57 protein-coding genes (1 of these 57 cut by a window edge) are annotated in these 55,314 nt (G+C 65.4%); 18 read left to right on the top strand and 39 right to left on the bottom strand.

What is annotated here, in order from left to right:
- Positions 1-512: the final stretch of a homospermidine synthase gene (locus FLL57_RS00520; protein WP_013500816.1), read on the top strand. 919 nt of this gene lie to the left of the window's left edge; 512 of the gene's 1,431 nt are visible here — the last part of the coding sequence; its start codon lies beyond the left edge, outside the window; its stop codon occupies positions 510-512.
- 269 nt (positions 513-781) lie between these two features.
- Here the strand turns inward: FLL57_RS00520 and FLL57_RS00515 are convergent, their stop codons facing one another.
- The 8 genes from FLL57_RS00515 to FLL57_RS00480 all read right to left on the bottom strand — a co-directional run bounded on the left by FLL57_RS00515 (position 782) and on the right by FLL57_RS00480 (position 6,920).
- Positions 782-1,135: a hypothetical protein gene (locus FLL57_RS00515; RefSeq protein ID WP_013500815.1), complete on the bottom strand. Its 354-nt coding sequence runs from the start codon at positions 1,133-1,135 to the stop codon at positions 782-784.
- A gap of 107 nt (positions 1,136-1,242) precedes the next feature.
- On the bottom strand, positions 1,243-1,965 hold the full coding sequence (locus tag FLL57_RS00510) for an MgtC/SapB family protein (protein ID WP_013500814.1): 723 nt from the start codon (positions 1,963-1,965) through the stop codon (positions 1,243-1,245).
- Positions 1,966-1,999: 34 nt separating this feature from the next.
- A complete protein-coding gene (locus FLL57_RS00505) occupies positions 2,000-3,019 on the bottom strand; it encodes a WD40 repeat domain-containing protein (RefSeq protein ID WP_013500813.1) in 1,020 nt (339 codons plus the stop codon).
- Complete coding sequence (locus FLL57_RS00500) at positions 3,016-4,065, bottom strand: CobW family GTP-binding protein (RefSeq protein WP_142881859.1); 1,050 nt, start codon at positions 4,063-4,065, stop codon at positions 3,016-3,018. The genes FLL57_RS00505 and FLL57_RS00500 overlap by 4 nt, the downstream gene beginning before the upstream one ends.
- Positions 4,066-4,187: 122 nt before the next feature.
- Positions 4,188-5,093: a metal ABC transporter substrate-binding protein gene (locus tag FLL57_RS00495; RefSeq protein WP_013500811.1), complete on the bottom strand. Its 906-nt coding sequence runs from the start codon at positions 5,091-5,093 to the stop codon at positions 4,188-4,190.
- A 5-nt stretch (positions 5,094-5,098) separates the two neighbouring features.
- Entirely contained in the window at positions 5,099-5,968 is an 870-nt protein-coding gene (locus tag FLL57_RS00490) for a metal ABC transporter permease (protein ID WP_013500810.1), read from the bottom strand.
- Positions 5,969-5,976: 8 nt separating this feature from the next.
- Entirely contained in the window at positions 5,977-6,726 is a 750-nt protein-coding gene (locus FLL57_RS00485; protein WP_013500809.1) for a metal ABC transporter ATP-binding protein, read from the bottom strand.
- Between the two features lie 2 nt (positions 6,727-6,728).
- A complete protein-coding gene (locus FLL57_RS00480; RefSeq protein WP_041807693.1) occupies positions 6,729-6,920 on the bottom strand; it encodes a hypothetical protein in 192 nt (63 codons plus the stop codon).
- A 371-nt stretch (positions 6,921-7,291) separates the two neighbouring features.
- Here FLL57_RS00480 and FLL57_RS00475 point away from each other — a divergent pair, with 371 nt between their 5' ends.
- The 5 genes from FLL57_RS00475 to FLL57_RS00455 all read left to right on the top strand — a co-directional run bounded on the left by FLL57_RS00475 (position 7,292) and on the right by FLL57_RS00455 (position 16,705).
- Complete coding sequence (locus FLL57_RS00475; protein ID WP_142881857.1) at positions 7,292-7,999, top strand: outer membrane protein; 708 nt, start codon at positions 7,292-7,294, stop codon at positions 7,997-7,999.
- A 224-nt stretch (positions 8,000-8,223) separates the two neighbouring features.
- Complete coding sequence (locus FLL57_RS00470) at positions 8,224-10,362, top strand: methyl-accepting chemotaxis protein (RefSeq protein WP_013500807.1); 2,139 nt, start codon at positions 8,224-8,226, stop codon at positions 10,360-10,362.
- A gap of 140 nt (positions 10,363-10,502) precedes the next feature.
- On the top strand, positions 10,503-11,564 hold the full coding sequence (locus FLL57_RS00465) for an MBL fold metallo-hydrolase (RefSeq protein WP_142881856.1): 1,062 nt from the start codon (positions 10,503-10,505) through the stop codon (positions 11,562-11,564).
- A 224-nt stretch (positions 11,565-11,788) separates the two neighbouring features.
- Positions 11,789-13,018, top strand: a complete 1,230-nt coding sequence (hemA, locus tag FLL57_RS00460; RefSeq protein ID WP_013500805.1) for a 5-aminolevulinate synthase — start codon at positions 11,789-11,791, stop codon at positions 13,016-13,018.
- Positions 13,019-13,195: 177 nt separating this feature from the next.
- On the top strand, positions 13,196-16,705 hold the full coding sequence (locus tag FLL57_RS00455; RefSeq protein ID WP_142881855.1) for a hybrid sensor histidine kinase/response regulator: 3,510 nt from the start codon (positions 13,196-13,198) through the stop codon (positions 16,703-16,705).
- An 87-nt stretch (positions 16,706-16,792) separates the two neighbouring features.
- Here FLL57_RS00455 and FLL57_RS00450 read toward each other — a convergent pair whose 3' ends face one another.
- Positions 16,793-17,470 (bottom strand): response regulator transcription factor, encoded by a 678-nt coding sequence (locus FLL57_RS00450; protein WP_013500803.1) that lies wholly within the window; start codon positions 17,468-17,470, stop codon positions 16,793-16,795.
- A gap of 335 nt (positions 17,471-17,805) precedes the next feature.
- Here FLL57_RS00450 and FLL57_RS00445 point away from each other — a divergent pair, with 335 nt between their 5' ends.
- Positions 17,806-19,470 (top strand): MFS transporter, encoded by a 1,665-nt coding sequence (locus FLL57_RS00445; protein WP_047309313.1) that lies wholly within the window; start codon positions 17,806-17,808, stop codon positions 19,468-19,470.
- Positions 19,471-19,611: 141 nt separating this feature from the next.
- On the opposite strand, the gene FLL57_RS00440 is transcribed toward FLL57_RS00445, so the two are convergent.
- The 3 genes from FLL57_RS00440 to FLL57_RS00430 all read right to left on the bottom strand — a co-directional run bounded on the left by FLL57_RS00440 (position 19,612) and on the right by FLL57_RS00430 (position 21,386).
- On the bottom strand, positions 19,612-20,085 hold the full coding sequence (locus FLL57_RS00440; protein WP_142881854.1) for a secondary thiamine-phosphate synthase enzyme YjbQ: 474 nt from the start codon (positions 20,083-20,085) through the stop codon (positions 19,612-19,614).
- Between the two features lie 23 nt (positions 20,086-20,108).
- Positions 20,109-20,699 (bottom strand): hypothetical protein, encoded by a 591-nt coding sequence (locus tag FLL57_RS00435; RefSeq protein WP_142881853.1) that lies wholly within the window; start codon positions 20,697-20,699, stop codon positions 20,109-20,111.
- A gap of 63 nt (positions 20,700-20,762) precedes the next feature.
- Positions 20,763-21,386, bottom strand: coding sequence for a 2-hydroxychromene-2-carboxylate isomerase (locus FLL57_RS00430; protein WP_142881852.1), 624 nt, complete (start codon positions 21,384-21,386; stop codon positions 20,763-20,765).
- Positions 21,387-21,688: 302 nt separating this feature from the next.
- On the opposite strand from FLL57_RS00430, the gene FLL57_RS00425 reads away from it, so the two are divergent.
- The 5 genes from FLL57_RS00425 to FLL57_RS00405 all read left to right on the top strand — a co-directional run bounded on the left by FLL57_RS00425 (position 21,689) and on the right by FLL57_RS00405 (position 24,278).
- A complete protein-coding gene (locus FLL57_RS00425) occupies positions 21,689-22,075 on the top strand; it encodes an AtpZ/AtpI family protein (RefSeq protein WP_013500798.1) in 387 nt (128 codons plus the stop codon).
- A gap of 69 nt (positions 22,076-22,144) precedes the next feature.
- Positions 22,145-22,891, top strand: a complete 747-nt coding sequence (locus FLL57_RS00420) for a F0F1 ATP synthase subunit A (protein ID WP_013500797.1) — start codon at positions 22,145-22,147, stop codon at positions 22,889-22,891.
- Between the two features lie 48 nt (positions 22,892-22,939).
- Positions 22,940-23,167 (top strand): F0F1 ATP synthase subunit C, encoded by a 228-nt coding sequence (locus FLL57_RS00415; RefSeq protein WP_009796340.1) that lies wholly within the window; start codon positions 22,940-22,942, stop codon positions 23,165-23,167.
- Positions 23,168-23,224: 57 nt separating this feature from the next.
- Positions 23,225-23,782 carry an ATP synthase subunit B gene (locus FLL57_RS00410; protein WP_047309309.1) on the top strand — a complete coding sequence of 186 codons (558 nt, stop codon included), beginning with the start codon at positions 23,225-23,227 and terminating at the stop codon, positions 23,780-23,782.
- A 4-nt stretch (positions 23,783-23,786) separates the two neighbouring features.
- The gene (locus FLL57_RS00405) at positions 23,787-24,278 is read left to right on the top strand and encodes an ATP F0F1 synthase subunit B (RefSeq protein WP_142881851.1); all 492 of its coding nucleotides are present in this window, start codon (positions 23,787-23,789) and stop codon (positions 24,276-24,278) included.
- A 347-nt stretch (positions 24,279-24,625) separates the two neighbouring features.
- Here FLL57_RS00405 and FLL57_RS00400 read toward each other — a convergent pair whose 3' ends face one another.
- From FLL57_RS00400 to coxB, 14 genes are all read right to left on the bottom strand, one after another.
- Entirely contained in the window at positions 24,626-25,279 is a 654-nt protein-coding gene (locus FLL57_RS00400) for a hypothetical protein (RefSeq protein ID WP_142881850.1), read from the bottom strand.
- Positions 25,280-25,374: 95 nt separating this feature from the next.
- The gene (locus tag FLL57_RS00395; protein ID WP_013500793.1) at positions 25,375-25,962 is read right to left on the bottom strand and encodes a GNAT family N-acetyltransferase; all 588 of its coding nucleotides are present in this window, start codon (positions 25,960-25,962) and stop codon (positions 25,375-25,377) included.
- A 60-nt stretch (positions 25,963-26,022) separates the two neighbouring features.
- Positions 26,023-27,312, bottom strand: coding sequence for a M16 family metallopeptidase (locus FLL57_RS00390; protein WP_142881849.1), 1,290 nt, complete (start codon positions 27,310-27,312; stop codon positions 26,023-26,025).
- Positions 27,309-28,727, bottom strand: a complete 1,419-nt coding sequence (gene thrC / locus FLL57_RS00385; RefSeq protein WP_164630003.1) for a threonine synthase — start codon at positions 28,725-28,727, stop codon at positions 27,309-27,311. Before thrC ends, FLL57_RS00390 begins: the two co-directional genes overlap by 4 nt.
- A gap of 207 nt (positions 28,728-28,934) precedes the next feature.
- Positions 28,935-29,171: a type II toxin-antitoxin system HicA family toxin gene (locus FLL57_RS00380; RefSeq protein ID WP_013500790.1), complete on the bottom strand. Its 237-nt coding sequence runs from the start codon at positions 29,169-29,171 to the stop codon at positions 28,935-28,937.
- A 1-nt stretch (position 29,172) separates the two neighbouring features.
- Positions 29,173-29,403 carry a type II toxin-antitoxin system HicB family antitoxin gene (locus FLL57_RS00375; RefSeq protein WP_013500789.1) on the bottom strand — a complete coding sequence of 77 codons (231 nt, stop codon included), beginning with the start codon at positions 29,401-29,403 and terminating at the stop codon, positions 29,173-29,175.
- Positions 29,404-29,494: 91 nt separating this feature from the next.
- Complete coding sequence (locus FLL57_RS00370; RefSeq protein WP_142881847.1) at positions 29,495-30,274, bottom strand: SURF1 family protein; 780 nt, start codon at positions 30,272-30,274, stop codon at positions 29,495-29,497.
- On the bottom strand, positions 30,271-30,666 hold the full coding sequence (locus FLL57_RS00365; protein ID WP_142881846.1) for a DUF983 domain-containing protein: 396 nt from the start codon (positions 30,664-30,666) through the stop codon (positions 30,271-30,273). The genes FLL57_RS00370 and FLL57_RS00365 overlap by 4 nt, the downstream gene beginning before the upstream one ends.
- A 163-nt stretch (positions 30,667-30,829) precedes the next feature.
- Positions 30,830-31,684 (bottom strand): cytochrome c oxidase subunit 3, encoded by an 855-nt coding sequence (locus tag FLL57_RS00360; protein ID WP_142881845.1) that lies wholly within the window; start codon positions 31,682-31,684, stop codon positions 30,830-30,832.
- 74 nt (positions 31,685-31,758) lie between these two features.
- Positions 31,759-32,385 (bottom strand): cytochrome c oxidase assembly protein, encoded by a 627-nt coding sequence (locus FLL57_RS00355; protein WP_142881844.1) that lies wholly within the window; start codon positions 32,383-32,385, stop codon positions 31,759-31,761.
- Positions 32,386-32,399: 14 nt separating this feature from the next.
- The gene (locus FLL57_RS00350) at positions 32,400-32,567 is read right to left on the bottom strand and encodes a hypothetical protein (protein WP_013500784.1); all 168 of its coding nucleotides are present in this window, start codon (positions 32,565-32,567) and stop codon (positions 32,400-32,402) included.
- A gap of 11 nt (positions 32,568-32,578) precedes the next feature.
- A complete protein-coding gene (locus tag FLL57_RS00345; protein ID WP_142881843.1) occupies positions 32,579-33,517 on the bottom strand; it encodes a heme o synthase in 939 nt (312 codons plus the stop codon).
- A gap of 72 nt (positions 33,518-33,589) precedes the next feature.
- Complete coding sequence (gene ctaD / locus FLL57_RS00340) at positions 33,590-35,215, bottom strand: cytochrome c oxidase subunit I (RefSeq protein ID WP_142881842.1); 1,626 nt, start codon at positions 35,213-35,215, stop codon at positions 33,590-33,592.
- A 68-nt stretch (positions 35,216-35,283) separates the two neighbouring features.
- The gene (coxB, locus tag FLL57_RS00335; RefSeq protein WP_047308291.1) at positions 35,284-36,141 is read right to left on the bottom strand and encodes a cytochrome c oxidase subunit II; all 858 of its coding nucleotides are present in this window, start codon (positions 36,139-36,141) and stop codon (positions 35,284-35,286) included.
- A gap of 421 nt (positions 36,142-36,562) precedes the next feature.
- Here coxB and FLL57_RS00330 point away from each other — a divergent pair, with 421 nt between their 5' ends.
- The gene (locus FLL57_RS00330; RefSeq protein ID WP_013500780.1) at positions 36,563-37,111 is read left to right on the top strand and encodes an invasion associated locus B family protein; all 549 of its coding nucleotides are present in this window, start codon (positions 36,563-36,565) and stop codon (positions 37,109-37,111) included.
- Between the two features lie 222 nt (positions 37,112-37,333).
- On the opposite strand, the gene FLL57_RS00325 is transcribed toward FLL57_RS00330, so the two are convergent.
- The 3 genes from FLL57_RS00325 to FLL57_RS00315 all read right to left on the bottom strand — a co-directional run bounded on the left by FLL57_RS00325 (position 37,334) and on the right by FLL57_RS00315 (position 38,876).
- Complete coding sequence (locus FLL57_RS00325) at positions 37,334-37,759, bottom strand: organic hydroperoxide resistance protein (RefSeq protein ID WP_047308290.1); 426 nt, start codon at positions 37,757-37,759, stop codon at positions 37,334-37,336.
- Between the two features lie 122 nt (positions 37,760-37,881).
- The gene (locus FLL57_RS00320; RefSeq protein WP_142881840.1) at positions 37,882-38,352 is read right to left on the bottom strand and encodes a MarR family winged helix-turn-helix transcriptional regulator; all 471 of its coding nucleotides are present in this window, start codon (positions 38,350-38,352) and stop codon (positions 37,882-37,884) included.
- Between the two features lie 308 nt (positions 38,353-38,660).
- Entirely contained in the window at positions 38,661-38,876 is a 216-nt protein-coding gene (locus FLL57_RS00315) for a DUF433 domain-containing protein (RefSeq protein WP_142881839.1), read from the bottom strand.
- Positions 38,877-38,998: 122 nt separating this feature from the next.
- On the opposite strand from FLL57_RS00315, the gene tldD reads away from it, so the two are divergent.
- Both tldD and lepB read left to right on the top strand, forming a co-directional pair.
- Positions 38,999-40,426, top strand: coding sequence for a metalloprotease TldD (tldD, locus tag FLL57_RS00310; protein WP_142881838.1), 1,428 nt, complete (start codon positions 38,999-39,001; stop codon positions 40,424-40,426).
- A complete protein-coding gene (gene lepB / locus FLL57_RS00305) occupies positions 40,423-41,193 on the top strand; it encodes a signal peptidase I (RefSeq protein ID WP_142881837.1) in 771 nt (256 codons plus the stop codon). The genes tldD and lepB overlap by 4 nt, the downstream gene beginning before the upstream one ends.
- 18 nt (positions 41,194-41,211) lie before the next feature.
- Here the strand turns inward: lepB and FLL57_RS00300 are convergent, their stop codons facing one another.
- The 6 genes from FLL57_RS00300 to FLL57_RS00275 form a co-directional block, all read right to left on the bottom strand.
- Positions 41,212-41,763 carry a PAN domain-containing protein gene (locus FLL57_RS00300; protein WP_041807070.1) on the bottom strand — a complete coding sequence of 184 codons (552 nt, stop codon included), beginning with the start codon at positions 41,761-41,763 and terminating at the stop codon, positions 41,212-41,214.
- A gap of 146 nt (positions 41,764-41,909) precedes the next feature.
- On the bottom strand, positions 41,910-43,280 hold the full coding sequence (locus tag FLL57_RS00295) for a glutamate--cysteine ligase (RefSeq protein WP_047308285.1): 1,371 nt from the start codon (positions 43,278-43,280) through the stop codon (positions 41,910-41,912).
- A 93-nt stretch (positions 43,281-43,373) separates the two neighbouring features.
- Positions 43,374-43,865, bottom strand: coding sequence for a MarR family winged helix-turn-helix transcriptional regulator (locus FLL57_RS00290; protein WP_041807068.1), 492 nt, complete (start codon positions 43,863-43,865; stop codon positions 43,374-43,376).
- Positions 43,866-44,117: 252 nt separating this feature from the next.
- The gene (locus FLL57_RS00285) at positions 44,118-44,990 is read right to left on the bottom strand and encodes an MBL fold metallo-hydrolase (protein WP_142881836.1); all 873 of its coding nucleotides are present in this window, start codon (positions 44,988-44,990) and stop codon (positions 44,118-44,120) included.
- A gap of 65 nt (positions 44,991-45,055) precedes the next feature.
- Entirely contained in the window at positions 45,056-45,553 is a 498-nt protein-coding gene (locus tag FLL57_RS00280; RefSeq protein WP_235677186.1) for a Dps family protein, read from the bottom strand.
- Positions 45,554-45,574: 21 nt separating this feature from the next.
- A complete protein-coding gene (locus FLL57_RS00275; protein ID WP_142881835.1) occupies positions 45,575-46,216 on the bottom strand; it encodes a peroxiredoxin in 642 nt (213 codons plus the stop codon).
- A 103-nt stretch (positions 46,217-46,319) separates the two neighbouring features.
- Here FLL57_RS00275 and FLL57_RS00270 point away from each other — a divergent pair, with 103 nt between their 5' ends.
- Complete coding sequence (locus FLL57_RS00270; RefSeq protein ID WP_142881834.1) at positions 46,320-47,231, top strand: hydrogen peroxide-inducible genes activator; 912 nt, start codon at positions 46,320-46,322, stop codon at positions 47,229-47,231.
- 81 nt (positions 47,232-47,312) lie between these two features.
- On the top strand, positions 47,313-47,927 hold the full coding sequence (gene gstA / locus FLL57_RS00265; RefSeq protein ID WP_142881833.1) for a glutathione transferase GstA: 615 nt from the start codon (positions 47,313-47,315) through the stop codon (positions 47,925-47,927).
- 310 nt (positions 47,928-48,237) lie between these two features.
- On the opposite strand, the gene FLL57_RS00260 is transcribed toward gstA, so the two are convergent.
- The 4 genes from FLL57_RS00260 to FLL57_RS00240 all read right to left on the bottom strand — a co-directional run bounded on the left by FLL57_RS00260 (position 48,238) and on the right by FLL57_RS00240 (position 54,286).
- A complete protein-coding gene (locus FLL57_RS00260) occupies positions 48,238-50,454 on the bottom strand; it encodes a 3-hydroxyacyl-CoA dehydrogenase NAD-binding domain-containing protein (protein WP_013500765.1) in 2,217 nt (738 codons plus the stop codon).
- Positions 50,455-50,653: 199 nt separating this feature from the next.
- Positions 50,654-51,862, bottom strand: coding sequence for an acetyl-CoA C-acetyltransferase (locus FLL57_RS00250; protein WP_013500764.1), 1,209 nt, complete (start codon positions 51,860-51,862; stop codon positions 50,654-50,656).
- Positions 51,863-52,015: 153 nt separating this feature from the next.
- Entirely contained in the window at positions 52,016-53,806 is a 1,791-nt protein-coding gene (locus tag FLL57_RS00245) for an acyl-CoA dehydrogenase C-terminal domain-containing protein (RefSeq protein WP_142881832.1), read from the bottom strand.
- Between the two features lie 93 nt (positions 53,807-53,899).
- Complete coding sequence (locus FLL57_RS00240) at positions 53,900-54,286, bottom strand: nuclear transport factor 2 family protein (protein WP_142881831.1); 387 nt, start codon at positions 54,284-54,286, stop codon at positions 53,900-53,902.
- A 332-nt stretch (positions 54,287-54,618) separates the two neighbouring features.
- Between FLL57_RS00240 and FLL57_RS00235 the strand changes: the two genes are divergently transcribed.
- Positions 54,619-55,176 (top strand): TetR/AcrR family transcriptional regulator, encoded by a 558-nt coding sequence (locus FLL57_RS00235; protein ID WP_142881830.1) that lies wholly within the window; start codon positions 54,619-54,621, stop codon positions 55,174-55,176.
- The last annotated feature ends 138 nt before the right edge of the window (positions 55,177-55,314 follow it).

Genomic DNA, 55,314 nt, shown 5'->3' with positions numbered 1-55,314 from the left:
CGGTGCGCGACGGCCAGAACGTGGTGTACCGGCCGACCTGCCACTACGCCTATCACCCGGCCAACGATGCGGTGCTGTCGCTGCACGAGATGTTCGGCGCAGAAGGCAAGATGCAGCCGAAGTGGCACATCCTGGACGAGAACGAGATCGTCGATGGCATCGACGAGCTCGGCGTGCTGGTCTACGGCCACGCCAAGAACGCCTACTGGTACGGCTCGCAGCTCTCGATCGAGGAAACCCGCAAGGTCTGCCCGTATCAGAACGCCACCGGCATGCAGGTGTCGTCGGCTGTGCTGGCCGGCATGGTGTGGGCGCTGGAAAACCCCGAAGCCGGCATCGTCGAGGCCGACGAGATGGACTTCCGCCGCTGCCTCGAGGTGCAGATGCCGTATCTCGGCCCGGTGAAGGGCTACTACACCGACTGGACCCCGCTCACCGACCGCCCCGGCCTGTTCCCGGAGGACATCGACACCTCCGATCCGTGGCAGTTCAAGAACGTCCTGGTGCGCTGAGTCGCCGGACGGCCTTTGGGCGGACAGCGTTCGCGTTGTCCGCCTTCTGCCAGAACACCTCGAGATTCCGGGTTCGCGAGCTGCGCTCGCGCCCCGGAATGACGGTGTGATCCCAATTGCCCCACCCCGAGTCATTCCGGGGCGCGCGAAGCGCGAACCCGAATCTCCTGCCGACCGCGCGATCGCTGCCGTGCGCACAGCAAAGAAAGACCGGGCTCGCGAAACGCGGCCCGGCCAGGTTCAATCTTCCGTTTCTAACTGTCGTCGGTTCAGCCGCCCTTCGGCTTGATCGGTTCGCCGATCTTCTCCGGCGGCGCAGGCGGCAGCGCCGGCCTGGCGCCGGACTGCACCGCGTCCTGGTCAGGACGGGCGGGCTGTGGCGGAATGTCGTGGGGCCGCGCGCCGGTCGGCTGCGCGTCCTGCGATGCAGCCGGCCTGTGCTCCGCGCCGGGTGTCGAACTCGGCGGCTGCGGGGTCGCCTGGGCGAACTGCAGCCCGCCGGTGCGGGTGTCGATCTGGGTCAGCGACAGCCCGGACAGTGCCACGCCCGCGGCGATCAGCACGCCGGCCAGCACCAGATCCCGCCTCAGACCGCGCTCCTTGTCGTTGTCGTCTGCTGTCATGATCCTCGTCCCTTCCTCGCCCGAACCAACCGGCGCGCGGGGGCATCGTTCCGGGTTCCGGTGTCGCACCGGGTTCCGGAACGGTCGCATTTGCCGACAAGGTTAAATCAATCTTTAGTGCTGGTTTCCCAGGCGGCGTGTTCGACGCCCGGCTCCTTGCCGAGTTCTGCCACCACCGCATCGAGCTCATTGGGCTCCACAGCGGTCGAGACCAGCGTGGCGACGATCTCGACCTTGTCGTCGGCGTGCTCGACGGATTCGACCTCGACATCCGCGACCGGATAGTCGGCCTGCTCCAGCTTTTCTTCGAGATGCTCGCGCAGCCGGCCGGCGGCGGCGCTCCCGGCGGTGAGACGCACCGAATAGGTCGCTTCCGAGGTGCGCTCGTCGAACGGGATACGGTTGATGGCATTGACCAACGGCCGCAGCAGCGTGTTTCCGGCGATCACGAATACGGTCAGTGCCGCGGCCTGCGCGGCGAGGTCGGCGCCTGCACAGCAACCGACCGCGGCCGAACTCCACAGCGTCGCCGCGGTGTTGAGGCCGCGGACGTTCATGCCCTCTTTCATGATCACCCCGGCGCCGAGAAAGCCGATGCCGGACACCACATAGGCGATCACATGCACCGTGCCCTCGACACCCTTGAGGTGCATCGCCAGGTCGACGAAGGCGGCCGCGCCGACCGCCACCAGGACGTTGGTGCGCAGTCCCGCGGCACGGGTCCGATACTGCCGTTCGGCTCCGATCAGCATGCCGAGCACGAAGGCCACGGAGAGGCTGACCAGCGTGTCGAAGAAATCGGCGGTCTGGAAGGTGGTCAGGAAACGCATCGGAAGTCGTCCGCAGTCGAAAGACGGCTTCCTCTTACAGCGGAAGGATGCCGGCCGCACCATCCTCGTCGGAAAACGCCAGCAGCGTGCCCTTGGCGTTCCAGGCCAATGCGGCGACCGGTGGGGTGCCGTTGCGCCGGGCGAGAATTTCGGCGCCGTCGCTCATCCGCACCAGCAGCACGGTGCCGTCGCTGTAGCCGGCGGCGAAGATGTCGTTCTTGGGATGACAGGCGACGGCGCTGACCCGTGCCTCGAGCGGCCCCAGCATCGCCGGCTGCTTGCCCATCGGCCCGTCCTTGCTGGCGAACGGCCAGATGATCACCGCATCGGCGCCGGAGGTGGCGAGCCCCTTGCCGCCGACCGTCCAGGCCATCGACCGCACCCGCCCCGGATAGCCGGTCATCCGCATGTGCTTGGAGTCCGCGAGTCGCCAGCCGTGCAGCGCCGGCTCGTGCATCGCGGTGACCAGGAAGCGGTTGTCGGGACTGAACATCACGCCGAGATGCGAGCCCGCCCATTCGAGCACTTCGGCGTTGCCGGCCATGTTGGGAAACCACAGCGTCACACCGTTGTAGTGCGCGATCGCGAGCCGCAGCCCCTTTGGCGCGAAGGCGAGGCCGCCGACCGTGGACGGCACCTCGAAAGACTTGTCCTCGGCCTTCGGAGCGCGGACATAGGCGATCTTGCCGGCCGACCACGCCACCGCGCCGTCCGGATGCAGCGCGACATTGTCGATCCAGCGCCGCTTGGCATCGGTGGCGAAGGTCTCAGACTTGCCCGAGCCGTCCAGCAGCATCACCTTGCCGTCGTCGCCGCCGGTAACGATGCGCTTGCCGTCGCAGGCCACGCTGAGGATGCCACCGCCGTGCAGCGCAACGGTCGAGACGGTGCCGTCTGCGGTCACCAGTGTCGCGTTCTCCTCGGTGCCGACGAACACCGCGGTGTCGCCGAGGAAGTGAACCGCGCCGGCGCCGCCTTCGACCGTGACCGGCTTCACCCGATCGGTGACCGAGGCGATCGACCCGGCTTCGCCGGGCGTATCGAAGCCGCTCATGACGCGATGCACTTGTCGAAGCCGTCGCGGATCGCCTGTTCGGGCAGATCGCGACCGATGAACACCACGCGGCTCTCGCGCACCTCGCCGTCCCGCCAGGCGCGCTGATGATCGCCTTCCAGCATCATGTGCACACCCTGGAATACGTAGCGGTCGTCATCGCCCCTGAAGGCGAGGATGCCCTTGGAGCGCAGGATCTTGCCGCCTTCGGTCTGCACCAATTGCTGCAGCCAGGGCATGAACTTGGCAGGGTCGAGCGGCTTGTCGCTCTTCAGCGACAGCGATTGCATGTGCTCGTCGTGGTAGTGCTTCAGACCGTGGCCGTGATGATGGTCGTGGCCGTGGTGATGGTGACCATGGTCGTGATCATGATGGTGGTCGTGATCGTCGGCCTCGAGGAAGTCCGGCTCGATCTCGAGAATCCGGTCGAGATCGAACGCGCCGCGCTCCAGCACATCGGCGAGCGCGACCTGGCAGCGCTCGGTGCGATGCAGCTTGGCGTAGGGGTTGATCGCGCGGATCCGGGCCTCGACCTCGGCGAGTTCGGCGGGCGTCACCAGATCGGTCTTGTTCAGCACGATGACGTCGGCGAACGCGATCTGGTTCTTGGCTTCCGGCGCATCCTTCAGCCGCTCGCTCAGCCATTTGGCGTCGGCGACGGTGACCACCGCATCGAGCCGGGCGGCGTTCTGCACGTCCTCGTCGACGAAGAAGGTCTGCGCCACCGGCGCCGGATCGGCGAGCCCGGTGGTTTCGACGATGATCGCGTCGAACTTGCCCTTGCGCTTCATCAGTCCGGCGAGAATCCGCACCAGGTCGCCACGCACGGTGCAGCAGACGCACCCGTTGTTCATCTCGAACACTTCTTCGTCGGCCCCGATAATCAGGTCGTTGTCGATGCCGATCTCGCCGAACTCGTTGACGATCACCGCATACTTCTTGCCGTGATTCTCCGACAGGATGCGGTTCAGCAGCGTCGTCTTGCCGGCACCGAGATAGCCGGTGAGGACGGTGACGGGAATCTTCGAGGCGGCGGTAGAGGTCATCAGCACTTGCTCCAGCACGGAGCCCCGGCCTGAACACACGGCTTGCGCGTCTCGAAGGTCGGGGCCGGAAATGGCGGGGACCGCGCTCCGCCGGGTTGCCGGATGCAGCGGGACCGGGGCCGCTAACTGCTCAGCGCGCCGGTCAGCGTCTTTATATTGTGCCTGACCATGTCAATGTAAGTGGGAGCTTCGCCGTTTTCGGCCGTCAGACTGTCGGAATACAGCGTGCCGCCGATCTTGGCGCCGGTCTCGGCGCTGATCCGCTGCATCAGCCGCGGATCGCTGATGTTCTCCAGGAACACCGCCGGCACCTTGTCCTTGCGGATCTGCTTGATGATGGTGGCGACATCGCGGGCGCTGGCCTCGGATTCGGTCGAAACACCCTGCGGGGCGATGAAGGTCACGCCGTAGGCGTCGGCGAAATAGCCGAACGCCTCATGGGTCGAGATCACCTTGCGGCGGGCGGCGGGGATCGCCGCGACGGCGGCGCGGACGTCGCGGTCGAGCGCATCGAGCTTGGCGAGATAGGCCTCGGCATTGGCCTTGTAGGCATCGGCGCCGGCCGGATCGGCGGCGATCAGCGCATCGCGGATGTTCGTCACGTAGATCTTGGCATTGCCGACCGACTGCCAGGCGTGCGGGTCGGTCTTGCCGTGGTCGTGACCACCGTGACCGTGATCATGGTCGTCGTCCGCGGCGCGCGGCTTGACGCCCTTGGTCGCGGTCACGATGGTCGCCTTGCCGCCGGACGACTTCACCAGCCGGGGCAGCCAGCCTTCGAGACCGAGGCCGTTGACCACCACCAGCCTGGCGTCTGCGATGGTCTTGGCGTCGGTCGGCGACGGAGTATAGACGTGGGCGTCGCCGTTCGGCCCGACCAGCGTCGCGACCTCGATCCGATCACCACCGACGTTGCGGACGAAATCGCCGAGAATCGAAAAACTCGCGACCACACGGACCCGGTCGTCCGCCTGCGCCGGCGCCGCCATCAGCAGCGCCGCAATCAGCATCACACCCCAACGAATCATCGCACTCAAGCCTCCAGGTGGCGACCGGGAAAGAGCTTGCGAACCACGCCCCCGGACCGGCCGAAGAAAAGCGAAAACAGATAGATCGCCGCAGCGACCAGAATGATCGCGGGCCCCGACGGCAGGCCGGCGTGATACGACAGCACCAGGCCGCAATAGCCCGACAGCATCGCGCTGCCGACCGCCACCAGCATCATCCCGGAGATGTCGCGCGCCCAGAATTTGGCGATGCCGGCCGGCAGGATCATCAGCCCGACCGCCAGCAGCGTGCCGAGCGCGTGAAAGCCGTTGACCAGATTGATCACCACCAGCGCCATGAAGATCAGATGCGCTGGGGCGCCGGCGCGGCTGACGGTGCGCAGGAACAGCGGATCGACGCACTCGATCACCAGCGGTCGCCAGATCACCGCCAGCGCCACCAGCGTCAGCGTGGCATTGAAAGCAATCACCAGCAGGGTGCGGTCGTCCATCGCCAGGATGTTGCCGAACAGCACATGCAGCAGATCGATATTGGTGCCACGCATCGACACGATGGTGACGCCGAGCGCCAGCGACACCAGATAGAACGCCGCCAGCGAGGCGTCTTCTTTCAGTTCGGTGACGCGCGACACCAGGCCGGCGAGAATCGCCACCGCGAAGCCGGCGATCAGGCCGCCGAAGGTCATCGCGAACAGGTTCAGCCCGGACAGCAGGAAGCCGATCGCCGCGCCGGGCAGAATGGCGTGGGCCATTGCGTCGCCGACCAGGCTCATCCGGCGCAGCATCAGGAACACGCCGATCGGCGCGCCGCCGAGCGACAGCGCGACGATGCCTGCGAGTGCCCGGCGCATGAATTCAAACTCGGTGAACGGCGCCACCAGCGCCTGATCCAGCATCATCGGTCTCAGGCTGCCTGCGACGCGGCGGTGCAAGCGGCAGCGCTGTCGTCGAACGCCTCGCACATCCGCCGCGCCTCGGTCTGGTTGTCGGTCGTCAACACCTCGGCGGTCGTGCCCCAGGCCACCGCGGTCCGCGCCAGCAGCAGCGTCTGCGGGAAGCTGGCATGCACCAGATCGAGATCATGCAGCGCCGCGATCACGGTTCGCCCCTCCTCGTGCCAGCGCCGCACCAGATTGACGAGGTCGGCCGTGGTCCGTGCATCAACGGCGTTAAACGGCTCGTCGAGCACGATGACACGGGCGTCCTGCAGCAGCACGCGGGCGAACAGCATGCGCTGCATCTGGCCGCCCGACAGGGTGCCGATGTTCCGGGTTTCGAATCCCGACAGGCCGACCGCCGCCAGGGCGCGAGCGATCCGGTTCTTGGCGTCGCGGCCGAGGCTGCCGAACGCACCGGTCGACCGCCACAGCCCGGTCCCGACGAAATCGAACACGGAAATCGGAAACGAGCGATCGATCTCGGCGCTTTGCGGCAGATAGGCGATGTCGCGGACATCGATGCCGTTGCGATCGATCGAGCCTGACAGCGGCTTGAGGATGCCCACGATCCCGCGAAACAGAGTCGATTTTCCGGCGCCGTTCGGGCCGACCACGGCCAGCAGCGTGCCGGCAGCGATCTGCCCGGAGAGGTGATGCACCGCCGGGTGGCGGTCGTAACCAAGGGTCACGTCATGGAAGGAGAGTTGCGCCGGCATCGTCACCTCATCGCCACCAGCACCAGCGCCCACAGCGCGGCGCTCATGGCCAGCGCCGCGGCGATTCGGCTGGCGAGGCCCATCCTCAGGAGCGACCAAGGGGCGGCCTGCGGTGGGTGCGGCGATTCAACGCCGTGAACGTGCACGCGGACATTCCCGGCCGGGTGGGAAAGAGAAGAAGGAGATTTGCTCACGCCCATCCATCCGGAAGGTATCGTCGATCACTCGTTATACTATAACATCATCACGCCAACTGCTGGCAAGCGTCCACGAGCGCACATAACCGTCATAAATCAAAGCCTTAAACACGCCCTCCCGCAGCGCCGCAAATTTGAGCAGATGTAAAAATCTGACGCCCTTTCGGGCGGCAGGCCCGGTTCCGAATTAAGGCGGAATTTAGATCTATTTAAGGTTCCATTAGCCATAAAAAATTGTGCCCAGTCATGAGGTTAGTTCCAAACGGAGTGTGGCCTCCCGGTGACAGCATTTTGCGTCAAATCCCGCTAAGTCATTCGGCAGATGGCGCCGACGAACGGTGCGTCTGACAAAGTCTGGAGACAATGACATGAAGAAGATTCTGCTCGGCACCGTGGCCCTGATCGCCCTCGGCGCGGCCCCGGCCGTCGCCGCGGACCTCGCCGCCCGCCCGTACACCAAGGCTCCGGCCTACGCCCCGGCCCCGATCTACAACTGGACCGGCTTCTACATCGGTGGTCACATCGGTGGCGCCTTCTCGGGCGACAACAGCATCGGCACCGGCGTCACCGCCTCCGACAACGGCAAGTTCCTCGGCGGTGTGCAGGCCGGTTACGACTGGCAGTTCGCTCCGAACTGGGTGCTCGGTGTTGAAGGCCAGTACTCCTGGCTGAGCGGCACCAACCAGTCGGTGGCGTTTGTTGACGGCCTCGGCAACAGCTACCTGTTCTCTGACAACCAGCGTGGTCTGGCCTCGGTCACCGGCCGGCTCGGCTACACCTGGGGTCCGGCGCTGCTCTACGTCAAGGGCGGTTGGGCTTACGCCGACTACAGCACCAGCCTGACCGTCAACGGCTTCGGCGTTGCGGTCGACAGCAAGACCGACGGCTACACCGTCGGTGGCGGTCTCGAATACCTGTTCGCTCCGAACTGGTCGGGCAAGATCGAGTACCAGTACTACGACTTCGGCAACGTCAACCTCGGCAACGGCTTCTCGGCCAAGAACGACGAGCACGTGGTCAAGGCCGGCCTGAACTACCGCTTCAACTGGGGCGGTCCGGTCGTCGCCAAGTACTAAGACCTGATCACTTCCTCTTCTGGAAGTTGGAAAGGGCCGGCCTCGCGCCGGCCCTTTTTCATTTTTGAAACCATGCCAGACGGTACCGAACCAATCGCTCAAACAGCGACCAATCCTCGTAAGAACACGTGAAGAATATTAACCCCCTAATCTGATACTTCCGCCGGCATCCAGGCGATCGACGCAAGTTTGCAGAGAATCGCAAAGAGTCAGGTGGGGGAAATATGTCCGGGAAATTCGCGAAGCTCCGACGTCTGCGGCCGACTTTTCCGCAATTCGGAATTCGCGGCAGTTTGTTCGCCGCATTCACCGTGATTGCCGGCATGGCGATCCTGATCAGCGCCTGGGCAGGATTCAGCCTGCACCAGCTCGGTCAAACCATGTCCGGGCTCAGCGGACGCGACATTCCCAAGCTCGCAGCCAGCCTGCAGCTCGCCGCCGAGAGCGAGAGGCTCGCCAGCCAGGCGCCGATCCTGCTCGAATCGATGTCGGACGAACAGCTTCGCGCACGCTCGTCACGGATGAAGGCGGCGCAGCAGGTCGCCATGGAAAAGCTCGCCGACATCACCACTTTTGGCGGTGAAAAAGCAGTGGTGTCGGCCCTCACCGAGACATTGAGGAGCATCGACGACACCATCCGCAGCCTCGGCTCCGCGGCCCAGGAACGGGTCGACCTGACCACCCAACACGCCAAACTTTACGAGGAGCTGCGCCGCTCGCACGACGCCTTCATCGCGGTCGCCAATCCGGCGATGCTCGACGCGCAGACGCAGATGAACGCGGTGCTCGGCTCGGTCGACCTGTCTCAGGACGAAGCAACCGCCGCCGGACGGCGAATCGAACAGCTCGGCACCATCATCGCTCTCAGCAATCTGATCGCCTCTGACCTGATGGCAGCGCTGTCCGCCTCGGGCACCGACCAGCTCGACCCGGCCGAAGCCAGCTTCAAGGAAGCCCGTCAGGTGGTGAACGCCAATCTCGACGGTCTCCCCGAGAACCAGACGACGGCCGGGATCAAGGCCGCAGCGCAGAAGTTGATGGCGCTCGGCGACGGCAAGACCGGGGCATTCAAGCTGCGGCAACTCGAGCTCGACGCCCGCGACTATCGCGATCTGCTGCTCGACGAGACCCGCAAGCTCAATGTCGGCCTCGGCATCAGCGTCAAGCAGCTCGTCGACAGCGTCCGCAACGAAACCACCGTTGGAACGTCGGAGGCGCAGGCGCAGATCTCGCTCGCCACGCAAGCGATGATCACGCTCGGCGCGCTGACCCTGATCGGTTCGGCCTTGTTCGTCTGGCTGTATGTCGGCCGCAGCATCCTGCGCCGGATCGGCGGCCTGCAGAAATCGATGCAAAGCTTGTCGGCCGGCGATCTCGACACCACCATCGAGCGAGGCCAGCGCCGCGACGAGATCGCGGTGATGGCCGAGTCGCTCGAAGTGTTCCGCGACAACATGGTCCGGGCCAGGACCCTGAGCGCCGAGCAGGACAAGGACCGCGCCGCCAAGGCCGAGCGGACGGAACGGATCGAGGCACGGATCGCCGAGTTCGAAGCCACCGTGCGCAGCACGATGGAGAAGCTGCAATCCTCCGCCGACCAGATGCAGGAGACTGCGCACGCGATGGCAACGACGTCGGAGCAGTCGAGCGCGCTGGTGACCACCGTCGCTTCGGCCGCGGAGGAAACCTCGGTCAACGTCCAGACCGTGGCGACGGGAACCGAGCAGCTCGCCTCGTCGATCGCCGAGATCAGCCGCCAGGTCACGACCTCGGCGGAGATCGCCACCCGGGCGGTGCGCGAAGCCGGCGAAACCGACACCACGATGCAGGGCCTCGCGGACAATGCCGAACGGATCAGCGCGGTCATCGACCTGATCCAGAGCATCGCCTCGCAGACCAACCTGCTGGCGCTCAACGCGACGATCGAAGCCGCTCGCGCCGGCGACGCCGGCCGCGGCTTCGCCGTGGTTGCAGCCGAGGTCAAGGATCTCGCCAGCCAAACCGCCAAGGCGACCGAGGAGATCAGGGCGCAGATCGCCGCGATGCAGGGCGTGACCAGCAACGCCGTCGGCGCGATCCGCAACATCGGCCAGACCATCACCTCGATCAACGAGGTGACGACTGCGATCACCGCGGCGGTCGAGGAACAGGGCGCGGCGACTCGCGAGATCGCCCGCAACATCCAGCATGCGGCCGGCGGCACCAGCGAAGTCTCCAGCAATATCGTCGGCGTCAGCGCCGCGGCCTCCCAGGCCGGCTCGGCCGCCTCCGAGGTGCTGAACGCCTCCGGCTCGCTGCGCCAGGAAGCGGCGCTGCTGCGGCAGGAAATCGACGCCTTCCTGGTCAATATCCGCGCCGCGTGACCGACATCCGGATCGAACGGCCGATGGCGTACGCCCCGGCCGTTCGATCCAGCCCTGTGATCGCCGCAACCGGCCCGGCGGTTTTTCGGCTGGCGCCGCCGCTCCGCTCCCGCTAAGCCGGATCAGGGAGCCTGCGCCGAATGCATAAGAAGACCGACGCCACCACGCCGCACGACGAACTCCATTATCTGCTGGAAAGCCACCCGGGACCGGAGCAGGCGGTCGAGATCGTGCCCGGCGTGCTTTGGCTCCGGCTAAAGCTGCCGTTCCGCCTCAACCATGTGAACATCTACCTGCTCGCCGATGGCGACGGCTGGGCGATGGTCGATACCGGGTTCGGCAACGACGCCACCATCGCGGCCTGGGAAACGCTGTTCGACGGCGCCCTCGCCGGCTTCAAGATCAGCCGGGTGATCGTCACCCATGCGCATCCCGATCATGTCGGCATGGCCGGATGGATCGTGCAGCGGTTCGGCTGCCCGTTCTACATGTCGCAGATCGAATATCTGCAGGGCGTGTATCACCAGAACCGGCGCACCGACGAACGGCTGGTCAACAATCGCGCATTCTTCCAGCGGCACGGCATTGACGAAAATGTGATCGAGCAATTGGTCGGACGCGGTCAGGACTATCTGAAGAAGACCGTACCGCTGCCGGCAGCCTATCGTCGCCTCTCGAAGGGGCAGGACATCACGATCGGCGAGCGAACGTTTCGCATCATCACCGGCGCCGGCCATTCGCCGGATCAGGTGATGCTGTATTGCGCGGCCGACAAACTATTTGTTTCCGCCGATCAGGTGCTGAGCAAGATCTCGCCGAACGTCAGCGTCTGGGCGCACGAACCCGACGAAGACGCGCTCGGCTCGTATCTGGCCTCGCTTGCCGAGCTCGAGACGCGGCTTCCCGACGACGTGCTGGTGCTGCCGGGACACGGCCTGCCGTTCACCGGCGTGAAGATTCGTATCCGCCAGCTCGCCGATCATCATGAGGAGCGTTGCGGACTGATCGCCGACGCTTGTCGCGAAAGGCCGATGAATTCGGCCGAACTGGTGCCGGTGGTGTTTCACAAACACGTGCTCGATGCGCACCAGACCGGTTTCGCGGTCGGCGAGCTGATCGCCCACGTCAACTACATGCTGGGCCAGAATCGCCTGCAGGTGGCACCGTTCTCCGATGGCGTGCTGAGGTTCACGACCACTTGAGGTTTCGCCCCCGCTGTCCGCGTGTTCCCGGACAAGCCGCCACGCCGCTCTCCGCACCATTGATCTTCATCAAGCAATCACCTGCGAAAGCAGTGATATGGATCGCATCCGGCGCGGCTCGATGGTCGACTTGCGCCTCGACTTCGGTGATGGAAGAGTTCAAATAGTTCGCCGGCCGATACGGCGTTCTGTCGTTCGATCCGCCTCCCCAACAGGTCATCGCGATGCAGTACAATCAGTTCTTTCAAGACGCTCTCACCCGCCTCCACGACGAGCGTCGTTACCGGGTGTTCGCCGATCTCGAGCGGATGGCCGGCAGGTTCCCACACGCCACCTGGCATTCGAACTCCGGACCTCGCGATGTCGTGATCTGGTGTTCGAACGATTACTTGGGCATGGGCCAACACCCGAAGGTGGTCGGCGCCATGGTCGAGACTGCGACCCGGATCGGTACCGGTGCCGGCGGCACCCGCAACATCGCCGGCACGCATCATCCGCTGGTACAGCTCGAGCAGGAGATCGCTTCGCTGCACGGCAAGGAAGCGGCACTGCTGTTCACCTCGGGCTACGTCTCCAACCAGACCGGCCTGTCGACGCTCGGCAAGCTGATCCCGAATTGCCTGATCCTGTCGGACGCGCTGAACCACAACTCGATGATCGAAGGCATCCGCCAGTCGGGTTGCGAGCGCGTGGTGTGGCGCCACAATGATACGGCGCATCTCGAGGAACTGCTGATCGCCGCCGGTCCGGACCGGCCGAAGCTGATCGCCTTCGAGAGCCTGTACTCGATGGACGGCGACACCGCCCCGCTGGCGAAGATCTGCGACCTCGCCGAGAAGTACAACGCGATGACCTATTGCGACGAGGTGCACGCGGTCGGCATGTACGGCGCGCACGGTGCCGGCGTCGCCGAGCGTGACGGCGTGATGGCCCGCATCGACATCATCGAAGCGACCCTGGCCAAGGCGTTCGGCTGCCTCGGCGGCTACATCACCGGCAAGACCGAAGTGATCGACGCGGTACGGTCCTACGCTCCGGGCTTCATCTTCACCACCGCGCTGCCGCCGCCGATCTGCGCCGCGGCAACTGCGGCGATCAAGCATCTGCGCGCCTCGACCTGGGAGCGCGAACGTCATCAGGACCGCGCCGCCCGCGTCAAGGCGGTGCTGAACAACGCCGGCATTCCGGTGATGCCGACCGACACCCACATCGTGCCGGTGTTCGTCGGCGACGCCGAGAAGTGCAAGAAGGCGTCCGACCTGCTGCTCGATCAGCATGGCATCTACATCCAGCCGATCAACTACCCGACCGTCGCCCGCGGCCTGGAGCGGCTGCGGATCACGCCGTCGCCGTATCACGACGACAAGCTGATCGACGCGCTGGCGGAAGCGCTGGTGCAGGTCTGGAACGATCTGGACCTGCCGCTCGGCGCCAAGGCGATCGCAGCGGAGTAATCCCGCATCGCTGGCGCGACGCGGTGACGAGTTTTCGGCGGGGGCGCCCGCGGCTGGGAAAATCCCTGTCGCGGGCGCCCCTTCGAGTTTGGTAGAGTGGCGACCGCGTCCCGTGGGCCTCTGTCGGCCCGGGCGGGGTGACCGTTCATCCGCCTGGCGCGAGGGAGCACGACCGCGATGCTGCACGACTGGGGCGTGATCGCAGCCGCCCTCGCCTACATCGGGTTTCTGTTCTACGTCGCGAGCTGGGGCGATCGGCTGTCGCAAGGCCAGCGCGAACGTGCCGGCGTCCTGATCTATCCGCTGTCGCTGGCGATCTACTGCACCTCCTGGACGTTCTTCGGCTCGGTCGGTTTCGCCAGTCGATCGAGCTTCGATTTTCTGGCCATCTATCTCGGCCCGATCCTGCTGGTCGTGGCCGCGGCGCCGCTGCTGCGCCGCGTCATCCGGCTGGCTAAATCGCAGAACATCACCTCGATCGCCGACTTCATCGCGGCACGCTACGGCAAGAGCCAGAAGGTCGCCGCCGCGGTGGCGATCATCGCCATCATCGGCTCGGTGCCCTATATCGCGCTGCAACTGAAAGCGGTGTCGTCATCGCTACAGACCATCCTGGGCGACAATCACAACATCGCCGACATCCCGATCGTCGGCGATCTTGCGCTGATCGTGGCGATGGCGATGGCGGTGTTCACCGTGCTGTTCGGCACCCGCCAGGCCAGCGCCACCGAACATCAGCACGGGCTGATGCTCGCGGTCGCCACCGAGTCGATCGTCAAGCTGGTGGCGTTTCTCGCCGCCGGAATCTTCGTCACCTTCTGGATGTTCAGCCCGTCTGCGCTGATCGAGAGGGCGATGCAGATGCCCGAGGCGGTCCGCGCCCTCGACCAGACCTCGCCGGCCAACTTCCTGACCATGACGGCGCTGTCGTTCTGCGCCTTCATGATGCTGCCACGGCAATTTCACGTCAGCGTGGTCGAGAATTCCAACGATGCCGAGGTCGGCCGCGCCCGCTGGCTGTTTCCGCTGTATCTGGTCGCAATCAACCTGTTCGTGATTCCGATCGCGCTCGCCGGACTGGTCAAATTCCCGTTCGGCAAGGTCGACAGCGACATGTACGTGCTGGCGCTGCCGATCGAAGCCAACGCGCCGATGCTCAGCGTCGCGGTGTTCATCGGCGGATTGTCGGCCGCCACCGCGATGGTGATCGTCGAATGCGTGGCGCTGGCGGTGATGGTGTCGAACGATCTGGTGATGCCGCTGGTGCTGAAGCGCCAGGGCGCGCCGCGCCCCTACGAGCAGCGCAATTTCGGCAGCTTCCTGCTGACGGTGCGGCGGGTCGCGATTTTCGCGATTCTGATCCTGGCCTATCTGTACTACCGGGCGCTCGGCAACACCCAGCTCGCTGCGATCGGATTGCTGTCGTTCGCGGCGATCGCGCAATTCGCCCCGGCATTCTTCGGCGGCCTGATCTGGCGCCGCGCCACCGCACGGGGCGCGATCGGCGGGCTCGTGGTCGGATTCGTGGTGTGGGCCTACACGCTGTTCATCCCGAGCTTCATGGAGAACTCGACCGCCGGGCTGCTGCTGTTGCAGCACGGCCCCTGGGGCATCGAGGCGCTGCGGCCGCAGGCGCTGTTCGGCGCCGACCTGCCGCCGTTGCTGCACGGGGTGCTGTGGAGCCTGTCGCTCAATCTTGTCGCCTACATCGTGCTGTCGCTGCTGCGGCAACCGTCGTCGATCGAGCGGCTGCAGGCCGAAGTGTTCGTGCCCGACGCGTTGACGCCGATGACGCCGGCGTTCCGGCGCTGGCGCACCACCGTCACGGTGCAGGACATCGTCGGCGCAGTGTCGCAATATCTCGGCCCGGAGCGTGCCCGGGACTCGTTCCGCAGCTTCGCCACCGGCCGCCGCATCACGCTCGATCCGGCCGCGCCGGCGGATTTCGAGCTGCTCAAGCACGCCGAGCATCTGATCGCCTCGTCGATCGGCGCGGCGTCGTCGCGGCTGGTGCTGTCGCTGCTGCTCCGCAAGCGGACGGTGTCGGCGGAAGCGGCGCTGAAGCTGCTCGACGATTCCCACGCGGCGCTGCACTTCAATCGCGAGATCCTGCAGACCGCGCTGAACCACGTCCGGCAGGGCATCGCGGTGTTCAATCCCGAGTTGCAACTGATCTGCTCGAACCGGCAGTTCGGCGAGATCCTCGGGCTGCCGCCGCACATCATCCAGATCGGCATTCCGCTGATCGAAATCCTGGAATTCCTCGCCAGCAACAGCATCGCCCCGACCGACGCCGAAGCTCACACCCAGATGCGGATGGCGGCCTACACCACCGAGGGCGAGCCGTTCATCGAGCGGTTTCCGGACCGCCATTTGGTGGTCGAGGTCCGCGCCAACCGGATGCCCGACGGCGGGCTGGTGATCACCTTCTCCGACGTCACCCCGAGTTTCGAAGCCGCCGAGGCGCTGGAGCGGGCCAACGCCACGCTGGAACGCCGGGTGCGTGAACGCACCGAGGAGCTGACCCGGCTGAATTCGCAGCTCGCCTTGGCCAAGAGCACGGCCGAAGAAGCCAACATCTCCAAGACCCGTTTTCTCGCCGCCGCCAGCCACGACATCCTGCAGCCGCTCAACGCGGCACGGCTTTACGCCACCAGCCTGGTGGAGCGCCAGAACGGCGGCGAAGACTCCCGGCTGGTCGAGAATATCGACGAATCGCTGCAGGCGATCGAGGAAATCATCGGCGCGCTGCTCGACATCTCCCGGCTCGACGCCGGCGCGATGACGCCGTCGCTGTCGAACTTCGTGATCGGCGATCTGATGCGATCGCTGGAGATCGAATTCGCCCCGACCGCGCGCGCCAAGGGGCTGGATCTGACCTTCGTGCCGTGTTCGCTGCCGGTCCGGTCGGACCGGCTGATGCTGCGGCGGCTGCTGCAGAACCTGATCTCCAACGCGATCAAATACACCCCGCAGGGCCGGGTGCTGGTCGGCTGCCGGCGTCAGGGGCAGTCGCTCCGGATCGGCATCTACGACACCGGCGTCGGCGTGCCGATCCTCAAGCGCGGCGAGATCTTCAAGGAGTTCCACCGGCTCGAACAGGGCGCGCGGATCGCCCGCGGTCTCGGCCTCGGGCTGTCGATCGTCGAGCGGCTGGCGCGGGTGCTCGACCACGGCATCGCGCTGGATTCCAATCGCGGCGGCGGCTCCTGCTTCTCGGTGACGGTCCCGGTCGCCGAAGTGGTCAACCACACCGCGGCGGTGACCAGCGCGACGCCGCTGTCACGCGCCTCGATGAGCGGCATGCTGGTGGTGTGCATCGAGAACGATCCGGCGATCCTCGACGGCATGAAGACGCTGCTGACCACCTGGGACGCCAAGGTGATCGCGGTCGCCGATCCGGAAGCCGCGATCCGGGCGATCGAGAGCAGCGAGCACCGCGTCACCGGCCTGTTGGTCGACTACCACCTCGACCGCGGCAACGGCATCGCCGCGATCCGCGAGATCCGCCAGCGCTTCGGCCAGAGCATCCCGGCGATCCTGATCACCGCCGACCGCAGCCCCGGCGTCCGCGCCTCCGCGCGTCAGGAAGAGATCGCAGTGCTGAACAAGCCGGTGAAGGCCGCCTCGCTGCGCGCGCTGCTGAGCCAGTGGCACGCCCAGCAGCAGGTGGTGGCGGCGGAGTGATCACTTATCCCGGCACACGGACCTCAACCTGAGGAGACCGCGCGGCGCGCCGTCTCGAAGGATGAGCTGGGTACAAAACGACTGACTTTACGACGCGATCGGCTCTTCCTGGCGCCACTGGCTGCCGGAGATCTTGGCGGCGGCGATCACCGCCTGGGTGCGGCTTTCGACCCCGAGCTTCTGCAGGATCGCCGAGACGTGGGCCTTGATGGTGGCTTCCGAGACGCCGAGCTCATAGGCGATCTGCTTGTTGAGCAGGCCTTCGGACAGCATCATCAGCACCCGGACCTGCTGCGGCGTCAGCGTCACCAGCCGGTCGCGAAGCTTGGAGGTCTCGGGATCGGCCGCCGCCGACAGGTCGACATCCGGCGGCACCCAGACGTCGCCGTCCAGCACCCGCAGGATCGCCTCGCCGAGCTTCTCGACGCCGAACCGCTTCGGCACGAAGCCGGAGGCGCCGAAATCCAGCGAGCGGCGGATGGTCTCGACGTCGTCGCTGGCGGACACGACCACCACCGGGATCGCCGGGTATTGCGCCCGCAGATAGATCAGCCCGGAAAAACCGCTGATCCCCGGCATCTTCAGGTCGAGCAGCACCAGGTCGACATCGCCCTCGCGCTCGAGCATCGCCGTCAGATCCTCGAACGACCCGACCTCGTCTATTTTCGCCGCCGAGACCACGCTCGCGACCGCCAAACGGAGCGCATCGCGGAACAACGGGTGGTCATCGGCAATGATCAAATGCGTGCTGGCGGGGGTGCTCATGATGTCCCTTACTCGCAAGCTGGAACCAAACCATCACCGCTCCCGGCTCGCCTTAGCGAACCGATGGCAAGATGGGGAGGCAAGTGTCGCCCTGTGCTGGACGGCTGGCAAGGCGGACGTGACTGCCTTGTCCATACCATCATGCCCTCACACGCAGCCGAAAACATTGAGCAAGCGCAACTATGCGGGTTTTCGGCGTCGAAAGTCGTAATGCCGCAGGGCGGCAGCGGTGCTAGCGTACACTGACGCACGATGACCCTGCGCCGCAAAGGCGCGGCCGGTCTCAATAAAAACAACAACATAGCCCTCGAAACAACCCAGGGAGGCACCCTCTGATGGCTACACTTGCCGCGACGAGCAAGCGTTCGGGCGGAATGACCCGCGATGAGCGCTTCGTCATTCTCGCATCTTCGCTCGGCACCGTTTTCGAATGGTATGATTTTTATCTGTACGGCTCGCTGGCCGCGATCATCGGCGCGCAGTTCTTCAGCGCCTATCCGCCGGCCACCCGGGACATCTTCGCGCTGCTGGCCTTCGCCGCCGGCTTCCTGGTCCGTCCGTTCGGCGCGATCGTGTTCGGCCGGGTCGGCGACATCGTTGGCCGCAAATATACCTTCCTTGTCACCATCCTGATCATGGGCCTGTCGACCTTCATCGTCGGCCTCTTGCCGAATGCGGCAACGATCGGCATCGCCGCGCCGATCATCCTGATCAGCCTCCGCCTGCTGCAAGGCCTCGCCCTCGGCGGCGAATACGGCGGCGCCGCGACCTACGTGGCCGAGCATGCTCCGCCCGGCAAGCGCGGCTACTACACCTCGTTCATTCAGACCACAGCAACGCTCGGCCTGTTCATGTCGCTGATGGTCATCCTCGCGACACGAAGCATCGTCGGCGAGGCCGCGTTCGCCGACTGGGGCTGGCGAGTCCCGTTCCTGGTCTCGGTGCTGCTGCTCGGCGTCTCGGTCTGGATCCGGCTGCGGCTGAACGAGTCGCCGGTGTTCAAGAAGATGAAGGAGGAAGGCAAGAGCTCGAAAGCGCCGCTGACCGAAGCCTTCGCCAACTGGGGCAACGCCAAGATCGTCCTGATCGCGCTGCTCGGCGCGGTGATGGGCCAGGGCGTGGTCTGGTACACCGGCCAGTTCTACGCGCTGTTCTTCTTGCAATCGATCCTGAAGGTCGACGGCTACACCTCGAACCTGCTGATCGCGTGGTCGCTGCTGCTCGGCACCGGCTTCTTCATCATCTTCGGCTGGCTGTCGGACAAGATCGGCCGCAAGCCCATCATTCTGGTCGGCTGCCTGATCGCGGCGCTGTCGTTCTTCCCGATCTTCCGGATGATCACCACCTACGCCAACCCGGCACTGGAACGAGCGGTCGAGACCGTCAAGGTCCAGGTCGTCGCCGACCCGGCGGGCTGCGGTGACCTGTTCAATCCGGTCGGCACCCGGGTGTTCAGCGCACCTTGCGACACTGCGCGCGACTTCCTGTCGAAATCGTCGGTCAAGTACTCGACCGTCAGTGGACCGGCCGGCTCCGGCGTCAAGGTTCTGGTGAACGACAAGGAGGTGCCCTACACCGACGCCAAGACCTCCAATCCGCAGGTGCTGGCGGCGGTCCAGGAGGCCGGCTACCCGAAGGCCGGCAACCCCGAGATCATCAAGATGTCGCATCCGTTCGACATCTTCAAAGCCAACGTCGCCGCAGTGATCGGACTGCTGTTCGTTCTGGTGCTGTTCGTCACCATGGTGTACGGGCCGATCGCGGCGCTGCTGGTGGAGCTGTTCCCGACCCGGATCCGCTACACCTCGATGTCGCTGCCCTATCACATCGGCAACGGCTGGTTCGGCGGCCTGCTGCCGGCGACCGCGTTCGCGATCGTCGCCTCGACCGGCGATATCTACGCCGGCCTGTGGTACCCGATCGTGTTCGCGTCGATCACCGTGGTGGTCGGCCTGATCTTCCTGCCGGAGACCAAGAACGTCGACATCAGCAAGACCTGATGATCAGCGGTCCGGCAGTAGTGCCGGACCGGCCAAATAACAACGGCCGCGGAGCGATCCGCGGCCGTTTGTTTTGGAACGCCGGAATCCGCCACGCCGCGATTGCGAAGAGCGAAGCGACGAAGCCGGCGAGAAGACAGACTACACCGTCGTGCCGATGAACTGCAGCACGACCTCACGGCGGTGGGGCCTGGCACGGTGCTCGACCAGATAGACGCCCTGCCAGGTGCCGAGCGCGAGCCGGCCCTGCAGTACCGGGATCTGTAGCGACACCGAGGTCAGCATGGTCTTGACGTGGGCCGGCATGTCGTCCGGCCCCTCGGTGTCGTGCCGCCAGCCGGCATTCTCCGGCGCGAGCTTGTTCAGCACCGTGGCAAGATCGGCCAGCACCGTCGGATCGGCGTTCTCCTGAATCGTCAGCGACGCCGAGGTGTGACGCACGAACACCGTGACGCCGCCGTCCTTGGCCTGCGCATCGGCGACGAACGCCGCGACTTCACGGGTGATATCGGTGAAGCCGGAGCCGCCGGTCTGCACCGTGAGCACCGATGAGGCGACGCTGGTGGCGGTCGCACGCGCCAGCGGCCCGCGGCTGAGGGGACGGGATGAACTCATCGAAGGCCTCGCATCGCGGCCGGTCAGATCTTGTCGCCGCTGATGTCCCGCTGCACCCGGGTCGCCATGTCGATCAGCTTGCGCCAGGCGCGCTCGAGGAAGCCCATCACCCGATCGACGTCCTGATCGCTCGGCAGCGGGATTTCCAGTTTGCGCTGGCCATCTTTCTCGGTGATCTGCGGCTGGGGCAGCTTGTCGCTCTTCGGCAGCGCCTCATCGGTCTTGCCGCCGGGCTGGCCGGCACTGGCGAGCTGCGCTTTCAGGCTGTCGTTGGCGGCGCGGAGCGCGCCGGCCTCCTGCTTCAGCCGATCGATCTCGGCCTGCAGCCGCCCGGTCTCGGCATCGAATGCAGCGCGCTCATCGGCAATCGCATAGCAGGCCCAGCCGCTGCCCTTGTCGGTGCAGGTCGAAACCTTGCCGGTGCGGGTGTCGAGCCGCACCACGCCTTCCGCCGAAGGCGTAAAGGTGTAACGACCATTCTCGCTGTCCGGCAACGGGGTCTCGGCCCATGTGCCGCCGGCGCTGCCGACCGCGAGCAGCAAGGTCAGCGCTGCGATGCGGGGGCCGCGCCGCGCACGGCCGGGCGAGATCGCAGCCAAAGGTGCAAAGCTCATCGGAAATGCTCCGCCTCTCGGATGAAGCCCCGTCTGCAGCGGAGCCTCGGCCTATATGGGGCCTCAGCGCGCCGGACGGTACGGGCTACGGCCGGATTTCAACGCATCCTCGAGCAGTTCGATCCGGTCCTGCCCCCAGAACACCTCGCCGTCGAGCACATAGGCCGGCGACCCGAACACGTCGGCCGCGATCGCATCCAGCCGGTTCTGCTCATAGGCGGCGCGAATCTGGTCCGAGCCCGCATGCGCCACCAGCTTCTCCCCGGGCAGGCCGGCCGCATCGGCGAGCTCGGCCAGCACCGCCGGCTGCGCCAGGTCGAGCTCCTGCTGCCACACCGCGGCATAAGCACGCTGCAGATACGGCTCGGGATCGAGCCCGGCGGCGAGCGCCGCGATCACCACGCTGTCCGCCAATCGCGCGTCGAACGGCCAGTGTTTCGGCCACAATTTGAAGTCGAGCCCGCGCTTGTCGCGCCAGCGCTGCAACTCGACCAGACGATAACGCTGCCGCGCCGGGTGGCGCTTCGCCAGCGGCATACCTCCGGTCTCAGAGAACAGGCCGGTGAGCAGCACCGGCTTGTAGGCGAGCTGCAGCTCGTAGGTCTCGACCAGCCGCCGCAACGGCTGGTGGCCGATATAGGCCCAGGGCGATTGAAACGAGAAGTAGTAGTCGATCCGGCGCGGCATATGGTCTCCGATGGCGAGGGGCTTCCGCCGAACCACTGCGAACGGCTTGCCGGAAGCCGCGGCATCGGATCAGAGCCATTCCCGCCGTGCAAGCCGGATCATGGCGCAGCGCCGCAAATGCACTGCGGACAAGTTATCGCACGGACTCGCAAATCCTCAATAAAATCAGCCAAAACAATGCCCTAAGAGGCTGCGACCGAATCTTGACTTGCCTACAGGCGGTCAGTATGGTCCGCGCGGCTTTTAAGGGTTTCTGGGGCGTTATTTCATCGTTAGCGGCAGCTAGTTCGGGTCTCCACGACATGGCGGACGACACGCACGACAGCAGCCGACGAGCGCATGGAACGCGCGACGGATCGCCCGAGGAGGCTGCGCTTTCCGCACGGCTCGGAAGCCTGGAGCAACGGTTGGCCCATTCTCGGGCGGGCCGAAAACTCCAGACGGATCAATCCGAAACAGAAAGTGAAACCGGACATGCCAAAGCCTCGGCAATGGCGCTCGGATTTCGGCTTTCCTCGGAATTGATTGCGGGTGTTCTCGGCGGAGCGGCTCTCGGCTGGGGTTTCGATCGTTTGTTGTCGACCTCGCCCTGGGGCCTCATCGTGTTTTCGCTGCTCGGCTTCACCGCCGGCGTGATCAATGTGATGCGGGCAGCGGGCGTGATGGCGAAGCAGTCCGAGCGGCTCTGAACGGGATCCAAGGCGCACCGATCGTTCGAATCCCGCGCAAGCTCGCGACACCGACAGACTGAGAGACGAATGGCCGCCGATCCGATCCATCAGTTCCAGATCACCAAGCTCTTCACCCTCGGTCACGTTGGCGGACAAGAAATCGCGTTCACCAATTCGTCGGCCTACATGTTCGGCACGGTGGCGCTGATCGCCATCCTGATGCTGGTGCCGGGCCGCCAATTGGTGCCGGGCCGGTTCCAGTCGATCGCGGAGCTGTCCTACGAATTCGTCGCCAACATGATCCGGTCGACGGCCGGCAAGGAAGGGCTGAAGTTCTTCCCGCTGGTGTTCTCGCTGTTCATGTTCATCGCGGTGTCGAACCTGATCGGCATCGTGCCCTACACCTTCACGGTGTCGAGCCATCTGATCGTCACCGTCGCGCTGGCGCTGTTGGTGTTCTTCACGGTGCTGATCTACGGGTTCTCGAAGAACGGGCTGAAGTTCTTCAAGCTGTTCGTTCCGTCCGGCGTGCCGATCTACATCCTGCCGCTGGTCGTCTTCATCGAAGTGATCTCGTTCTTCCTCAAGCCGGTCTCGCACTCCGTGCGTCTGTTCGCCAACATGCTGGCGGGCCACATCGCGCTGAAGGTGTTCGCGAGCTTCGTGGCGATGCTCGGCGCGCTCGGCGTCGTCGGCTGGTTCGGCGCCGTGCTGCCGCTCGGCCTGACCATCGCGCTGACCGCGCTCGAACTGCTGGTCGCGTTCCTGCAGGCCTATGTGTTCGCCATTCTGACTTGCATCTATCTCAACGATGCAATTCATCCGGGCCACTAAAGACCCACTCGCAAACGTCTACACCCAACCCCAACAGGAGTTCGTTACATGGATCCGATTGCCGCGAAGTACATTGGCGCTGGTATTGCCTGCATTGGCATGGGCGGCGCTGGCGCTGGCGTGGGCATCATCTTCGGCAACTACCTCGCCGCTGCGGTGCGCAATCCGTCGGCTGCCCAGGGTCAGTTCGGCAACCTGATTTTCGGCTTCGCGGTGACCGAAGCGCTCGGCATCTTCTCGCTGCTGATCGCGCTGCTGCTGCTGTTCGCCCTCTAAGATCCAAAATCCGGTCCTGACCTTCCGGGGTCGCGACCGGCCGAACAGGAGAAGCCCGTGGCTCAAGGTCATGGCGACGCCAAGGGCAGCACTGCCCACACGGAAGCGGACGGAGGCCACAAGGCGCCGTTCCCGCCCTTCCAGCAGGAAACCTTTGCCTCGCAACTGGTGTCGCTGGCGATCGCATTCGTTGCGCTCTACCTGATCGTTTCCAAGATCGCACTGCCGCGCGTCGGCGGTGTGATCGAAGAGCGGCAGAAGACCATCGACGGCGATCTGGCGGCGGCGCAGAAGCTGAAGGGCGAGGCGGACGACGCGCTGAAAGCCTACGAGGCCGAACTCGCCGATGCCCGCGCCCGGGCCCAGGCGATCGGTGCCGAAACCCGCGAGAAGCTCAACGCGCAGGCGGACGCCGAGCGGAAGACTCTGGAACAGCGGCTCGCGGCGAAGCTCGCCGACGCCGAAAAGACCATCGCGGCCACCCGTGCGGCGGCGATGGGTAACGTGCGCAACATCGCGTCGGACGCCGCTTCGGCGATCGTCCAGCAGCTCGCCGGCGTCACGCCGGACGGCAAGGCGGTGGACGGCGCGGTCGATGCTTCGTTGAAGGGCTGAGCTGATGGCAATCTTCGCAGAAGCAGAAACCTGGGTCGCGATTTCGTTTGTCATTCTGCTCGGCGTGTTCGCCTATCTGGGCGTGCATCGCACCGTGCTGCAGGCGCTGGACAAGCGTCGGGACCGGATCAAGGCGGAACTGGACGAAGCGCGCAAGCTGAAGGACGAGGCCGCCAAGCTGCTCGCCGACTATCGGGCGCGCCGTGCCTCTGCCGAACGCGAAGCGCAGGCGATCGTCGAAAGCGCCAAGGCTGACGCCGAACGGATCGCGGCGGAAGCCAAGGCCAAGCTGGAAGACTTCGTCGCTCGCCGCACCAAGAGCGCGGAAAGCAAGATCGCTCTCGCCGAAGCTCAGGCGCTCGCCGACGTCCGCGCGGCGGCCGCCGAGGCCGCCGTGGCTGCGGCCTCGCGAATCCTGTCCGAATCGGTCAAGGGCAACCTCGCCGACGAGCTGGTCACCAAGGGCATCCAGGAAGTCCGCGGCAAGCTCAACTGAGCCGACGCCTCCTCGACCCAATCAAACGCCGGCGCGAGCGATCGCGCCGGCCTTTTTCGTTTGATTTGCCGATCGTCTCCGCCATCCCGTGGAGAGGAAAGGTCGACCAGCCGCCTGCGGGGCAGGATGCTGGGCGACGGCGCTACGCGCCTCCTCACCATGAGGTTGTGCGTGTGGCAGGCGGTGCGGATCAACTCTGATTCGATGAAAAGAAGAACTGCTCTAACGCGCGGAACGAGCCCGCCGGAACAGGCGTGCGCATGCCTCTCGGTGTTCTCACCAACCCACCCCGCTCGGTGCGCGAGCACCCCTCCCCCCTCCGGGGAACGTGAAGGGCGGCGTCTCGCTTACTTCCGCCTGCTTCGCGGCTCCGGCTTCAGCGCCTGAGGATCGAAGCCGACATAAAACACATAGGCATCGTTGTCGGAGACCGATGGCGCCGGATAGGCGACGTCCTCGGCCACCAGGCTGAACGGCACGCTGCCGTCCGGCTGCATCGACACGCTGGTGCGATATGCCTTGGTGAAGATCGTCTTCGGCGATACGCCTTCCTGCACCACCGCGACGCGCAGCGGCACATCGACCGAGGTCGGCGCCCCGGCCGGGCCGGCGATAATCCGACCCTGGATGCCGATCTTGGCGGTGACGATGCCGCCGTTGAGGTTGCATTCGCGCGCTGTGCGGCTGATCACCGCCTGATAGCGAAGATCGGCTCCGGCCGCTTCCTTGCCCGGCAGTCCGATCGCATAGGTCGAGGCGCCGGAGCGCACCGTTACCGACGGACAGGTGAGCTGGCTCTCGACCGGCGGACCGCCCGAGACATTCGGCGGTGGCTCTTGCTCCGAAGAGCCGCCGAACAGGCTCTTGAAACGATCGGTAATCGACTGCGACCACGCCGGGGTCGCCGCCATCACCGCACCGCAGATCGCCACCGCGACAGTGACCTGCACCGCACGCAAAGCCCGGCGCCGCGTCGCCGCCCGTTCAATCTCCTGAACCATTCACCCTACCCGGCTGCAATCCGTTTCGACCGCCGGGGTTATAGCAAAGCAATGCAGGCGAACCAAAGGCCGCAGGTGTTCGCTGCCGAGCCGCATCAACCGCGGAAATCCTCGTGCAGCAGGCCGAACAGCAGATGGTCCTGCCAGACGCCGTTGATGCACAGATAGCGCCGCGCCAATCCTTCGCGGGTGAAGCCGCATTTTTCCAGCACCCGGATCGACGGGGCATTGGTGGGGATGCAGGCGGCCTCGACGCGGTGCAAATTGAGCTCGCCGAACAGCGTCGGCAGCAGCACGCGCAACGCAGCCGTCATGTAGCCCTGTCGGCCGAACGGCTGACCGATCCAGTAGCCGATGGTGCCGGCCTGGACGATGCCGCGGCGGACATTGGCGACGGTGACGCCGCCGACCAAATGGCCGTCCTCCTCCCGAAACACCAGAAACGGATAGGAGCGGTCGGCAGCAATATCCTCGGCGTAGCGCCGCAACCGGCGACGAAAGCCGGAGCGCGTCAAATCATCGGACGGCCAGATCGGCTCCCAAGGCGTCAGATAAGCCCGACTGTATTCGCGCAGCTCGGCCCATTGCGGAAAATCCGCCATCTGCGGGGCGCGCAGCAGCAACCCGTTGCCACGCGGCGCCAGAGCGGCGGGTCCGACGGACGGCATGCGAAACAGCGCCATGGACGACACTCCCGGCCCGCGGGATCGCCGGGCCCCGAACGCCGCAGCCGCGGCGTCACCTCAATGATAGGACGTCTTGGCCTTGGATTGTGTCAAGCCTTCAGCGAACCCGACCGCCCTGTCGAGGCCGCGGCCGCTGCCGAGCGCCACCACCGCCGGCCGGCTGCGCGACAGCAGTGTGCGGCCCGCCTCGCGCGCGGTGTCGATGGTGACGGCGTCGATCCGCCCGACCAGCTCGTCGACCGGCAAAGGCCGTCCGTAGGCCAGGATGTGACGCGCGAGCTGTTCGGCACGCGACGAACAGCTCTCCAGCGCCATCAGCAGCCCGGCCTTCATCTGGGCCTTGGCTCGGGAGATTTCCGCATCCGTCAGGGTGTCGACCGCGTCATTGATGACGTCCACGATCACTTCCATCATCTCCGGCGCATCGGCCGGATCAGTGCCGGTGTAGAGCCCGAAGAATCCGGTATCGCTGTAGGGCGCGTGGAAGGTGTAGATCGAGTAGCACAGCCCGCGCTTTTCCCGCACCTCCTGGAACAGCCGCGACGACATTCCGCCGCCGAGGATATTGGTGAACACCTGCATGCTGAACAGCGTCGGCGCGCCTTGCGGCAACCCCTCCAGCGCCAGCGTCAGATGCGCCTGTTCGAGATCGCGATGCACCACGCGGGAGCCGCCGGCCCCGAACATTGCAGGCTGCGGCTTCGGTGCCGGCGTGGCGTCGAAACTGGCGAAGCGGTGCGACACCTCTTCGATGATGCGGGCGTGATCGACCGCGCCGGCCGCCGCCACCACCATGTCGGGCCCGCGATAATGCGTCGACAGGTAGGATTGCAGCTTCTCGCGGCTGAAGTTCTTCAGCGTCTTGGCAGTGCCGAGCAGAGACCGGCCGATCGGCTGCTCCGGGTAGCACAGCTCGTTGAGGTACTCGAACACGACGTCGTCGGGCGTATCCTGCGAGGCACCGATCTCCTGCACGATCACGCTCTTCTCGCGTTCGAGCTCTTCGGCCTCGAACGACGGATTGGCGAGGATGTCGGACAACACGTCGAGCGCCAGCGGCACATCGGCCTTCATCACCCGCGCGTAATACGCCGTGGTCTCGGTCGAAGTGCCGGCGTTGAGATCGCCGCCCACCGCCTCGATCTCCTCGGCGATCTCGCGCGAGCTGCGGCGCGTGGTGCCCTTGAACGCCATGTGCTCCAGCAGATGCGAAATGCCGTGTTCGTCGGGCTTTTCGTCGCGGCCGCCGACCCCGGTCCAGACCCCGAGCGAGGCCGTCTCGAGATGCGGCATGGTGTCGGTGACCACCGTCAGGCCAGAAGGAAGTTTGCTGACTTCGACGGTCATCCGGCTGCTCCTTGCTTGGCGGCACGGCTGACCGCCAGCACGTGACGTTCGATCGCGACCGGATCGCGCGGCATGATCTTGATCGATTCCGGCTTGCTCATCAGCCCGTCGAGCCAGGCCGGCAGCTCCGGCCGGATGCCGCAGGCGGCTTCGACCGCGTCCGGGAACTTTGCGGCGTGGGCAGTCGACAGCACGATGTTCGGCACGGTCGAATCGGTGGTGTCGCGGTCGGCCACCGCCAGCGCCACCGCGGTGTGCGGGTCGATCAGGTCACCGGCCTCGCGCCAGGCGGCACGAATCGCGGATTCGGTTTCCGCCTCGTCGGCGCGACCGGCATCGAATTCGTCGCGCACCGCGGCCAGCACCGCATCCGGCAGCACGAAGCGGCCGGACTGATGCAGCGAACCCATCAGCGAGCGAATCAGCGCGGCGTCGCGGCCGGAGGCTTCGAACAGCAATCGCTCGAAATTCGACGACACCTGGATGTCCATCGACGGCGAACGGGTGGCATGAACCTCGCGGACCTCGTAGATCCCGGTCTTCAGGGTGCGGACGAGAATGTCGTTGACGTTGGCGGCGATCTTCAGCCGGCGTACCGGCAGGCCCATCTTCTTGGCGACGTAGCCGGCGAAGATGTCGCCGAAATTGCCGGTCGGCACGGTGAAGTCGACCAGCCGGTTGGGCGCGCCGAGCGCCACCGCGCTGGTGAAATAGTACACCACCTGCGCGACGATCCGCGCCCAATTGATCGAGTTGACGCCGGACAGCGCCACCTGATCGCGGAATTTGTGGTGATTGAACAGCGCCTTCACGATCGCCTGACAATCGTCGAAATGGCCTTCGATCGCCAACGGATGCACGTTCGACGCGCCGGACGTCGTCATCATCATCCGCTGCACGTCGGAGATCCGGCCGTGCGGAAACAGCACGACGAGGTCGACATTGTTCAGGTTGGCGAAGGCGTCGACCGCGGCACCGCCGGTGTCGCCGGAGGTCGCCACCACGATGGTGGTGCGCTGCTTGCGCTTCTCCAGCACATGATCCATCAGCCGCGACAGCAGCTGCATCGCGACGTCCTTGAACGCCAGCGTCGGGCCGTGGAACAGCTCGAGCACGAACTGGCTCGGGCCGGTCTGGCGCAGCGGCACCACCGCGGGATGGCGGAAGGTGGCGTAGGCCTCGTTGGCCATGCGGCCGAGTTCGGCGTCGGAAATCTCGCCGGCGACGAACGGCCGGATCACCTCGACGGCGACCTCCCAATACGGCCGGCCGAACAGGCTGGTAATGGTGTCGGGGGTGAGCTGCGGCCAGACTTCAGGGATGTAAAGCCCGCCGTCGCGGGCGAGCCCGGTCAGCATCACGTCGCAAAAGCCGAGGCGCGGGGCATCGCCCCGGGTCGAAACATAGGTCGTCAAGGGTGCCTCCAAAGGCCCGGCCTAACGCCCAAGCCTTTGATATTGATCGAGTTCAGTCTCACGCGCGGGTGAAATCGGCCTCACCATAAAGGAGTTTGAGGCGCAGGGGAAATCGCTGCCCGCGGAGAAGCCCCCGATCGTGGCTCTGACCGGCAACGGGACATTGTCGCTGCACGTTGCCCCCTATGCAGCAGGGGTGACGCCGCTTCAAAGAAGGTCGTTGAACTCCTCCACCGTCAGCCCGGTCTGCCGGATAATCGATCGCAGCGTGCCCGGCTTCAGATCTCGTCCTGCATGGACCGGAACCGTCACGGTGCGCGCCGGATCGCCCGGATAGACCAGAACATGGTGGCTGCCAACGATCCGATCGACGACAAAACCCGTTCTCATGAGCGCCTGGATCACCCGCCTGCCGCCGATGACTGGCAGCCGGCCGTCGCCCATGTCAGGCAGCTACGGTCACGTAGCGAATTTCGGGATGGGCATCGGATGGAGGCGCCCTTCCCTGGTCCCGTCGGTAGGCGAGGACTGCACGGATCGCCTCCTCGGCGTTAGCCAGCGCTTCCTGCTCGGTGTCCCCCTCCGTCACGACCTCTGGAAGCGCCGGGACGAGCACCGTGAAACCGCCGCCTTCCTGGGGCTCGAGAATGACCGAGTAGCTATAGCTTGACGGCATGAGGTGGCTCCTGGGCCCACAAGGACTGAACCGGACCAATGCTTGCAGGAGATCCTACACGATATGCCGGGAGCCGGCCAAGCCCGCGGCGTCAACCGGGCACGGGGGCGGAACGCCGCCGCTGGCCGTGCAGCCAGAACGCGAATGCGACCGCAACCGCCAGCGCCAGGCCAAACCAAGTGATCGCGTATTGCAGATGGTTGTCGCGCAGATGTACGCCCAGCGGCCCAGGCTTCGGCACGCCGCTCGCGGGTACCGGCGCTTCCAAATCGACGTAGAACGGCGCCAGTTCGGCCGGTCGGTCCCAACCGAGCGCGGCGGCCATCGCCGGGACGTCGCGGGTGAACCAGAGTCGCTTGTCGACGTTAGGCGAAGCGGCGAACAGGCCGGGGTGCTCGGGAAACCGCAAATAGCCGGTCAGCGTCGCCGGCTCGCCGGTGAGCAACGGCGCGATCGCGCGATCCTCGGTGCCGCGCTGCTGCATGGTGTTGGGGACGAATCCGGCATTGATCACAATCGTGCGGCCATCCGGCAACCGTGCCGGCAGGAACGCCCAGGTGCCGGGTCCGGCGACGTCGTCCCGCACCGCCGAGCCGGACGAATACACCATCGCGTCCGGCAGCTTCCGATAGGTCGCGATGAAGCGGACCCGGCGGAACTCGTCATGGGCCGGATCGAGTACCGGCCAGTCGCGCGCGATGGGCAGCGCCGCCGGCTCGGCAGCCAGGCGCTCGTGCAGGGCCCTGATCAGCCGATGCTTCTCGTCGCGCCGCTGCATCTGCCAGAACCCGAGCGACAGCAGCACCGCCACCATCGTCAAGGCGATCAGGCTCATCCCGGCGATGCCGCGCCGGCGCGCCGCGGCCGTCATTGCGGCTCGCGACCGGCCAGCCGGCCCTCCTGCGCCTTGTGATGGAATTGCAGCGCAATCAACAGTCCCTTGATCGAACGCAGCGGCAGCAGCGTGGTGACCAGCACCAGCGGCAGCCACAGCACCGCATGCAGCCAGAACGGCGGTTGATATTTCACCTCGACGATCAGGGCGCACAGCACCACGATCGCGCCGCCGATCAGGATGGTGAACACCGCAGCACCGTCGCCGACGTCGGTGAAGCCGAAGTCGAGATCGCAAACCTCGCAGCGCGGCGCCAGCGTCAGGAATCCGGCATACAGCCGCCCCTCGCCGCAGCGCGGACAACGGCAGGCCACGCCGCGCAGCGCACTCCGCAGAACGGTGGGAGCCTGGTCAATCCGCTCCGTCATTGCGAGCCGAAGGCGAAGCAATCCAGGCCCCGGTGCCCGGCGTTCCTGGATTGCTTCGTCGCTTCGCTCCTCGCCATGACGGATTCGTGTCGGCTCATCATCGTTCAGCCTTGAAAACACGGCGGGCGGTCGTGCAAGCCGCCCTTCTGCGTATCGGCCCGGCTCAGCCGCCGTGCGCCATGGTCGAGGCGCCATGGCCCCAGACGTAGATGCAGACGAACAGGAACAGCCACACCACGTCGACGAAATGCCAGTACCAGGCGGCAAACTCGAAGCCGAGATGCTGCTTCGGCGTGAAGTGACCGGCATAGGCGCGGATCAGGCACACCAGCAGGAAGATGGTGCCGACCAGCACGTGGAACCCGTGGAAGCCAGTCGCCATGAAGAAGGTGGCGCCGTAGACGTTGCCGGCGAACGAGAAGCTGGCGTGGGTGTATTCGTAGACCTGCACGCAGGAGAACGTCGCGCCGAGCAGGATGGTGAAGATCAGCCCCTGCTTCAGCCCCTTGCGGTCGTTGTGCAGCAGGGCGTGGTGCGCCCAGGTCACCGTGGTGCCGGAGGTCAGCAGGATCAGCGTGTTGAGCAGCGGCAGATGCCACGGATCGAACGTTTCGATCCCCTTCGGCGGCCACACCCCGCCGAACAGTTCGGCGCGGGCGGCGTGCACCGGATCGGCCGGGAACAGCGCCGCGTTGAAGTAGGCCCAGAACCAGGCGACGAAGAACATCACCTCCGAGGCGATGAACAGGATCATGCCGTAGCGGTGGCTGAGCTGCACCACCCGGGTGTGGTCGTGCTGATACTCGGCCTCGCGGATCACGTCGCTCCACCAGCTCGCCATGGTGTAGAGCACGCCGACCACGCCGATGCCGAACACCATCGGGGCGCCCTGGAACATCTGGTGCATCCAGGCGACCGCGCCGAGCGCCATGACGAACGCCGACACCGAGCCGACGAACGGCCACGGGCTCGGATCGACGAGGTGGTAGTCGTGGTGCTTGACGTGCGCCGTGGCCATTGTCGCTCTCCGTTTCGGTCCCTCCGGGACGGCGTTGCTTGAGTCCCGGTCTGTTCTTGTTGCAGCGTTTCCTGTCAGAGATTGCCCTTGCGCGGCGCCTGCTCGCTGGAAGCCACCGGCTTCGGCGCCGGATCGCGCACCGGGTAATAGGTGTAGGACAAGGTGATGGTCTTGACGGTGTCGTTTTCCGGATCGGCGGCGAACGCCGGATCGACGTAGAACACCACCGGCATGTCACGGCTCTCGCCCGCCGCCAGGCTCTGCTCGGTGAAGCAGAAGCAATTGATCTTGGTGAAGTACGAGCCGACCGTCAGCGGCGTGACGTTGTAGGCCGCCTGCCCGGTGGTGTCGGAGCGCGACAGATTGGTGATGCGGTAATAGATCGTCACCACCTTGCCGATCGGCACCTCGATCTCGCGCTGCTCCGGCTCGAATTTCCACGGCAGCCCGTTGACGTTGGAATCGAAGCTGACCGTGACGGTGCGGTCGAGCGGCGCCGAACTCGGCGCAGCGCGGGCAACCTGCGTGGTGCCGTTGAAGCCGGTGGTGCGACAGAACCAGTTGTAGAACGGCACGGCTGCGAACGACGCCCCGACCATCAGGGCGACCACCAGACCGCACACCGCCGCCACCGCCGTGTCGCGCCCGAGGCCGCGGCGCGGTGCCGGCTGCTGCGGAGCTTGCGGAAGCGGGGGCGACATCGGCGGCACCTTTCTCACATCGGCCGGTGCAGCACCGCTGGTCCTTTGACCAGCGTGACGGCGAAGAACAGCACCACCAGCACGCCGAGTGCCACCGCGATCGCGATCGAGCGCTCGCGCCGGCGCTTCTTCTGCGCATCGGTGAGGACGATACCGGGCGGCGGCTTGTGAACTGGCTCCATCGCGTCCTCCGTCATCCGATCAGCCGCAGCACAGCCGCCACGACGACCTCCACCAGCAGGATCGCGAACAGCGCGAACAGATACAGGATCGAGAACTTGAACAGGTTGCGAGTGGCGCGCAGCGCGGCACTGCCGGTGCGATGCCGATACACCCGCATCGCCAGCACCAGCATCCAGCCGCCGAGCGCCAGCGAGGCGACGCCGTAAATCGCATCGAAATAGCCGAGCGGCCACGGCGCGGCGGCGACCGCGACCAGCGCCACGGTGTAGAGCAAGATCTGCAGCCGGGTGTGATCGGGGCCGGAGACCACCGGCAACATTGGCACCCCGGCGCGGGCGTAGTCGTCGTTCCGAAACAGCGCCAGCGCCCAGAAGTGCGGCGGCGTCCAGAAGAAGATGATCAGGAACAGCAGGATCGGTTCGACCGCCAGCGATCCCGTCACCGACGCCCACGCCACCACCGGCGGCAGCGCACCGGCGGCACCGCCGATCACGATATTCTGCGCGGTCCAGCGCTTCAGCCACATCGTGTAGATCACGACGTAGAAGAAGATGGTGAAGGCGAGCAGCGAGGCGGCGATCCAGTTCACCAAAATGCCGAGCGTGACCACCGAGAAGAACGCCAGCGTCATGCCGAAGGTCAGCGCCTCCGGCCGCGTCACCCGACCGCGCGGGATCGGACGGTTGGCGGTGCGGGTCATCTTGGCGTCGATGTCGTCCTCGTACCACATGTTCAGCGCGCCGGCGGCGCCGCCGCCGACCGCGATACAGATGATCGCTGTGATCGCCAGCACCGGATGGAAGCTGCCCGGCGCCATCAACAGGCCGACCAGGGCGGTGAATACCACCAGCGACATCACCCGCGGCTTCAGCAGCGCGATGTAGTCGGCGACGCCGGCTTCGGAGATCCGGGGCGCAAGCGGGATCGGATTGACGTCGATGACCGACACGGGCTCACCTCTTCTTTCGAGCTGCATCCGCTGCCGCAACAACGGCGGCGGATGCAGGTTCCAACACCGGCCTCAGCGCACCTGCGGCAGCACCTCGAACTGATGGAAGGGCGGCGGCGACGACAGCGTCCATTCCAGCGTGGTGGCGCCGGCCCCCCACGGATTGTCGGCCGCGCGCTCCTTGCGGATGAAGGCGAGCGCCATCCCATACAAGAACACCAGCACGGCGAACCCGGAGACGTAGGAGCCGATCGACGACACCAGATTCCAGCCAGCGAACGCGTCCGGGTAGTCGACGTAGCGCCGCGGCATCCCGGACAGGCCGAGGAAGTGCTGCGGGAAAAACACCATGTTGACGCCGATGAAGGTGAGCCAGAAGTGCAGCTTGCCGATGGTCTCGTTGTACATGTAGCCGGTCATCTTCGGGAACCAGTAGTACCAGCCCGCGAAGATGGCGAACACGGCGCCCAGCGACAGCACGTAGTGGAAATGCGCGACGACGTAGTAGGTGTCCTGCAGCACCCGGTCGACGCCCGCATTGGCCAGCACAACGCCGGTGACGCCGCCGACGGTGAACAGGAAGATGAAGCCGACCGCCCACAGCATCGGCGTCTTGAACTCGATCGAGCCGCCCCACATCGTGGCGATCCACGAGAACACCTTCACGCCGGTCGGCACCGCGATCACCATGGTGGCGGCGACGAAATAGGCCTGCGTCGTGCTCGACATGCCGACGGTGTACATATGGTGCGCCCACACCACGAAGCCGATCACGCCGATCGCCACCATCGCGTAGGCCATGCCGAGATAGCCGAACACCGGCTTCTTGGAGAAGGTCGAGACGATCTGGCTGATCATGCCGAAGCCCGGCAGGATCAGGATGTAGACCTCTGGGTGGCCGAAGAACCAGAACAGATGCTGGAACAGCAGCGGATCGCCGCCGCCTTCGGCCGAGAAGAAGGTGGTGCCGAAGTTGCGGTCGGTCAGCAGCATGGTGATGGCGCCGGCCAGCACCGGCAACGACAACAGCAGCAGGAACGCGGTGATCAGCACCGACCAGACGAACAGCGGCATCTTGTGCAGGGTCATGCCCGGCGCCCGCATGTTGAAGATCGTGGTGATGAAGTTGATCGCGCCGAGGATCGACGACGCGCCGGCCAGATGCAGCGCCAGGATGGCGAAATCGACCGCCGGCCCGGGATGTCCGGTGGTCGATAGCGGCGCATACATCGTCCAGCCGGCGCCGACGCCGTTCGACGACGGCTCGCCCTCGACGAAGGTCGAGATGACGAGCAACGCGAACGCCGCCGGCAGCAGCCAGAACGAGATGTTGTTCATCCGGGGGAACGCCATATCGGGGGCGCCGATCATCAGCGGCACAAACCAGTTGCCGAAACCACCGATCATCGCCGGCATCACCATGAAGAAGATCATGATCAGGCCGTGCGAGGTGACGAATACGTTGTAGGTGTGGCTGTTGTGGAAGATCTGCACGCCGGGGAACATCAGCTCGACCCGGATCGCGATCGACATCGCCGCACCGATGATGCCCGCCATCACGGCGAACACCAGATACATGGTGCCGATATCCTTGTGGTTGGTCGAATACAGATAGCGTCGCCATCCGGTCGGATGCGCATGAGCGTGATCGTCGTGCGCATGATCGGAATGAGCGACCCTTGCAGCTTCCATTGCCATCTTCAGATCCTGACTTGAAAACCTCGGACCTTACGGTCCCCGTTCGACGTCTTGCGATCCCGCCGCGCTCAGCGCGTGGCGGCAGCGGCCGAGGCGTAGGAGCCGTCGCGCGTGCGCGAGGCGACTTGCTGCTGTTTCTTCCAGGCTTCGTACTCCTGATCGTTCACGACACGAACGACGATCGGCATGAAAGCGTGGTCGCGGCCGCACAGTTCGGAGCACTGGCCGTAGTAACGCCCCTCCTTCGTGGCCTTGAACCAGGCCTCGTTGAGTCGACCGGGAATGGCGTCGATCTTCACGCCGAAGGACGGGATCGCCCAGGAATGGATCACATCGGAGGCGGTGGTCTGGATCCGCACCACCTTGTCGACCGGCACCACCATTTCGTTGTCGACGCCGAGCAGCCGCGGCGGCACCGGATTCATCTTGGCCCGCTCTTCGTCGGTCAGCATGATCGAGGTGAACTCGATCTTGTCGTCAGGGTAGGTGTAGGTCCAGTTCCACTGATTGCCGGTGGCCTTCACGGTGAGGTCCGGCTTCGGAATATCCAGTTCGAGAAACAGCAGCCGGAATGATGGAACCGCGACCGCTACCAGGATCAGCACCGGGACGATCGTCCAGGCGACTTCGATCAGCGTATTGTGCGTGGTCTTGGACGGGATCGGATTGGCCTTGGCGTTGAACTTCACCACCACGATGACCAGCAGCGCCAGCACGAACAGCGTGATCAACGTGATCAACCACAGCATGAAACTGTGAAACCAGACGATATTTTCCATCACCGGTGAGGCGGGCTGCTGCAGGGTCATTTCCCAGGGTGCAGGCTGTCCGGTCTGGGCGAATGCGGCCCCGCCGGCCGTCGCCACACAGCAGGCGATCGCGAATCCCAGCGACCACCGGCCCATTCGCCCCTTCGACATCCTCATGCCGCCGCGCTCCCTATGACTAGTCACAGCAAGCCCGCCGTATTCGGCGTGACCGGCCGTGCAGTTTGTTGCGCTCGGCACAAGAGCGTAGCCAAAGTGCGAACGCTTCTTATTCTACTTTTCAAATCACAATTCGAAGCCCCTCGCAATGCAGGAGTGAGGGATCGCGCGAGCAAACAGCCCTGGCCTGCGCGGCGCCGGAGATTCCGTCTCGGGGAGCTGACACAGCGGCGCGCGGACGCGCCGTCCCATGTGAGGCCGGCTTGACAGATGTGCCCCTCGCTGTAGGCAAAGCATCGGGACGTCACGGAAGCCTGATTCGCTGGCGCGCGAGCTGCCTTCATGGCGCCGTCATTGCCGGTCAGTCGGAACCCGCCGCCGACCACGCCGTTCAACCGTCACCACCTCGGATACATCGCTGATGGGCTTCGCCAGACTTTCGCCGATCCTCGCCTCGAGCCGCCGCGCTGCGTCCGGGGCCATGTTGGCGGCCGGGTTGATCGCACTGGCCGCTGCAGTCGGCAGCGGCACGGCCCTCGCCCAGGGCGCGGTGCGGTCGGTGCACGGCGACTGGCAGATCCGCTGCGACACCCCGCCGGGCGCCAAGGCCGAGCAGTGCGCGCTGATTCAGAGCGTGGTCGCGGAAGACCGCTCCAACGCCGGCCTCACCGTCATCATCCTCAAGACCGCCGATCAGAAGAGCAAGCTGATGCGCGTGGTGGCGCCGCTCGGCGTGCTGCTGCCGTCGGGCCTCGGACTCAAGCTCGACAACGCCGACATCGGCCGCGCGGGGTTCGTGCGCTGCCTGCCGAACGGCTGCGTCGCCGAAGTGGTAATGGACGACAAGTTGCTCGGCCAGCTCCGCACCGCCAAGACCGCGACCTTCATCATCTTCGAAACGCCGGAAGAAGGCATCGGCTTCCCGCTCAGCCTCAACGGCATCGGCGAAGGCTACGACAAGCTGCCGTAGGCAGCGTCGATCGAGATGCCTCGGCGTGTTTCATCGCGACGCCTCAACTAATTGCAGCGTATCCCCGTAAGCACCGTCATGGCCGGGCTTGTCCCGGCCATCCACGGCCACAAGCACAGCCTCGCCCGAAATCGTGGATGCCCGGGACAAGCCCGGGCATGACGATCTTTGCGACGAGAAGGGATTGAGCTTCGCCTGCCGCCGAAAGGCGGCAGCGAGCCATTAGACCAGCGTCAGCGTGACGTCGATGTTGCCACGCGTGGCGTTGGAATACGGGCAGACGATGTGGGCGCGGTCGACCAGCGTCTGCGCCTGGGCCGGATCCATGCCCGGCAGGCTGATCTTCAGCTCCACTTCGATGCCGAAGCCGGTCGGAATCGGGCCGATGCCGACCGAACCGGTGACGCTGACGTCCTTCGGGATCGGCAGCTTGTCGCGCCCGGCGACGAACTTCATCGCGCCGAGGAAACAGGCCGAATAGCCGACCGCGAACAACTGCTCCGGATTGGTGCCGGCGCCGCCTCCGCCGCCGAGCTCCTTCGGCGTCGTGAGGGCGACGTCGAGATGCCCATCGCTGCTCACGCCGCGGCCGTCACGGCCTCCGGTGGCGGTCGCGGTGGCGCGGTAGAGAACTTTCTCGACTGACATGGTGTGGTCCTTCTCGGGTTGAGGGTTCTGGAACTCTGGTGATCGATTTAGATCGCCCACATAATTATCGCGCACGATATTTTTGATACCGCTTGTCGATTTGTCCGGCCGCCCTTTCCGCATCAGGCGGCCTGAAACAACTTGGATCGGACCTTGGTCAGCTTGTCGCGCAGCTCGACGATGTCGTCGAGCGAGCCGCCCATCGCGGCGCCGAGACAGTCCGGAACATGCTTGAGCTGCTGGCGCAGGGCGCGTCCCTCCTCGGTGAGGCCGACGATCACCTGCCGCTCGTCCTCGGCAGACCGCCGCCGGCTGATCAGCCCGCGCGCTTCTAGCCGCTTCAACAACGGCGTCAGCGTGGTGGTCTCGAGATAGAGCTGATCGCAGATCTCCGAGACATTGAGCTGGTCCCTTTCCCACAGCACCAACATCACGAGATACTGCGGATAGGTCAGGTCGAACTCGCGCAGCAGTGCGCGATACACCTTGTTGACCCCGAGCAGCGTCGAGTACAGCGCGAAGCAAAGCTGGTTCTCCAGCTTCTGCTTGTCCGCCGATCGCGGCGCGCGTGACGATGTCGAAGGTGGCTTCATGCAGGGTAATTTATATCGCGCGCGATATATTGTCAAGAAGCGCTGCGAAGCGAGCCTTTCGAAAGCCGCTGCGATTCCCTCTTTGTTGAAGACGACGAAGCTTGGGCCAACCGATTTTTGACCGCAACCATCTTGGCCGCAGAGTTTCCTCACCGGGAAGCGATCAGCTTCACCGACTGGAGGAACTGAAAATGGCTCGATCAAAATTCCCGATGGATTGGAATCGCGCGCTGGACGTATTGCGTACACTAGTGAGCTTAGTCCGCGAGATCATCGAAATTCTGAAGTCGTGTCTCGGCGCGTGACCCTCAATGAACCACTCGACGTTCACGATCCGCCGCATACGCGTGCGCCGCACGGATGTCCTGTTCGGTCAGCTCCGGGAAATCGGAGATAATCTCTTCCGGCGTCTGGCCATCTGCCAGCCAGCCGAGCACATCCGCGACCGCAATTCGCATATGGCGAATGCACGGCCGACCGCCGCGCTTCCCCGGCTCGATGGTGATGATCTCCCGGTAATCCATCTGAACACCATAGCATGCTTTTTCGGTGGGGCGCAGGCGTCGCTCCCAAATCCGCCAACCCCTCGCAGAACCAGGTCAGACCACCTATGTTGTGCCCCAAACAACTTCGGGAACAGGATCTCATGACCAACCCAGCCCAGACCTCGCTCATCGACCGCGCCAATCTCGATCGCGACGAGGTGAGGCGCGAGATCGCGCGGGGGCTGGCGGGGGCGGACGATGGCGAGCTGTTTTTCGAATACAGCCAGACCGAGGCGCTGGCGTTCGACAACGGCCGGCTGAAGCAGGCGACCTACGACACCGCGCAGGGCTTCGGTTTACGCGCCGTTAAGGACGACGCGGTCGGCTACGCGCATTCCTCCGACGTGTCACTGCCGGCACTGATCCGCGCCGCGGACGCGGTCGCGGCCGTGCGCGGCGACTACAGCGGCACGCTGGCGGTGGCGCCGGCGCACACCAATGTGCGGCTGTACGGCGACGACAACCCGCTCGACGCGCCCGGCTTCGAGGCCAAGGTCAAGCTGCTCGGCGAGATCGACGCCTATATCCGCGACAAGGACCCGCGGGTGCGGCAGGTGTCGGTGTCGGTCGGCGCCACCTGGCAGGTGGTCGAGATCCTGCGCCCCGACGGCGAGAGCTATCGCGACATCCGCCCGCTGGTGCGCGTCAACGTCTCGGTGGTCGCCGGCCAGGGCGACCGTCAGGAGAGCGGGTCCAAAGGCTATGGCGGCCGCGAGCCCTATGCGCGCTTCATCGAGACCAAGGCCTGGCGTGACGCCGCCGACGGCGCGTTGCGCGAGGCGCTGGTTAACCTGGAATCGGTGCCGGCCCCGGCCGGCGAAATGGATGTGGTGCTCGGCCCCGGCTGGCCCGGCGTGATGCTGCACGAGGCGGTCGGCCACGGCCTCGAGGGCGATTTCAACCGCAAGAAGACGTCTGCTTTCGCCGGCCTGATGGGCCAGCAGGTCGCCGCCAAGGGCGTGACCGTGGTCGACGACGGCACGATTTCGGCGCGGCGCGGCTCGCTGTCGATCGACGACGAGGGCACTCCGACCAGCCGCACCGTGCTGATCGAGGACGGCATTCTCACCGGCTACATGCAGGACCGCCAGAACGCCCGGCTGATGGGCATGAAGCCGACCGGCAACGGCCGCCGGCAGTCCTACGCCCATGTGCCGATGCCGCGGATGACCAACACCTACATGCTGGCCGGCCAGCGCGACCCGGCCGAAATCCTCGCTTCGGTGAAGAACGGCATCTACGCGGCGAACTTCGGCGGCGGTCAGGTCGACATCACGTCGGGCAAATACGTGTTCCAGTGCACCGAGGCCTATAAGATCGAGAACGGCAAGATCGGCGCGCCGCTGAAGGGCGCGATGCTGATCGGCAACGGCCCGACCGATTTGCACCGCATTTCCATGATCGGAAACGACATGCAGCTCGACGACGGCATCGGCACCTGCGGCAAGAACGGTCAGGGCGTACCGGTGGGCGTCGGCCAGCCGACGCTGCGGATGGACAGGATCACGATCGGAGGCACCGGCGGATGACGTCGGAGACGAATTCGGAAAGCGCGCCGGCACGGCGCTGGGGCTCGCAGCTCACGCAGCTCGTCGCCGTGGTGGCGATCGTGCTGGTCGGCAAGGCCGCGCTGGCCGAGCCGTTCTACGTGCCGTCCGGCTCGATGGAGCCGACGCTGCTGATCGGCGATGCACTGCTCGCTTCGAAATATCCTTACGGCTATTCGACCGCCTCGCTGCCGATCCACGTTTCGGTGCCGGAGAGCGGCCGGGTGTTCGGCGCCACGCCGCACCGCGGCGACGTCGTGGTGTTTCGCTGGGCCGGCGACCGCTCTCAGGTCTGGGTCAAGCGCGTGGTTGGTCTTCCCGGAGACAGAGTCGAGATCGACGGCGGCCGGGTTTTCATCAACGGCGAAGCCGCCAAGGTGACGCCGGACGGCGTCGGTCGCGCCGAGGACGACAACGGTTCCTCCGAAACGGCCGCGCGCTACATCGAGACACTGCCCGGCGGCGTCGCCCACCCGATCTTCAAGCTGTACGATAACGGCCGACTCGACAACATGCCGGAAGTGACGGTACCTCCCGGCCACCTGTTCGTGATGGGCGACAACCGCGACAATTCCTCCGACAGCCGCGTCCCGGTGCGCGACGGCGGCGTCGGCATGGTCCCGGTCGACGATCTGGTCGGCCGGGTCGATGCCATCGTGGGCTCGTGGAATCCCGGCGTCCGCCACCAGCCGGTCAGCGACTGGCTGTCCGGCTTCCGGGTGGCGCGGTTCTTCACCAAGGTGCATTGAGACGCAGCGTTTCGCGCGTCAGCGTACCACGCCCGAAATAAATCCGGGCTTGCGCCGCGGCGGCTTGATCTGGCTTTTCAGGAAACAGCGGGCGTTGCGGCCGACATAGCCGGGACGGGCATAGGTCCAGGCCCGGCATTTGTGCTCGTCGACGCACGCCGCCTTGCAGGCCTCGTCGCCCTCGCCGGACTTCAGCTCGAAATTGCGATAATCGCCGCCGAAGCGGTCGATCGAGACCTCGTTGGAATCGTTGCGTGGCTCCAGCACTCCGGCACCGCGGACGCCGGACACGCAGCAGGAATTCGGCGTCCGCGGCGGCACCGTGCTCTTCAGCCAACACATCGCACCGTCTTCCGGCGAGCGCGGATAGCTGAATGTCCACGACCGGCAGCGCTTGTCGCGTTCGCACATCAGCGCGCATTCGGCCGGATCTCCGCTTGTCACCGGCGTGCGCAGATAGTCGCCGCCGATCCGGTCGATATTGGCCTGCGCGTGCGAGGCGTGCGGCGACAGCGCCGCCGCAGCCACGGCGAGCACGAGCCAACATGCCCTGAGCAGGCCGCTTCGCATTCAGACTTGCTTTCGCGTTAGGCCCGGACCCCTGGCCGATAGACATCAGGCCGGTCCGCGGCGCAGCCCCGAGGCCGCATCTGACGGCCGGCAACCTGTATGGCGGATGAACGGCACAGGCCAGCGCGGCCTCGGTCCGCTAGCGTTCAGAACGCATATTCCTCGTAGGCCGGCTCCACCGAGCCCCGCCAGGCGCCGTGGTACTTCTCGAGCATCTCCTCGGCCGGGGTGTGGCCGCTGTCGAGAATCCGATCGAGCGGCGCCAGATGCCGCGATTCGTCGAGGCCGGTGGCATCGATCCGGGCGCGGCGACGCAGCCCGGCATGCGCCAGCACCATGCAATCCTTGGCGATCTCGAACAGGAAGCGATTGCCGATCTTGGCCTTGAAGCCGAGCCGCGGCACCTCGTCCCGCAGCGTCTGACGCTCCTCGGCGCTCCAGCCCTTGACCAACTCCCAGGCCGCATCGAGGCTGGTGTCATCATACAGCAGTCCGACCCAGAACGCCGGCAGCGCCGTCAGGCGGCCCCACGGCTGGCCGTCGGCGCCGCGCATTTCCAGATACCGCTTCAGCCGCACCTCGGGGAAGATCGTCGACAGATGGTTGGCCCAGTCCGACAGCGTCGGCCGCTCACCGGGCAGCTTGTCGTTGTTGCCGTCGAAGAAATCGCGGAACGACGAGCCGGCAACATCGATATAGTCGTCGCCACGCTTGACGAAGTACATCGGCACGTCGAGCGCGTAGTCGACCCAGCGCTCGAAACCCATGCCGTCCTCGAACGCCCAGGGCAGCATGCCGGAGCGATCGTTGTCGGTATCGCGCCAGATTTCCGAGCGGAACGACAACAGGCCGTTCGGCTTGCCTTCGGTGAACGGCGAATTGGCGAACAAAGCGGTCGCGACCGGCTGCAGCGCCAGCGACACCCGCAGCTTCTTGACCATGTCGGCTTCGGAAGAGAAGTCGAGATTGGTCTGCACCGTGCAGGTCCGATACATCATGTCGAGGCCGTAACGGCCGACCTTCGGCATGTAATTGGTCATGATCTTGTAGCGGCCCTTCGGCATCACCGGGATTTCCTCCCGCGACCAGGATGGCGTCAGGCCGAGGCCGAGGAAGCCGATCCCGAGCGGCGTCGCCACTTCGCGCACCTGCGCCAGATGGGCCATCAGCTCGGCATGGGTCTGGTGCACGGTCTCGACCGGCGCGCCGGACAATTCGAACTGGCCGCCCGGCTCCAGCGAGATCGCGCCGCCGCCGGTGACGTCGTGCAGTCCGATGATGTGCGCGCCTTCCATGATCGGCTCCCAGCCGAGCAGGATCTGCATGCCCTCGAGCAGGGCGCCGATGCCGCGCGCGCCCTCGTAGGGCACCGGTCGATGGCCGTCGAGCGTGAACGGGGTCTTTTCGTGCTCGGTGCCGATGCGGAAGTCAGCCGGCGATTTCACGCCCGCTTCGAGCCACGCGACCAGTTCGTCACGCGAATTCAGCGGGGTCATATCGAGTTGGTCACGCGCCATGGGGGGTCCGGAAGTAGCGCGCGGGATCGGGCGACGCGAGGTGGTGGAAGCCGCGGCCGGAAGCAACCGCGAACACGAAGCGAGAGCTGTTTATCATCGCGAGACTGCGGTGTCTCGCGCATCGAGCGCAGCGGCGGAGCCGTCGCACGAGCAGCCGAGCCGGTCGAGCAGCCCGCACAGCCGGACGGCGTCGGCATCGGATAATTTCGAGCCGACGTGCTTTTCGATCGCCGCCGAATAGGCGGCCCACATCTTCTTCTGCAATTCGCGTCCCGCCTCGGTGATTTCCACGAACTGGCCGCGCTTGTCGCTGCGGCATTCGCGGCGCACCACCAGCCGCTCGTCGACAAGCCGGTCGACCAGACGCGAGGTGGAATATTGCGGGATCAGCATCTGCTTTTCGAGCTCGACCGGGCGCATCTCGCCGCCCGGCGCCCGCGACAATTCGAGCAGCGCGTCGTACCAGGCCAGCGGCGGGAAGCCCGCCTTCTTCAGATCCTGCTCGACCGCGTCCAACACCCGGCTCCGGACCCGCATCAGGCGGACCCAGGCGGCAGTGGCCTCAGTCGACGGCTTGCGTTTCATCGCTCCATCCATGGTGCGCACGAACTCTAGCGCACGGGCCGCAAAGGCGGCAATCGCGTGTCTTCCATGCACTCGCATTTAATGCCAGCCGCCGGGAAAGCCAAGATCGCAGCCTCACAATGCTGCTTTCGGCCCAGGATCGGGTGACGGCGGCTCGGACTGGATGGGCGAGCGCGATAAATGGCGCCAAGGCCGGAAGACACCGGTGCAACGACCGGGTGCTTCCGGCTTCCGGCCGCGTGGGCGGTGCGATCAGCGCGGCTCGAAATAGTCGAGCGGAATCTTCAAGTACGAGCGCCCGTCGGCTTCCGGCGCGGGCTTGCGACCGCCGCGGATGTTGATCTGCAGCGCAGCCAGCATCAATTTCGGCAGCGGCAGAGACGCGTCGCGCTGATCCCGGACAGCGCAGAACTCCGTTTCGGTGCGACCGCCGGCAAGATGGATGTTGCGCGCTTTGTGTTCGGCAACCGTCGCCATGCACTGCGCGTCGCGCCCCTCGGGCGCATAGTCGTGCCCCACATACAGCCGGGTATCGTTGGGAAGCGCCAGAATACGCTGCAGGCTGGCATATAATTGCTTCGACGATCCGCCGGGAAAATCGGCGCGGCTGGTGCCGCTGTCCGGCATCATCAGCGTATCGTGGACGAAGGCGGCGTCGCCGGCCACATAGGTCACCGACGCCAATGTATGCCCGGGTGAGAACATCACCCGCACCGGAATGTCGCCGACCATGAAGACGTCGCCGTCCGCGAACAGCCGATCCCATTGGCGGCCGTCGGTCGGAAACGACTCCGGCAGATGATAGATCTTCTGCCACAGCTTCTGCACCTCGGTGACGCGCTCGCCGATTCCGGTCGGTGCCTTCAGGCGTTCGGCGAGAAGCGGAGCCGCCGAGAAGTGATCGGCGTGCGGATGCGTGTCGAGCACCCACACGATGTCGATGCCGGCCTCTCGCACATAGGTCACGATCTCGTCGACGCTGCGGGTGAATGTGGCGCCGGCTTTCGGGTCGTAATTCCAAACCGGGTCGACCACAGCGCCCTGCATCGTATCCGGATCGTGAAACACGTACTGCCAGCTTCCGGTGGATTGGTCCCAGAACGGCTTCACGATCGGCTTGCTCATCGTTCGATTCTCCTGTGTCGGTAGACCGCGGCGCCCGTCGTTCAGGAAGGGCGCCGCGGCGATCTTCAGGCGCGGCTGGCTTTCATCATCCAGAGCTGCTTCTGGTGCCAGGCCAAGCGATCGCTCAACAATCCCACCGTCGGCTCGTCCCCGGCCTGTTGCGCCGAGGCGAGCGCGCGGCGCAGCTCGTCGGTCAGCGCCTCGTGGCCCGAGGTCAACGCACCGACCATGGCTTCGGCAGATTGCGCCGGCGCGGGCGCCGGCCCCGCCAGGGCGGTCAGTTCAGCCAGCGAACCAGGAGCATGAGCGCCGAGACTGCGGATTCGTTCCGCGATGTCATCGAGCGCGTTCCAGAGGTTGTTGTATTGCTCCTCGAACGCAGCGTGCAGACGGCGGAATTCCGGGCCGACGACGTTCCAATGGTAGCCGTGGGTTTGCACGTAGAGGCCGAAGGTGCGGCCGAGGACGCGGGAGAGAGCTTCGGTCGTGGTCTGCGCACTATTGATCATGGCTTGATCCTCCGTGGTGATCAGACGAGTAGGTTGAAGGAGAAGCCCCGGCACGTGCCGGAGCTTGCGCGAGCCTCAGAGGGGGCGGGTCGAGTAGTACCAGTCGACCGTGTCGTAGCCCTCACCGGCACGGGCGAGCGCGGCGGCCGCCGTCGACGGCGGCGGCACGATCACCGCATCGCCCGGTTGCCAGCTCTCCGGCATCGCGCACTTGTTGGCGTCGGCCGTCTGCAGCGCCACCAGCAGCCGATAGATCTCGTCGACCGAACGGCCGGCGATCATCGGGTAGTAGACCATCGCGCGCAGCTTGCCTTCGGGATCGATCAGGAACGTGGCGCGCACCGCGGAAGTGTCGGACGCACCCGGCTGGATCATGCCGTAGGCCCGAGCCACGGTCATGCTGAGATCGGCGATGATCGGAAATCTGATCTCGACCCCGAACTTCTCCTTGATGTTGAGCATCCAGGCGATGTGCGAGTAGTGGCTGTCGATCGACAGGCCGAGCAGTTCGGCACCGCGCGCCGCAAACGCGTCGTGCTTTTTAGCGAAGGCGATGAATTCGGTGGTGCAGACCGGGGTGAAATCCGCCGGGTGCGAAAACAGGATCAGCCACTTGCCGGCGTAGTCGGCCAGCGTCTTGGGGCCGTGGGTGGTCGGTGCATTGAATGCAGGCGCGGGGGCGTTGAGCTGTGGGGCGGGCGTTGCGAATTCGATCATCTGCAGTCTCCTGGCGGTCGGGAGGTCCCGGGCACTGCGGATGTAGGCGAGGCGATCTCATTTGTGAAATTGATTATATTTGTATCTGTGATAGTCTATCTCTATGTCTCCTGCCATCACCCTGCGGCAGCTCGGCTTCCTGGTCGCCGTTGCCGACACCCTGAATTTTTCCCGCGCGGCCGAGGCCTGCTTCGTGACCCAGCCCAGCCTCAGCGCCGGGCTGAAGGAACTGGAGGACCGGCTCGGCGTGGTGCTGGCCGAACGCACCAAGCGCTCGGTGCTGCTGACGCCGATCGGCGCGGTCATCGCCGAGCGCGCCCGCGCGCTGCTGCTGGCCGCGCAGGAGATCGAGGCGCTGGCCGCCGCCGAGGGCGCTCCGGACAGCGGTGACCTGCGGCTCGGCGCGATCCCGACCATCGGCCCGTATCTGATCCCGCGTGCGCTCCCTGAAATCCGCCGCGTCTTCCCGAAGCTACGCCTGCTGCTGCGCGAAGAGATGACCGAACAACTGCTCGACGGACTGCAGCGCGGCCGGCTCGATCTAATTCTGTTCGCGCTACCGTTCGAAGCCGAAGGGCTGGAGACGATCGAACTGTTCGAGGACGGCTATCACCTGGCTGCACCGCCGGGCAGCTTCGGGCCGGAGCCGGTGCGCGGCGCGCAGCTCGACGGGGCGCGGCTGATGCTGCTGGAGCGCGGCCATTGCCTGCAGCGCCACGCCCTCAGCGCCTTTCCGGATCGCAACATCGAGCAGGACGAGAGCTTCTCGGCCACTTCGCTGCCGACGCTGATCTCGATGGTCAGCGAGGGCCTGGGGATCACCCTGCTCCCCGATCTGGCGCTCGACGCCGGCGTGATCGGTGGCCAGGACGTGGCGATCGCGCCGCTACCTGACGCTTGCCCGCGCCGGGTGGTGCTGGCGTGGCGGACCACCAGCGCCCGCGCCGCTCTGTTTCGCCGGCTCGGCGACATCTTCCGCCGCACCCGCGGGCTCGTCGGTCCATCGCAGGCTTGACCGGCGACCGGGCCGCGCTTGACAGTTTCATGCATCTGCATTTCATCGCCGACACTCACCCCGGCTCGGAAGGACCCGCCCATGAAGCTGTATTATTCGCCCGGCGCCTGCTCGCTGTCGCCGCACATCGCGCTCAGCGAGGCCGGCCTGCAGTTCGACCTCGTCAAAGTCGACCTCCGGGCGAAGAAGCTCGAGAACGGCGATGACTACGCCGCCATCAACCCGAAGGGCTCGGTGCCGGCGCTCGGCCTCGACGACGGCGGCGTGCTCACGGAGGGACCGGCGATCGTGCAGTTCATCGCCGACAAGGAAGGCTCCGGAAAGCTCGCGCCCAAGGCCGGGACGATCGAACGCTACCGGCTGCAGGAGTGGCTGAACTACATCTCGACCGACCTGCACAAGAGCTTCGGTCCGCTGTTCGCCCCGACGCTCGGCGACGATGCCAAGAATTTCTTCAAGGACCGCATCGCCCGCCACCTCGGCTATGTCGACAAGCAGCTCGCCGGCAAAGACTATCTGATGGGCTCGTCGTTCACGGTCGCCGACGGCTACCTGTTCGTGATCCTGAGCTGGTGCGACCGGATGAAGATCGACCTCGCCCCCTACCCCAACCTCGCCGCCTTCAAGGCCCGCGTCGCCGCACGCCCGAAGGTGCAAGAAGCGATGCAGCGCGAAGGGCTGATGCAGAAGGCGTGAGGGCTTTCCCCGCAGCGTCACTGCGAGCGCAGCGAAGCAATCCAGCGCCGAGCACGAAGCTGGATTGCTTCGTCGCGGAGCCTGTGCTCGGACGGCGCGAAGCGCCGATCCGAGCGCTCCTCGCAATGACGGAGTGAGACGACGACGAAAATAAAGAGGGCCGGATCGCGATGATCCGGCCCTTGTTATTTGCAAAACCCTCATGGTGAGGAGGCGCGTAGCGCCGTCTCGAACCATGAAGCCCCGGGCTCCTCATCCTTCGAGACGCGCGCAAGAGCGCGCTCCTCAGGATGAGGGCTGTGCCCGGCCCTTACGCCGCCGCCTGCTTCTTCGGGGCGAAGCGGTGGTAGAAGGTGTCGCCGGTCTTGGCCATGTCTTCGAGCAGCTTCGGCGGGGTGAAGCGCGAGCCGTATTTGCCCTCGAGCTTGTGGCACAGCGCCACGAACTCCTTGGTACCCATGAAGTCGATGTAGCTGAGCGTGCCGCCGGTGAACGGCGCGAAGCCGAAGCCGAGGATCGAGCCGACATCGGCCTCGCGCGGATCGACGATGACGTTGTCCTCGACCGTGCGCGCCGCTTCCACCGCCTGGACGGCGAGGAAGCGCTGCTTCAGCTCTTCGACGTCGATGGTGTCGGGGTCGAGGTGCTTGGGCTGCAGCGCGGCGATGCCGTCCCACAGGCTCTTCTGACCCTTGCCCTTCTCCGGATAGACGTAGAAGCCCTTGCCATTCTTGCGGCCGAACCGGCCCTGCTTCTCGACCAGCTCGACCATCAGCTTCTTCTGCTGCTGATCGACCGCCTGTTCGCCGAGGTCGGCTTCGGTCGCCTTCATGATCTTCAGGATCAGGTCGAGCGCGACTTCGTCGGCCAGCGACAGCGGGCCGACCGGCATGCCGGCCATCTTGGCGGCGGTCTCGATCATCGGCGCCGGGACGCCTTCCATCAGCATCTCGAGGCCTTCGGCGGTGAAACGCAGCACACAACGGTTGGCGAAGAAGCCGCGGCTGTCGTTGACCACGATCGGGGTCTTGCCGATCTGCCGGGTGTAGTCCAGCGCTGCCGCCAGCGTGGCGTCGCTGGTGTTGTTGCCGAGGATCACTTCGACCAGCATCATCTTCTCGACCGGCGAGAAGAAGTGGATGCCGATGAACTTCGACTGATCCTTGAACTCTTCGGCCAGCGAGTTGATCGGCAGCGTCGAGGTGTTGGAGGCGAAGATCGCGCCTTCCTTCAGCAGCGGCTGCGCCTTGGCGTAGGTCTCGGCCTTGACCTTGCGATCCTCGAACACCGCTTCGATGACGAGGTCGGCATCCGAAATCGCATTGAAGTCGGCGGTCGCGGTGATCCGCGACATCAGCGCGTCACGGTCGGCCTCCTTGGCGCGGCCCTTCTTGATGAGACCTTCGATCACCGACTGGCAATGCGCCTTGCCCTTGTCGGCGCTCTCCTGGTCGCGATCGATCAGCACCACCTCGATGCCGGCCTTGGCCGAGACGTAGCCGACGCTGGCGCCCATGAAGCCGGCGCCGATGATGGCGAGCTTCTTGACCTTGGTCGGCGGCACGCCCTGCGGGCGGCGCGCGCCCTTGTTCAGCTCCTGCATCGACAGGAACAGGCTGCGGATCATCGCCGCCGCTTCCTTGGTCTGCAGGACGTGCGCGAAGTAGCGCGACTCGATGCGCAGCGCGACGTCCATCGGCACCAACAGGCCCTCATAGACGCAGCTCATGATCGCGCGGGCCGCCGGATAGTTGTCGTAGGTCTCGCGACGATAGATGGCGTTGCCGGCCGGGAACATCATCATGCCCTGCTTGGAGAACACCGGGCCGCCGGGCAGCTTGAAGCCCTTCTCGTCCCACGGCGCCACCGCCTTGCCGCCGCCCTTGATCCAGTCCTTGGCGGTCTTGATCAGATCGGCCGCCGGCACCACCGCGTCGACCAGCTTCAGCGCCTTGGCCTTGTCGAGCTTGATCTGATCGCCCTTGAGCAGGATGGTCATCGCGCTCTGCGGATCGACAATGCGCGGAATCCGCTGGGTGCCGCCGCCGCCCGGGAACAGGCCGACCTTGATCTCGGGCAGGCCGAGCCGGGTCTTCGGATTGTCGGCTGCGACGCGATAGTGGCAGGCCAGCGTCACTTCGAAGCCGCCGCCGAGCGCCAGACCGTTGATCGCCGCGACCCACGGCTTGCCGCAGGTCTCGATGCCGCGCAGGATCTGCGACAGCTTGCGGCTCTCGTCGAACAGCATCTTCTGGGCGGCTTCCTCGCCCTTCTCCTTCCGGATCTGGGCGAACTGCTGGTTCATGCCTTCCAGCATCGACAGATCGGCGCCGGCGCAGAACGCCTCCTTGGCCGAAGTGATCACCACGCCCTTGACCGCGGCGTCCTTACTGGTCTGCTCGGCGATCGCGCCGAGTTCCTCGATCGTCGTGGCGTCGAGCACGTTCATCGACTTGCCGGGCAGATCCCAGGTGACGAGCGCAATGCCGTCGGCGTCGGTGTCGACTTTGAAGTTCTTGAAGGTCATCTGATTAGCTCCTTCGCTGCCAGCAGCCATTACGGCGCGGCGGTTGTTGTTCATCTCCCCTCCCCCTTGCGGGGAGGGGTCGGGGGTGGGGGTCCACATCGGAAGCTTCGCCTCGGGGCACCCCCCACCCCGACCCTCCCCGCAAGGGGGGAGGGAGCAGGCCGGCGCGCGTGGCGCGGCCCACCGCGCTATCGAATCCTCACACCCGCTCGATGATCGTCGCGGTGCCCATGCCGCCGCCGATGCACAGCGTCACCAGCGCGGTCGCCTTGCCGGTGCGCTCCAGCTCGTCGAGCACGGTGCCGAGGATCATGGCGCCGGTGGCGCCGAGCGGATGGCCGAGTGCGATCGCGCCGCCATTGACGTTGATCTTGTCGTTGTCGATCTCGAACGCCTGCATGTAGCGCAGCACCACCGAGGCGAACGCCTCGTTGAGTTCGAACAGATCGATGTCGCTCTTCTTCATGCCGGAGCGCTCGAACAGCTTGTTGGTGACGTCGACCGGACCGGTCAGCATCATCGCCGGCTCCGAGCCGATATTGGCGAAGGCGCGGATCTTCGCACGCGGCTTCAGGCCGTGCTTCTCACCGGCTTCCTTGCTGCCGAGCAGCACCGCACCGGCGCCGTCGACGATGCCCGACGAGTTGCCGGCATGGTGCACGTAGTTGACCTTCTCGACTTCCGGGTGCGACTGGATCGCCACCGCGTCGAACCCGCCCATCGCGGCGATCGGCGCGAACGACGGCTGCAACTGCGCCAGCGACTGCATCGTCGTCGAGGGGCGCATGTGCTCGTCCTTGGCCAGGATGGTCAGGCCGTTGATGTCCTTGACCGGCACCACCGACTTGTCGAACCGGCCTTCGTCCCAGGCCTTCGCGGCGAGCTGCTGGCTCCGAACCGCATAGGCATCGACGTCGTCGCGCGAGAAGCCGTATTTGGTCGCGATCAGGTCGGCCGAGACACCCTGCGGCATGAAGTAGGACGGAATCGCCATCGACGGATCCATCGGCCAGGCACCGCCCGACGCGCCGAGGCCGATGCGGCTCATCGATTCCGCGCCGCCGCCGATCACCAATTCGTGCTGGCCGCTCATGATCTGCGCCGCGGCGAAGTTCACCGCATCGAGGCCCGAGGCGCAGAACCTGGAGATCTGCACGCCGGGCACCGCTTCGCCGAGGCCTGCGTTCATCGCGGCGAACCGCGCGATATCCGAGCCGGCCTCGCCGACCGGATCGACCACGCCCATCACGACGTCGTCGACCACGTCCTTCTTGATGTTGTTACGCTCTTTCAGTGCCTTCAGCGGCACGGTGGCGAGCGCCAGCGCGGTCACCTCGTGCAGCGAGCCATCGGCCTTGCCGCGGCCGCGCGGAGTACGAACGTGATCGTAGATATAGGCTTCGGGCATGGGACCTCCCTCGATAAAATGTGACGCGATGCTCTTGCAGGAGTCATCGCCCGGCTCGACCGGGCGATCCAGTCATCATGGCACCGGCGATCAAACCGCCGGCGCCCGGCTTACTGGATCCCCGCCTTCGCGGGGATGACGGCAGTGTCAATGTCAGAACGCTTCCGCCGGCAGTTCCATCAGGGTGTTACAGCCGGCTTCGATCCGGGTCAGCCGCAGCGCGGTCTCGGGTAGCATCCGCTCGGCGAAGAACCGGCCGGTGACCAGCTTTCTGGTCAGATAGGGCGTCGCGCCCTCGGCTGCGATCTTGTCCTGCGCCACCTTGGCCATCTTGGCCCACATGTAGCCCATCGCCACGAGGCCGAAGAGGTGCATGTAGTCGGTGGCGGCGGCACCGGCGTTGTCCGGCTGCGCCATCGCGTTCATCATCAGCCAGGTGGTGGCCTTCTGCAGATGGCCGAGCGAGGTCGACAGCGGCGCAACGAACGGCTTCATCGCCTCGTCGCCGCCGTGCTCCTTGGCGAAGGCGCCGACCTCGGCGAAGAACGCCATCACGGCGCGGCCGCCGTCACGCGGCAGCTTGCGGCCGACCAGATCGAGCGCCTGAATGCCGTTGGCGCCTTCGTAGATCATCGCGATGCGGGCATCGCGGACGAACTGCTCGACGCCGTTGGCGGCGATGTAGCCGTGGCCGCCGTAAACCTGCTGGGCCGCAACCGCATTGGCGAAGCCGCCGTCCGTCAGAACGCCCTTCAGCACCGGCGTCATCAGGCCGAGATGATCGTCGGCCACCTGGCGCTCCTTGGCATCGCTGGAGCGATGCGCGACGTCGCTCTTCAGCGCGGTCCACAGCACCAGCGCCCGCGCCGCCTCGTTGAAGGCGCGCATCGTCAGCAGCGCGCGGCGGATGTCGGGATGCACGATGATCGGATCGGCCGGCTTGTCGGTCGCCTTCGGTCCCGACAGCGCCCGGCCCTGCAGCCGCTCGCGGGCGTATTCGACGGCGTTCTGATACGCGACTTCCGACTGCGCCAGGCCCTGCACGGCGACGCCGAGGCGAGCCTCGTTCATCATCACGAACATGCCCTGCATGCCCTTGTTCTCTTCGCCGACCAGCCAGCCGGTGGCGCCGTCGTAGTTCATGGTGCAGGTGGCGTTGCCGTGGATGCCCATCTTGTGCTCGATCGAGCCGCAGATCACGCCGTTGCGGGCGCCGACGGTACCGTCGGGGTTGACCAGGAATTTCGGCACCACGAACAGCGAGATGCCCTTGATTCCGGCCGGTGCGCCTTCGATCCGCGCCAGCACCAGATGAATGATGTTATCGGCCATATCGTGCTCACCGGCCGAGATGAAGATCTTGGTACCGGTGATCTTGTAGCTGCCGTCCGCCTGCTTCACCGCCTTGGTCCGTAGCAGGCCGAGATCGGTGCCACACTGCGGCTCGGTGAGGTTCATGGTACCGGTCCACTCGCCGGACACCATCTTGGGCAGATAAGTCTGCTTCTGCTCCGGCGAGCCGTGCACCGTCAGCGCCGCCGCGGCGCCCATCGTCAGGCCCGGGTACATCGCAAACGCCATGTTGGCGGAGTTCAGGAATTCCTGCACCATCTGGGTCAGCGTGATCGGCAGGCCCTGGCCGCCATATTCGGCCGGCGACGACAGGCCCATCCAGCCGCCTTCGGCGATCTGCTTGTAGGCGTCCTTGAAGCCCTTCGGCGTGGTGACGCTGCCGTCGTCGTGACGGGTGCAGCCTTCGTGATCGCCGACCGCGTTGAGCGGATGCAGCACTTCCTCGCTCAGCCGCGCCGCCTCGTTGATGATCGCGTCGCGCACGTCGGCCGCAGCATCGGCGAACCCGGGCAGGTTGTTGTAGCGGTCGAACTGAAAAACGTCGTTGAGCAGGAAGCCGACTTCTTCAACCGGGGCCTTGTAGATCGTCATGCGGTTCTCTCGATCGGGATCAGGTGTGAAGTGTGCGCCGCCTGAAACAACTTCAGGCGACGGCGAGATGAATTCGACCAGTCGCCGGCGCGCTTATTGCTGCGCCAGCTGTTCTCCCATCAAGCGATGCAGCAGGTTGATCGCTTTCAGGGGTCTTACCATGACCTTGAAGTGGGTAATACGTCCGTCGTCGGCGAAGGTGATGATGTCGACGCCGTTGATCTTGATGCCTTCGATCACGTTCTCGAACTCGAGCACCGCGCTGTTATCGCTGCGCCATTCGCCCACATAGGTGAAGCCTGGGCCGCCCAGCACCATTTCGGCCCCCTTGAGGTACTTGAACACGATGTCGCGACCGACCTGCGGGGTGTGAACCACCGGGCTTTCGAACACCGCATCGGGATGCAGCAGATCCCACAGCGCCGCCGTATCGTGGGACTTCATGAAGGCATACCAGGTGTCGAGCCCGTTCAAGGCCATCGGCAGTTCTCCGGATCAGCGAGATAGAATTGCGGCGAAGACGCAAGGCGGGGCGGATGTTCGACCATCATCGGTCGCGACATCAAGCGCGATGACGCCGCGGCGCGCACGGGCGCCGGCACGTCTCCAAATCTCTGCAAAGCACCGGGGCGGCGGCTCGGGACAGGTCGACCATCGGCCGCTGGACCAACATGGCGTGCACGAGCGCTCCTCCGATGTGATGATTTCCGGCGGCCGCAACGCAGCAGCCTGCCAGTTCATCTCCATACACCTCTGAATGGCATCTAACGGCGCGCCTTGGCCGTGTCAATACACACGTGTATGGTGCGGGCATGGATTCGGATACCAAAGATCGGCTGACGCGCGCGGATTGGCTCGCCCATGGGCTGCGCACACTCGCCCGCCAAGGCGCCAATGCGCTCAAGGTCGGCGATCTCGCGGCCGGCCTGGAGGTGTCGCGCGGTAGCTTCTACTGGCACTTCAAGGACGCGACCGACTTCCGCACCCAGCTCCTGCAGCTCTGGAAAGAACGTGTCACCGAGCAGGTATTCCGCGACATCGATGCCGCGATCGTCGGCCCCGCACGGCTGACACATCTGATGAAGCTCGCCTTCAACGAGGACCGCAGCCTGGATCGCGCGATCCGCGAGCTCGCCGCCACCGATCCGGCCGCCGCCGAGATGGTCGCCGCGGTCGACGCACGGCGGGTCGAGTATCTGTCCAAGCTGATGATCGAATCCGGCGTCGAGAGCCGGCATGCCCGGCCGCGGGCCGAGTTCCTGTACTGGGCCTATATCGGCCAGACCGCGGTGATGAACCCGGCGCTCAATGCGGTCACCGAATCCGACATCGACGACCTCAGCGCCCTGTTCACCCGCGCGGGTGGTTAGCGTTTCCGGTGGTAACAGGCGGCAGCTCGCGACATTCTGGCTGCACTCGACGCCTCGGGGCCAAACCGGGCTTTTTGCACCGATCGTTAAGTTTCGTGGCCGTCCACGCCGATCCTTAACTCGGTATTTACCCTAACG

The organism is Rhodopseudomonas palustris, assembly GCF_007005445.1.
Taxonomy (GTDB): domain Bacteria; phylum Pseudomonadota; class Alphaproteobacteria; order Rhizobiales; family Xanthobacteraceae; genus Rhodopseudomonas; species Rhodopseudomonas palustris_G.
The sequence above is the reverse complement of the archived record's forward strand: the minus strand, read 5'-3'. Positions and strand labels throughout refer to the sequence as shown.

What these genes read in the sequence shown, in the direction of transcription:
- FLL57_RS00515 (WP_013500815.1), bottom strand. Translation starts at nt 1,135, where the DNA reads ATGACAGCAGACGACAACGACAAGGAGCGCGGTCTGAGGCGGGATCTG.
- FLL57_RS00510 (WP_013500814.1), bottom strand. Translation starts at nt 1,965, where the DNA reads ATGCGTTTCCTGACCACCTTCCAGACCGCCGATTTCTTCGACACGCTG.
- FLL57_RS00505 (WP_013500813.1), bottom strand. Translation starts at nt 3,019, where the DNA reads ATGAGCGGCTTCGATACGCCCGGCGAAGCCGGGTCGATCGCCTCGGTC.
- FLL57_RS00500 (WP_142881859.1), bottom strand. Translation starts at nt 4,065, where the DNA reads ATGACCTCTACCGCCGCCTCGAAGATTCCCGTCACCGTCCTCACCGGC.
- FLL57_RS00495 (WP_013500811.1), bottom strand. Translation starts at nt 5,093, where the DNA reads ATGATTCGTTGGGGTGTGATGCTGATTGCGGCGCTGCTGATGGCGGCG.
- FLL57_RS00490 (WP_013500810.1), bottom strand. Translation starts at nt 5,968, where the DNA reads ATGCTGGATCAGGCGCTGGTGGCGCCGTTCACCGAGTTTGAATTCATG.
- FLL57_RS00485 (WP_013500809.1), bottom strand. Translation starts at nt 6,726, where the DNA reads ATGCCGGCGCAACTCTCCTTCCATGACGTGACCCTTGGTTACGACCGC.
- FLL57_RS00475 (WP_142881857.1), top strand. Translation starts at nt 7,292, where the DNA reads ATGAAGAAGATTCTGCTCGGCACCGTGGCCCTGATCGCCCTCGGCGCG.
- FLL57_RS00470 (WP_013500807.1), top strand. Translation starts at nt 8,224, where the DNA reads ATGTCCGGGAAATTCGCGAAGCTCCGACGTCTGCGGCCGACTTTTCCG.
- FLL57_RS00465 (WP_142881856.1), top strand. Translation starts at nt 10,503, where the DNA reads ATGCATAAGAAGACCGACGCCACCACGCCGCACGACGAACTCCATTAT.
- hemA (WP_013500805.1), top strand. Translation starts at nt 11,789, where the DNA reads ATGCAGTACAATCAGTTCTTTCAAGACGCTCTCACCCGCCTCCACGAC.
- FLL57_RS00455 (WP_142881855.1), top strand. Translation starts at nt 13,196, where the DNA reads ATGCTGCACGACTGGGGCGTGATCGCAGCCGCCCTCGCCTACATCGGG.
- FLL57_RS00450 (WP_013500803.1), bottom strand. Translation starts at nt 17,470, where the DNA reads ATGAGCACCCCCGCCAGCACGCATTTGATCATTGCCGATGACCACCCG.
- FLL57_RS00445 (WP_047309313.1), top strand. Translation starts at nt 17,806, where the DNA reads ATGGCTACACTTGCCGCGACGAGCAAGCGTTCGGGCGGAATGACCCGC.
- FLL57_RS00440 (WP_142881854.1), bottom strand. Translation starts at nt 20,085, where the DNA reads ATGAGTTCATCCCGTCCCCTCAGCCGCGGGCCGCTGGCGCGTGCGACC.
- FLL57_RS00435 (WP_142881853.1), bottom strand. Translation starts at nt 20,699, where the DNA reads ATGAGCTTTGCACCTTTGGCTGCGATCTCGCCCGGCCGTGCGCGGCGC.
- FLL57_RS00430 (WP_142881852.1), bottom strand. Translation starts at nt 21,386, where the DNA reads ATGCCGCGCCGGATCGACTACTACTTCTCGTTTCAATCGCCCTGGGCC.
- FLL57_RS00425 (WP_013500798.1), top strand. Translation starts at nt 21,689, where the DNA reads ATGGCGGACGACACGCACGACAGCAGCCGACGAGCGCATGGAACGCGC.
- FLL57_RS00420 (WP_013500797.1), top strand. Translation starts at nt 22,145, where the DNA reads ATGGCCGCCGATCCGATCCATCAGTTCCAGATCACCAAGCTCTTCACC.
- FLL57_RS00415 (WP_009796340.1), top strand. Translation starts at nt 22,940, where the DNA reads ATGGATCCGATTGCCGCGAAGTACATTGGCGCTGGTATTGCCTGCATT.
- FLL57_RS00405 (WP_142881851.1), top strand. Translation starts at nt 23,787, where the DNA reads ATGGCAATCTTCGCAGAAGCAGAAACCTGGGTCGCGATTTCGTTTGTC.
- FLL57_RS00400 (WP_142881850.1), bottom strand. Translation starts at nt 25,279, where the DNA reads ATGGTTCAGGAGATTGAACGGGCGGCGACGCGGCGCCGGGCTTTGCGT.
- FLL57_RS00395 (WP_013500793.1), bottom strand. Translation starts at nt 25,962, where the DNA reads ATGGCGCTGTTTCGCATGCCGTCCGTCGGACCCGCCGCTCTGGCGCCG.
- FLL57_RS00390 (WP_142881849.1), bottom strand. Translation starts at nt 27,312, where the DNA reads ATGACCGTCGAAGTCAGCAAACTTCCTTCTGGCCTGACGGTGGTCACC.
- FLL57_RS00380 (WP_013500790.1), bottom strand. Translation starts at nt 29,171, where the DNA reads ATGGGCGACGGCCGGCTGCCAGTCATCGGCGGCAGGCGGGTGATCCAG.
- FLL57_RS00375 (WP_013500789.1), bottom strand. Translation starts at nt 29,403, where the DNA reads ATGCCGTCAAGCTATAGCTACTCGGTCATTCTCGAGCCCCAGGAAGGC.
- FLL57_RS00370 (WP_142881847.1), bottom strand. Translation starts at nt 30,274, where the DNA reads ATGACGGCCGCGGCGCGCCGGCGCGGCATCGCCGGGATGAGCCTGATC.
- FLL57_RS00365 (WP_142881846.1), bottom strand. Translation starts at nt 30,666, where the DNA reads ATGACGGAGCGGATTGACCAGGCTCCCACCGTTCTGCGGAGTGCGCTG.
- FLL57_RS00360 (WP_142881845.1), bottom strand. Translation starts at nt 31,684, where the DNA reads ATGGCCACGGCGCACGTCAAGCACCACGACTACCACCTCGTCGATCCG.
- FLL57_RS00355 (WP_142881844.1), bottom strand. Translation starts at nt 32,385, where the DNA reads ATGTCGCCCCCGCTTCCGCAAGCTCCGCAGCAGCCGGCACCGCGCCGC.
- FLL57_RS00350 (WP_013500784.1), bottom strand. Translation starts at nt 32,567, where the DNA reads ATGGAGCCAGTTCACAAGCCGCCGCCCGGTATCGTCCTCACCGATGCG.
- ctaD (WP_142881842.1), bottom strand. Translation starts at nt 35,215, where the DNA reads ATGGCAATGGAAGCTGCAAGGGTCGCTCATTCCGATCATGCGCACGAC.
- coxB (WP_047308291.1), bottom strand. Translation starts at nt 36,141, where the DNA reads ATGAGGATGTCGAAGGGGCGAATGGGCCGGTGGTCGCTGGGATTCGCG.
- FLL57_RS00330 (WP_013500780.1), top strand. Translation starts at nt 36,563, where the DNA reads ATGGGCTTCGCCAGACTTTCGCCGATCCTCGCCTCGAGCCGCCGCGCT.
- FLL57_RS00325 (WP_047308290.1), bottom strand. Translation starts at nt 37,759, where the DNA reads ATGTCAGTCGAGAAAGTTCTCTACCGCGCCACCGCGACCGCCACCGGA.
- FLL57_RS00320 (WP_142881840.1), bottom strand. Translation starts at nt 38,352, where the DNA reads ATGAAGCCACCTTCGACATCGTCACGCGCGCCGCGATCGGCGGACAAG.
- FLL57_RS00315 (WP_142881839.1), bottom strand. Translation starts at nt 38,876, where the DNA reads ATGGATTACCGGGAGATCATCACCATCGAGCCGGGGAAGCGCGGCGGT.
- tldD (WP_142881838.1), top strand. Translation starts at nt 38,999, where the DNA reads ATGACCAACCCAGCCCAGACCTCGCTCATCGACCGCGCCAATCTCGAT.
- lepB (WP_142881837.1), top strand. Translation starts at nt 40,423, where the DNA reads ATGACGTCGGAGACGAATTCGGAAAGCGCGCCGGCACGGCGCTGGGGC.
- FLL57_RS00300 (WP_041807070.1), bottom strand. Translation starts at nt 41,763, where the DNA reads ATGCGAAGCGGCCTGCTCAGGGCATGTTGGCTCGTGCTCGCCGTGGCT.
- FLL57_RS00295 (WP_047308285.1), bottom strand. Translation starts at nt 43,280, where the DNA reads ATGGCGCGTGACCAACTCGATATGACCCCGCTGAATTCGCGTGACGAA.
- FLL57_RS00290 (WP_041807068.1), bottom strand. Translation starts at nt 43,865, where the DNA reads ATGAAACGCAAGCCGTCGACTGAGGCCACTGCCGCCTGGGTCCGCCTG.
- FLL57_RS00285 (WP_142881836.1), bottom strand. Translation starts at nt 44,990, where the DNA reads ATGAGCAAGCCGATCGTGAAGCCGTTCTGGGACCAATCCACCGGAAGC.
- FLL57_RS00275 (WP_142881835.1), bottom strand. Translation starts at nt 46,216, where the DNA reads ATGATCGAATTCGCAACGCCCGCCCCACAGCTCAACGCCCCCGCGCCT.
- FLL57_RS00270 (WP_142881834.1), top strand. Translation starts at nt 46,320, where the DNA reads ATGTCTCCTGCCATCACCCTGCGGCAGCTCGGCTTCCTGGTCGCCGTT.
- gstA (WP_142881833.1), top strand. Translation starts at nt 47,313, where the DNA reads ATGAAGCTGTATTATTCGCCCGGCGCCTGCTCGCTGTCGCCGCACATC.
- FLL57_RS00260 (WP_013500765.1), bottom strand. Translation starts at nt 50,454, where the DNA reads ATGACCTTCAAGAACTTCAAAGTCGACACCGACGCCGACGGCATTGCG.
- FLL57_RS00250 (WP_013500764.1), bottom strand. Translation starts at nt 51,862, where the DNA reads ATGCCCGAAGCCTATATCTACGATCACGTTCGTACTCCGCGCGGCCGC.
- FLL57_RS00245 (WP_142881832.1), bottom strand. Translation starts at nt 53,806, where the DNA reads ATGACGATCTACAAGGCCCCGGTTGAAGAAGTCGGCTTCCTGCTCAAC.
- FLL57_RS00240 (WP_142881831.1), bottom strand. Translation starts at nt 54,286, where the DNA reads ATGGCCTTGAACGGGCTCGACACCTGGTATGCCTTCATGAAGTCCCAC.
- FLL57_RS00235 (WP_142881830.1), top strand. Translation starts at nt 54,619, where the DNA reads ATGGATTCGGATACCAAAGATCGGCTGACGCGCGCGGATTGGCTCGCC.